This is a genomic window from Escherichia sp. E1V33 (assembly GCF_004211955.1).
Classification (GTDB): Bacteria; Pseudomonadota; Gammaproteobacteria; order Enterobacterales; family Enterobacteriaceae; genus Escherichia.
This window is the reverse complement of the sequence record NZ_RHJI01000025.1, coordinates 1-52,698: the sequence shown is the minus strand read 5'-3', so window position 1 is coordinate 52,698 and position 52,698 is coordinate 1. Positions and strand designations below refer to the sequence as shown.

The following is a 52,698-nucleotide window of genomic DNA, read 5'->3' as shown; positions in this document are numbered from 1 at the left end:
GTCCTGAATAATATTCCCGGGAAAAGTTACAACAGTTTCATTGAGATAATACTCCGTCATACTGGTATGAGTCCTTTTTAATAAATGAATTATTTATTGATGGGGTTTTATTTATTTTTTAGTCATGAAGGTGGCGTCTATTGCCGACTGAAGGGCTGTTTTCTCTAATGTTCCAGGCGGAGATATATCTGCCGTCCTGTCTTCCATATTTAAATCAAGCTGCCCTGATTGTGTATTTATTTTTCCATTCTCTGTTGCAGTAATATTAAAATTCTTACAGGTTATATTAAATATTCCGTCACTGGTCATTTGCAGGATAGTTTTCCCGCAGCTAAGAATTATGGAATCTCCCGCAGCAAGGCGTAAATTCTGTACGGTCTGAATCGTTTTATCCCCTCCGGCGAGAGAGATATCATCCGTCTGAACTGTAAGAGAACGCTTCTCACCAATAATCGCTGTTTCTGTTTTATCTATAACTTTAAGTCGATTATTCCCCACCCAGTGGCTTTCATTATTATTTACTTCAATGCGTTGATCTTTCTCGGCATGCAACCAGACTTCTTCTCCGCCAGTTTTATCCTCAAAACGCAGGGCGTTAGCATTCGTTGGGCCGCCGCCAATGGTGTGGCTGTAAAACCCACTTTGCGTCGCTGCGCCCGGTAGTCCCCATGGTGGCATGGTGTCCTGGTTGTATGTCCGCCCCACGATAATGGGTAAATCCGGATCGCCGTTTTTGAAATCCACTAGAACTTCCTGACCAATGCGCGGGATCTGAATACCACCGAATCCTTTACCCGCCCACGGATAACTGACACGGACCCAGCAGGAACTGTTTTCATCATTCTTACCGTAACGATCCCAGCCAAACTGAACTTTCACCCGGCCATATTTATCCGTCCAGATTTCCTGTCCCGCCGGGCCGGTGACGATGGCGCTCTGCGGGCCTTTGGTGTGGGGTTTGCTCAGGGTTCGCTGCGGACGGTAAACTTCATTGGTGGGATGCAACTCAAAGCTGGTTGAGTAAGAGAAATGCTGCTCCTGACCGCTGTGTTGCGCATTGTCCTGTATAAATAGCGTGGTCTGTGCCAGCAGATATTCCCGGTTCACTTCGGCTGCCGGATAGTTTTCCAGAGTGAAGGTAAAACCTGTCATCAGGGTACGAATATTACCGCTGCCCTGTACCCGACTACCGGGGCTACGCTGTTCTTCCATGCGGATGCGTGTCAGCATTTCACCTTCACTCTTTGTGAAGTAGTCTCCCGGCCATTCGTAGTGCTCATATTCAGCAAGGCCGGTTTCACGTGGATTAGCCACGGTGCTCTTAAGCAGTGAGCGCGGCTTCATAAAGTCGAAATCATTCAGCACCCACTGTCCGCTGCGCAGGCTTTCATTTGCTGTGATGGTATGGATAAACTCCTTATCCAGTTTCAACCCTTTCTGGTAATAACACACCAGCGGCGAATCTGCGCATGTCTTGTGGACATTAATGGCATCAGCCAGCACTAACGTGTGACTGTTCTCGCTGTGCTCAAACCACCAGTAGATACCCCACTCCTGCATCAAGCGCTGAATAAAATCGAAATCTGTTTCACCGTACTGCACCTGCCAGGTGCGAGTCGGATAATTTTCCACCAGTCGTTTTTCCACGGGCCAGGGGTACTCATCCAGTACCTCGTCCAGGATGTCCACCACGTTCTTATTCTGAAACGCTTTGTAGTCACTAGTGTGGGTCAGTATTTTTAACCATGGTTCGATCCGCAGTTCATACACCACCGAACGTCCCTGGTGACCAGCCACGCGTGCCGCCGTCACAAGCCCGCTGATATAACGTTTTCCGCCGCCATCCAATTCGATATGGACACACAGATCTTTGCCCACCATCGGTTTGAGCTGCAGGTTGGCTGCGGGGGAAACATAGCCCAGGTTCAGGGTGTCAGGAGTTTTTAATTTAATAGAATAAGTAAATAGTTCCCCTACTGTTTCTGTACCCCCTAAACTTGCAAACAGTAACATTCCATCAGGAACTGCACTGCCGCTCAAAGTCACGTTATGTGTACCCGATCCAACTAGTGCGCCGGATGGATAATCTGTAGCCGTAAAACTCATAATTAATCCTTTTAACTAGAAATGGCCAAGTGCTAATAAGAAATCTTACAGAGAATAAAATATGCAATATATTCGTAGCCGGCATAAGACATCTCAATACTTATGCGTGCTGCTGAAGATACTATCAACCATATATGCCTTGAAGAATGCACCGTCATGTTAACCTGGTGAAAATATTCACCTAAAGCACATTAATAAAACTAATAAAATTATTTAATTTGTTATTTGATATGATTATCATCAAGTCTTAAAATACGTTCTCCGGATCTAATTATGCTAAAACCATAGTATTCTTTTTTACTTCCGGAAGAGAGCATATAATTTCCGATATAAATAACATCTGAAGATAGCTCACTTATGTCAATACATACGGGTTCAAACTGACCTGTCACTCTTTTCAGTTTTATTTCATTGCCATATTCACCTTCATATAAAATATAATTTGAAATAATATTCCCATCGTCTGGTTTTGAACAAACCCGTCCGTCTTGTAAATATACATTACCGGGTAACAATGGGCGAACATAATCACCAACAGTGCATCCCGACAAAAAGAGAAACAAAAAGAATCTCTTCATATGACGCCTGCAGGAAATAAATTAAGCACCTTTTTGTATTTTTTCGATAGAGTGTCCACTGATTCAGTTGTATCACCTACATAGTTAACATTTACCAAATCAGCTACCAGTCCATAGTTAATCAATAGCCAATAATCAGCAACTATAGATGCTTGTTGTTCCATGGAATAAGAAGATATTGACTGTAAATTAAGATCGTAATGATAATTTACCGCCCAGGAAAATAAACCACGCAACTTAACTGAATACCCTTTCTGATATTGCCAAACATGCATCATTTCATGAATAAACAAGTGAGAAGCACCTGCTACTGTTTCACGATAACCAGGCATTGCTTGCGATGAAAAATCTGAACTATAAACAGCATCAGGATAATACATTTCCCCGTTTGGGGTCATCGCTGTTCTTTCCCCTTGACCCGGCAAATATTTTTCATTGTGGATCCATACCTTACTATAATCAATTGTATTTTCAAAAATCGATCTGGCCAATGTTAATTCACCAGATGTCATTCTCCTTAATGACATATCCGTCCTCCTGGAAATAATATTTTTCAGATAACCACAAACGCTCTGTTATTATTTATTAAATAGGGTTCTCTTTGATGTTCAACATTTCCACTTTATGCAGTGTTGATGACATCATCTTCATAGAGAATGAAATCAAAGCAAGTTATCAAAGTTTCCCATTACGATTCCTTAACATTAATTCTCAGCATATTTATTTATCTATCTTCAATATCAATAGCTGATGTAAATGATTGTGTGGATAACATAGCTCTCATCAATTAATTAATATCTGTAAACGCTACCGCCCCACCCTGATATCTTAATCTGCACATAGCCATCTTAACGTTATGCCCCATACATTAGTAATGTAAATTAAGAATTCGGAATATATCAAATTCACTTCATAAATTAATATCAAGAATGATATACACATTAATTATATTGAAGTAATGTTTTAAGGTTTGTAATGCCCCTGGAACAGTACTAATTTAAAAAATTTCTGCTGGGCAATAGCACAATTGTCACCCGATATCACTTTTACATTTTTTGCACTTTCTGTGACCTCGACAACTGGCATTTCTAATCAGCAATTGTATTGGTATTTGGCGTATTACCCCTGAAACCTCTCATGCGCTGGTCCCTCACTATTCAATGATAATCAGCGAAAACCAACCACACCAGTGTCCACTGCAACCACTTGCGCTCAGAGCGACAAACGATTGGCTAAAGAGTCGGCGACAGTCGAGTATCATCGAACCAATAGTGGTTGTTTCCGTCATAATTTCATCAGGTTGCTATTTTGTCGCCAGCCGCCTTTATCCCCTCACATTTATAGTGGGATTATTTTGCATCGTTACACGATAAAAGGTAGGATTCTGCGCCGACAGTTATACCCATAAAGAATAATGGTGAATCTTGTCATCGCCAGGATGAATAAACATTGTTCATGGCGACATAAAAGACTTTTTTCATTAAAGCAATCAGGGAGCGCAATGAGTAAACACAACACCGACACTTCAGAGCAACACGCTGCGAAACGCCGCTGGCTTAATGCCCACGAAGAGGGATATCACAAAGCAATGGGCAATCGTCAGGTGCAGATGATCGCCATTGGCGGTGCGATTGGTACTGGTTTGTTTTTAGGCGCGGGAGCCCGACTGCAAATGGCGGGGCCGGCGCTGGCACTGGTCTATTTAATCTGCGGCCTGTTTTCGTTTTTTATTCTGCGCGCGTTGGGTGAGCTGGTATTGCATCGCCCTTCCAGTGGCAGCTTTGTCTCCTATGCCCGTGAGTTTCTGGGTGAGAAAGCCGCTTATGTTGCCGGTTGGATGTACTTCATCAACTGGGCGATGACCGGGATTGTCGATATCACCGCCGTCGCACTGTATATGCATTACTGGGGCGCATTTGGTGGTGTACCGCAGTGGGTGTTTGCGCTTGCCGCGCTGACTATCGTTGGCACAATGAACATGATCGGCGTGAAATGGTTCGCCGAGATGGAGTTCTGGTTTGCGCTCATTAAAGTACTCGCCATTGTTACTTTCCTGGTGGTAGGTACGGTGTTTCTCGGTAGCGGTCAACCGCTGGATGGCAACGCGACTGGCTTTCACTTAATTACCGATAATGGCGGATTCTTCCCGCACGGTCTGCTGCCTGCTTTGGTGTTGATTCAGGGCGTAGTGTTTGCTTTTGCTTCCATTGAGATGGTAGGCACTGCCGCTGGGGAATGTAAGGATCCGCAGACTATGGTGCCTAAAGCGATTAACAGTGTGATTTGGCGTATTGGCCTGTTTTACGTCGGCTCCGTGGTGTTGCTGGTTATGTTATTGCCGTGGAGCGCGTATCAGGCTGGGCAAAGTCCGTTTGTGACGTTCTTTTCCAAACTGGGTGTGCCTTACATTGGCAGTATTATGAACATTGTGGTGCTGACCGCTGCGCTCTCCAGCCTGAACTCGGGTCTGTACTGCACCGGGCGTATTCTGCGCTCGATGGCGATGGGCGGTTCCGCACCGAGTTTTATGGCGAAAATGAGTCGCCAGCATGTTCCGTATGCTGGGATCCTGGCGACGCTGGTCGTTTATGTCGTTGGCGTATTCCTCAACTATCTGGTGCCGTCGCGCGTATTTGAGATTGTGTTGAACTTCGCGTCGCTGGGAATCATCGCTTCATGGGCGTTTATCATTGTTTGCCAGATGCGCCTGCGTAAGGCCATTAAAGAAGGTAAAGCGGCGGATGTCAGTTTTAAACTCCCAGGCGCGCCCTTTACGTCGTGGCTGACGCTACTGTTTTTGCTGTGCGTGCTAGTGCTGATGGCGTTCGATTACCCGAACGGGACTTATACCATCGCGGCGCTGCCGATTATCGGTATTCTGCTGGTTATAGGCTGGTTTGGTGTGCGCAAACGCGTTGCCGAAATTCACAGCACTGCGCCCGTAGTCGAAGTAGATAAAGAAAAACAGGATATTGCATTTAAGCCTGAAACGGCGAGTTAATTGCAAAATTGCCCGGCTACGAGCCGGGCAAATTCATATTGCTGACGAGGTGCTCTTTGTTCGTGCCGGATGCGGCGCAAGCGCCTTATCTGGCCTACGAAAGACAAACTCCCCCATGTCTATTACAGCGCTATACGAATCACATCGTCTGGCTGGGTAGCTTCCTGCTGTTTAGTGGATTTTTGTTTCACACTGACATACAGCGTTTTACCATCGGCAGAAAGAGCCAGACTGTTCGGATGAGTCGGCGTATCGAACGTTTTAACTACCTTGTAGGTTTTCGCGTCAATCACGCTAACTTTACCTGCCTGACGATGAGTCACATAGGCTTCATTACGCGCGGGGTTAAACAGCACAGCCAGTGATTCCGGTGCCGCAACCTTCGCCAGAATATTGCCATCACGGGTATCGACCACTAACACTTCTGCCGCTTTAGAGTCAGTGATAAATGCACGCTGGTTGGCGGTATCAAGGCTGATGTTGATAAAGAAGTGCTCTTTGCCGTCATCCAGAAGCTTTTTACGGCTGAGGATTTTATTGTCGGCGGTGTCGATGGTAATCAATTCGCCGTCAGCGTTAGTGGTGTAGAGACGTTTGCCTTTACTATCCAGCGCCAGACCGGTGCTCATTTTACCAGTGTTCTGGATGGCGGTTTTCAGTTTGATATTTTCGCCATCAACGACCCAAATCACGCTCTCTTTACCAATACCACTGATGTAAACGGTGTTTGTGGCATCGTCTGCGACCAGCTCACGCGGTTGCAGCGGGCGCACCTCTTCCGTACGCTTACGATCATCCAGCACCAGGCGCCCTTTCACCGCTCCCGTTTTGGCATCAATCGCCGTAACCGCGCTATTTACCGTGTTACCAAACCACAATGTTTGAGTAGCGTTGTTAATGGTAGCGCCAAACGGCTTGAGATCGTTATGGATCGCCTGAGTCACTTCCAGAGTGACTGGATCGAGACGATAAACTACGCCACCTTTATCCAGTTTGCGGCTTTGCGAAGTAGCAAGCCACAGCGCGTTCTCCTGCTGGCTATAAGCCATTTCGTAGGCACCTTTACCTACCGCTTTACGCAGCATTTCTTCTGCGGCCTGCGTACTAAATGATGAAGCAACGAGCAATGAACCTAACAGTAATGAACCACGCAGGCGCGATGAAAACAGATGACGTAAATGCATGACGACTCCCTTTAATGAACCGATATTTTTGCTGCTTCACAGTGCTTCACTGAGCGTAATCTTCGTTACGCTCTTGTTATAAATGGGAATGGTAATCATTATTTTCTCAAATGTGGAGCATTTCTTGCCGTTACGACTACAATTTTCTCAAACACTTAACGTATTGTGCCGTTTCGTTTTCCATAAATTTACAATTTTATTACCATGACGGCGTTTTCCCATTCTTAACCTGGCTTTTTTCATGAAGATTTTTTCCGTCCGACAGACCGTTTTGCCCGCGCTGCTTGTCCTTTCCCCCGCCGTTTTTGCCGCTGACGAACAAACCATGATTGTCAGTGCCGCGCCGCAGGTGGTTTCCGAGCTGGATACGCCAGCAGCAGTAAGCGTGGTGGATGGCGAGGAGATGCGCCTGGCAACACCGCGCATCAACTTGTCTGAATCTCTGACCAGCGTGCCTGGTTTGCAGGTACAAAACCGGCAGAACTATGCGCAAGATTTACAGCTGTCGATTCGCGGATTTGGCTCCCGCTCCACTTACGGAATTCGCGGTATTCGCCTGTATGTAGACGGTATTCCCGCCACCATGCCCGACGGACAAGGGCAAACATCCAACATCGATTTAAGCAGTGTGCAAAATGTAGAAGTGCTGCGTGGCCCCTTCTCAGCCCTGTATGGCAACGCGTCTGGCGGGGTAATGAATGTCACCACCCAGACCGGGCAACAGCCACCAATCATTGAAGCCAGCAGTTACTACGGCAGTTTTGGCAGCTGGCGCTATGGGCTGAAAGCAACGGGCGCAATGGGCGACGGTACACAGCCTGGCGATGTTGATTACACCGTCTCAACCACGCGCTTTACGACCCACGGCTACCGTGACCATAGTGGCGCACAGAAAAATTTAGCCAATGCCAAACTGGGCATACGCATTGATGACGCCAGCAAATTAAGCCTGATTTTCAATAGTGTGGATATAAAAGCAGATGATCCTGGTGGATTAACCGAAGCAGAATGGAAGGCGAATCCACAACAAGCGCCACGCGCTGAACAGTACGACACGCGAAAAACCATCAAGCAAACTCAGGCTGGCTTGCGTTATGAGCGTAGCCTGAGCGCGCAAGATGATATGAGTGTAATGATGTATGCCGGAGAGCGAGAAACGACCCAGTACCAGTCAATCCCGATGGCACCACAACTTAACCCGTCACACGCGGGTGGCGTGATTACTCTACAACGCCATTACCAGGGGATAGACAGTCGCTGGACACACCGAGGTGAACTGGGCGTTCCAGTCACGTTCACCACCGGTCTGAACTACGAAAACATGAGAGAAAACCGCAAGGGCTACAATAACTACCGCCTGAATAGCGGCGTGCCGGAATACGGGCAAAAAGGTGAGTTGCGTCGCGACGAACGCAATCTGATGTGGAACGTCGATCCCTATTTACAGACGCAGTGGCAGCTGAGCGAAAAACTGTCGCTGGATGCTGGCGTGCGCTACAGCTCCGTGTGGTTTGATTCCAACGATCGTTACGTTACTCCGGGTAACGGCGATGACAGCGGTGACGCCAGTTATCACAAATGGCTACCTGCCGGATCGTTAAAATATGCAATGACCGATGCCTGGAATATCTATCTGGCAGCCGGGCGTGGTTTTGAAACGCCGACGATTAATGAGCTGTCTTATCGCGCTGATGGGCAAAGCGGTATGAACTTTGGTTTAAAACCATCCACCAACGATACCATTGAGATCGGCAGTAAAACGCGTATTGGTGATGGGCTGCTTAGTCTCGCATTGTTCCAGACCGACACCGATGATGAAATTGTTGTCGATAGCAGTAGCGGTGGGCGTACCACATATAAAAATGCTGGAAAGACCCGTCGTCAAGGCGCTGAACTGGCATGGGATCAACGTTTCGCCGGAGATTTTCGCGTAAAAGCGTCGTGGACCTGGCTTGATGCGACCTATCGCAGCAATGTTTGTAATGAACAGGATTGTAACGGTAACCGGATGCCAGGAATAGCCCGTAATATGGGCTTTGCATCGATAGGTTATGTACCGGAAGATGGCTGGTATACAGGTACAGAAGCGCGTTATATGGGCGATATCATGGCAGATGATAAAAACACGGCAAAAGCACCTTCTTATACCCTTGTCGGCGTGTTTACCGGATACAAATATAATTACCATAATATGACCGTGGATTTATTTGGTCGTATTGATAATTTATTTGATAAAGAATATATCGGTTCGGTAATTGTTAATGAATCAAATGGTCGATATTACGAACCTGCTCCCGGGCGTAATTATGGAATTGGAGTAAATTTCGCCTGGCGGTTTGAATAAAAATCAAGATGCCCGGTAATTACTGGGCACCTTTTCGTCGTTATCATCCATGACTATACTGCTGGTTAATAATCGCAATATTCTTTTTCATAATGTCTGCCAGATAATGGCAGCTTTGCTTTTTATCTTTTTCTTGCAACGCCGCGAGTAGAGCCTGATAAATTTCAATACGATTGCGCAATTCGTCAGGATTTACCGCTTCATAAAGATAATGTAACCCTGGCCCCATCCGAACCCACAGTTGTTCAATCATTTCACACAGGATGGGCATTTTTGAATAACGATAAATTACAAAGCGGAATTGGCGATTAGTATTAATGAGTTGTACCATATCGCCATTTTCTTGTGCCTGCTGTAATTCCTTGAGTAAATACTGAAGCTCTGCTAAGCCTTCCGGGGAAATATTTTCAACTGCTAAAGCGATTGCCATTAACTCCAGTTCGTAGCGGATACGATTGATTTCATCTAACCGCCCCGCCCCGACTTCCGGTACCGTAAAGGCTTGTGCGGGCGTGACAGATAGCGCATTAACAGAAACCAGACGCAATAACGCTTCGCGCACTGGTGTAATACTCATACCCTGTTGCTCCGCCAAATTTTTGGTAATCAACCGTTCGCCAGGTTTCAGTGCGCCAATACTAAGTTGGTACTTCAGGTTATTTTCAACCTGCATGGTCAAACTGATATGCTGCATTTTTTCTGTTCCAGGCATTTTACTTCCTTAAAGGTGTATTTTTTCCGACACTGCCTACAAGGCAGAAGTAGTTTACCTGGTGTAATAATTAGATAATTAACAACCAATCACTTTTTTGTTATTAGCAGTCGAACAGTGATGTGGTTAGTTAATTAAAGCTGGTATTAAGATTTTTGCCTGGTTTTTTGTGGCGGCTTTACGCCGCCGTTGAATTTTTAGTCATCACCCGCGACACGGATCACTACCTTGCCGAAGTTTTTACCGTTCAGCAGACCGATAAATGTCTGTGGAGCGTTCTCTAAACCGTCGGTAATTTGTTCACGGTAGTGAATTTTACCCTCTTTTACCCACTGCCCCATCTCTTGCTGGAACTCATGGATGCGGTGACCATAATCCTGATTAATAATAAATCCTTGCAGACGAATGCGTTTTTTCAGCACTGTGGCCATCAGCAGTGGTAAACGATCCGGACCGGAGGGTAATTCCGTTGCATTATAGCCGCTCACTAACCCGCAAACGGGGATCCGCGCGGATGTGTTGAGTAAAGGCAGCACCGCATCAAATACCTTACCGCCAACATTTTCATAATAGATATCAATGCCTTCCACGCACGCGTTCGCCAACTGTTCGGCAAAATCATCCGCGCGATGATCAAGGCAAACATCAAAGCCCAGCACCTCGGTGGCATGGCGGCATTTTTCCGCGCCGCCTGCGACACCCACCACGCGACAGCCTTTCAGTTTACCGATTTGCCCCACTGTTGCGCCAACCGGGCCGGTCGCGGCAGCAACCACCAGCGTTTCGCCCTCTTTTGGCTGGCCGATATCCAGCAGTCCCATATAAGCCGTAAAGCCGGGCATTCCCAGTACCCCCAACGACCACGAAGGATTTTCTGGCTGATCGCCAAGTTTCACCAGTTCATCGCCACTGGATATGTCGTAGTCCTGCCAACCGCTGTAACTCAGCACCCAGTCGCCTGGCCGGTAATCAGGATGATTCGACTCCACGACACGGCTCACCGTACCGCCGACCATCACCCCGCCAATATCAACTGGCGGTGAATAAGAAGGTTCATCGCTCATTCGTCCGCGCATATACGGGTCCAGCGACAGATAAACTGTGCGCACTAACACCTGTCCCTCACCTGGTATTGCGACTTCATCTTCTTCAAGACGGAAATTTTCCGGAACCGGTGCGCCATGCGGACGCGAGGCCAGAACCCAACGGCGGTTACGCTGCTTTTGTTGCCCCATAATGCTCTCCTGTGCTTTTGGCATGAATCGATCAATAGTAGCAGGCTCACGGGATTGGTTTTGTTTATGACCGTCACATCGCCTCTGCGACACGCAATAATTTCATCGAGGAATCCGTTGCTTCGAGCTGTTTTCGATAGTATTGATAACGTCATCATCAATATTTAATCGAGGCCAGATATGTCCATCCGTTTTGCCTGCAAAGCCGATTGTTCTGCAATTGCGGAAATTTATAACCACGCCGTGTTGTATACGGCAGCTATATGGAATGACCAAACAGTGGATGCAGACAATCGCATTGCCTGGTTTGAAGCACGGACTTTATCGGGGTATCCGGTGCTGGTGAGCGAGGAAGACGGCGTAGTGACTGGGTATGCATCATTTGGCGACTGGCGTAGTTTCGACGGTTTTCGCCATACTGTGGAACATTCGGTTTATGTTCATCCTGATCATCAAGGCAAAGGTCTTGGGCGCAAATTGTTAAGTCGATTGATCGATGAAGCAAGGGACTGCGGTAAACATGTGATGGTTGCCGGAATCGAATCGCAAAATCAGGCCTCGCTGCATCTCCACCAGTCGCTGGGATTTGTCATCACCGCACAAATGCCACAGGTAGGCACTAAATTTGGTCGTTGGCTGGATCTGACATTTATGCAGTTGCAACTCGACGAGCGCACAGAACCGGACGCGATTGGATGAATCAGTCGCTCACCCTTGCCTTTTTGATTGCCGCCGGAATTGGCCTGGTGGTGCAAAACACGCTGATGGTGCGCATCACCCAGACTTCCTCAACTATTCTCATCGCCATGTTGCTGAACTCACTGGTGGGGATTGTGCTATTCGTCTCCATTTTATGGTTTAAACAAGGGATGGCAGGATTTGGCGAACTGGTTTCGAGCGTGCGTTGGTGGACTCTAATTCCAGGGTTGCTGGGATCATTTTTTGTCTTTGCCAGTATCAGTGGATATCAAAACGTTGGCGCGGCAACGACCATTGCAGTTTTGGTCGCCAGTCAGTTGATTGGAGGGCTGGTGCTGGATATTTTGCGTAGTCATGGTGTGCCGCTGCGGGCGCTGATCGGCCCTATTTGCGGAGCGGTTTTATTGGTAGTAGGCGCCTGGCTGGTGGCCAGACGCTCGTTTTAATCACAGGATAGTGCCGCCTTTGGTTAACTGTTCGTGGCGAGCGTCCATATCTTCTTTATGCTTACGCCCGTGATGGGCGATTGCTGTACGCAAACGCTGCTGCTGGGTATAACGCTCTTCCCGACTTAACTCTGCGTCATCGCTCAGGGCGATTAATAATTCGTTCATATGGGCAATGACGCTCTCATCAATCGCTGCATCCACGCGCGCGATGACCTCTTCCAGATGCGACATACTTTCTCCTTAGCCACTTGTGAAAATTATCGATTCCTTCAAATGATATAAGTCTGCGTTGTGCCGTCAAGCTAGCGCTTAAGATTTAAAACAGCGAAAACAGCAGCGCCACCGGAAAACTCATCGGCCAGGTCACCGACACCAGGAAGGCGCTCAGAAAACGAATGTGCTTCTTATCGTGGGAAAGAAACCAGGTAGTAACAAACGCAATAGCTGCCATAACAGCATAAAAAACAAGCATGTATTGATAAAGAGACATGTACGGGCGTCCAGCCAGAAGAATAAAACGCGCGCAAATATGCGTTATTTTTTGATATACATCAAGTTTTACAGCCTGTTTGAGATATTTCCATAATCTGGGATCTGCCTTTGTCCATCTTCAGAATGAGTACTATTGCGGATTTACTTAACCCGTACTATACACATAGGGGCTATGACAAAAGGTGGCAAAAAATGAATGTTTCCAGTAAAACTGTAGTGCTTATAAATCTCTTTGCTGCTGTTGGATTGTTTGCTCTTATCTCTATGAGATTTGGTTGGTTTATTTGATGTAGCGATATGGCACGCAGTACACACTGTCAGAGAGATATCAACTCTCTGACAGTGCGTTAGATCTTCTCACACTCTCCCTGGCTACAATATTATCCTTAATGTTTAACCATTACGTGGCGGACAACGGTGTAATCTTCCAGCCCATAAAGTGACATATCCTTGCCGTAACCTGAAAGTTTCTGGCCACCGTGCGGCATTTCACTTACCAGCATGAAATGGGTATTGACCCACGTGCAGCCATATTGCAGACGTGCACTAACACGATGCGCCCGCCCCACATCTTTCGTCCACACTGAAGAGGCTAAACCATACTGGCTGTCATTTGCCCAGTTCACTACCTGTTCTTCATTATCGAAGACAGTCACGCTCACCACTGGACCAAATACCTCTCTTTGCACGATAGCATCTTCTTGCAACGCCCCTGCCAGCAGCGTCGGCGCATAGTAATAACCGTTACCTTTTCGTTTCTCCCCGCCGGTGATCACTTTAATGTGTCCCGTCGCTTTCGCCTCTTCCACTGCTTTACTGACGCGGTCGAGATGCGCCTGTGAACTCAATGGCCCCAGTTCCGTTGATTCGTCATCCGGTGCGCCCGATTTCAAGGTTGCGACAGCGGCGCCGAGTTTTTCCACCAGCGCATCGTAAATGCCCTTTTGCGCGTAGATTCGACAAGCTGCGGTGCAATCCTGTCCAGCGTTGTAATAGCCAAACGTGCGTACACCTTCAACCACAGCTTCAATATCTGCATCATCAAAAACAATGACCGGCGCTTTACCGCCTAACTCCATGTGGGTGCGCTTAATGGATGGCGCTGTATGGCTGATGATGTGCTCACCGGTGGCGATAGACCCCGTCAGCGAAACCATGCGCACTTTTTGATGCCCGGTCAGAGGATCGCCCACCGTTTGGCCTCGGCCAAACAGTACGTTGATCACGCCCGGCGGAAAGATATCTTTCGCCAGCTCTGCCAGTTTTAGTGCGGTCAGCGGCGTGATTTCTGATGGCTTCAGTACCACGCAGTTTCCCCCCGCCAGTGCCGGAGCCAGTTTCCATGCAGCCATCATCAGTGGGTAGTTCCACGGTGCGATAGAGGCCACAACGCCCAGCGGATCGCGGCGGATCATCGATGTATGTCCCTCGAGATATTCTCCTGCCGCCAGACCATTCAGGCAGCGAGCTGCTCCGGCGAAAAAGCGAAAAACATCGACAATCGCAGGAATTTCATCATTGAACGCACTATGCAGAGGTTTACCACAGTTACGGGACTCCAGTTCGGCAAAAACCTGACCGTTTTCTTCGATAACATCAGCCAGTTTCAGCAGGCATTCTGCACGCACCTTCGGCGTGGTTTGCCCCCACTCGCCAAATGCCGCATCTGCCGCGCGAACAGCTGCATCCACCTGCTCTGCCGATGCCTCGGCAATCTCCAGTAAAACTTCCCCCGTTGCCGGATTATAGACAGGCTGTTTTTCCCCTTCGCCGCTAACCAGTTCTCCGTTAATCAGTAACTTATGTTGCATAGCATATTCCTGTATCAGTGGTTATTGACCATTGTCGCCTTCGCGGGTTAGCCACCAGGCCCCCAGGATCGGCAAGGTTGTTACCAACATAACCAGCAGTGCCACCACGTTGGTTACCGGTACATCACGTGGTCGCCCAAGCTGATTGAGCAACCACAACGGTAACGTTCGTTCATGACCTGCCGTAAAGGTCGTAACGATGATTTCATCGAACGACAAGGCAAACGCCAGCATCCCTCCTGCCAGTAGCGCCGAACTAAGATTCGGCAACACCACATAACGAAAGGTTTGCCAGCCATTGGCCCCAAGATCCATTGACGCCTCAACCAGACTCCACGAGGTGCGGCGAAAACGGGCGATGACATTGTTAAACACCACCACAACACAAAAAGTCGCATGCCCGACGACGATGGTGAAAAAGCCAGGCTCCAGATTGATGGTTTTAAACGCGGTTAATAGCGCCAGACCAGTGACAATGCCCGGCAGCGCAATGGGCAGTAGCAGTAACAGCGAAATGGCGTTTTTGCCGAAAAAGTCTCGTCGCCACAGCGCGGCAGCTGCCAGCGTCCCTAACACCAGCGCAATTAATGTCGCCAGCGCCGCCACCTTAAGTGACAGTGTCACGGCATCAAGGATATCACTACGCTGTGCTGCCACGCTAAACCAGCGCAGCGTCAGGCCTTGCGGTGGAAAACTAAACGCCGCATCTTCAGTGTTAAACGCATAAGCGGCGATAATCAGGATGGGAAAATGTAGGAAAACCACGCCGCCCCAGGCCGCCAGTTTGAGGAAAAACGGTGCGCGTTCAGAGTGCATCGAACGCTCCCAGGCGCTTCACAAACGCCAGATAGAGTGCGATAAGGACAATCGGCACCAGGGTGAAAGCCGCCGCCATCGGCATATTGCCAATCGCCCCCTGCTGAGAGTAGACCATATTGCCGATAAAATACCCTGGCGGGCCAACCAGTTGTGGGACGATAAAATCGCCCAGTGTGAGTGAGAAGGTAAAGATAGAGCCAGCGGCAATACCAGGGATCGCCAGCGGCAGCACCACATAGCGAAAGGTTTGCCGTGGACGCGCGCCAAGATCGGCCGACGCCTGCAACAATGACGGCGGCAAACGCTCAAGCGCCGCCTGCACCGGGAGGATCATAAACGGCAGCCAGATATAGAGAAACACCAGAAAGCGCCCCAGCCCTGAAGTTGACAGAGTATTACCGCCCACCGCCGGTAGTGTAAGAAACGCCGTAAGTAGTGGCTCCAGCCCCAGATGCTGTAAAAACCACTGTGCTACACCGTCTTTAGCCAGCAATAAGGTCCAGGCATAAGCTTTAACAATGTAGCTTGCCCACATGGGCAACATCACCGCAATGTAAAAGAACGCTTTCATTTTTCCGCTGGTATAGCGTGCCATATACCACGCCATCGGAAAGGCCAGAATGGCACTGGCGATAGTGACTGCCACAGCCATTGTCAGTGTGCGGAGAATGATGTCGTAATTCGCCGGATTAAACAGCGCACGGATATTCGCCAGCGTCAGTTCTGGCATGACTGACATGGTGAAATCGTCAAAGGTATAAAACCCCTGCCATAACAGCGTCAGCAGCGAGCCCAAATAGACGATGCCAAACCACATCAGTGGACCAAGCAGTAGTAAAAATAGCCCCAGTCCTGGTTTACGCCAGAAAAAGCCGGATATCTTTCCAACTCCCGGACGCGAAGGTGACTGCAATACGTTCATCGCCATTCACCTCTCCTCAACCAGCGGCACCATCACATCACGCGCCCAGGAAACCATCACCTGTTGACCGGGCGTGAGCGCGTTGGGTAAGTCTTCGCCCGTGACATTTGCCTGGCTAACCAGCAGTTTTTCTCCACCGCTAAGTTTCAGTTCAAAACGTGTGGCTGCCCCCTGATATTGCACCGCCTGAATCGTGCCATTGGCCTGCAATTCACCAGGTGTATTCAGGCGGATATGTTCCGGTCGCAGGGCAAAACTCCCCATCATGCCACAAAGATTCTCGGCCATTAGCGGATCAAAAACGTTGGATGTCCCGACGAATCCCGCAACAAACGGCGTGCGCGGGCGCATATAGAGATTGCGCGGGGAATCGACCTGTTCAATGCGTCCATTATTGAAAACCGCCACCCGATCGGACATCGATAACGCTTCGCCCTGATCGTGGGTAACGAAGATAAAAGTGATACCGAGAGACTGTTGCAGCTTTTTCAGTTCCAGCTGCATTTGTTCTCGCAATTTGAGATCCAGCGCGCCGAGCGGTTCATCCAGCAACAACACGCGCGGTTCGTTCACCAGAGCTCTGGCAATGGCGACTCGCTGACGTTGACCACCAGAAAGCTGTGACGGCTTACGTTGCTGAACAAAACCAAGCGCCACTTTCTCCAGCGCTTCTTGCGCCATAGCATATCGCTGTTTTTTATCCACGCCTTTAACCATCAGCCCATAGGCCACATTCTCAAGAATCGACATATGGGGAAATAGCGCGTAGTCCTGGAAGACGGTATTCACGTCCCGCTCCCAGGGAGGCAGATTACTGGCCGGTTTGCCGAAGATAGCAATCGCCCCGCCGGAAAGCTGTTCGAAGCCAGCAATCAGGCGCAGGCAGGTGGTTTTGCCGGATCCGGACGGCCCCAGCATAGAGAAGAACTCACCATCTTTTATCGCAATACTGACGCCATCTACTGCGCGCACGTCACCGTACAACCGCGATACGTTGTCAAACTCCACTGCGTACGTCATAAAACACCCCAGTGAAGTTAGCGGCCGCCCATTATGGCAATGTAATCCTGCGTCCAGCGACTGTACGGGACAAATTTGCCCCCTTGCGCAATGGGCGTTTTCCAGAAGGCGATTTTATCGAAATAGTTAAACCCGTTGGTTTCACAGCCTTTATCGCCCAGTAATGGACTGGCTTTGCAGCCTTCCGGCACGACCGGCAGCGAACCAAACCAGGCAGCTACATCGCCCTGCACCTTCGGCGTTAATGACCAGTTCATCCATTTGTAAGCACAAACCGGATGTTTCGCTTCGCTATGTAGCATAGTAGTGTCAGCCCAGCCGGTAACGCCCTCTTTCGGGAAGACGGTGGCGATCGGTTGGCCTTCGCCTTTCAATGCGTTGGCCTGATACGGCCAGGCGCTGGAGGCCACCACGCCCTCGTTCTTGAAATCGCTCATTTGCACGCTGGTGTCATGCCAGTAGCGATGGATCAAGCCATGTTGATCGCGCAGCACTTTCAGTACCGCCTGATATTGTTGTTCGGTGAGTTGGTATGGATCGGAGATGCCCAATTGCGGCTGAGTCGCTTTGACGAACAGCGCAGCATCCGCAATGTAGATAGGGCCGTCATAAGCCTGTACACGACCTTTATTACTCTGACCGTCCGGTAGATTCTGCTCAACAAAAACCACTTGCCAGCTATCTGGTGGTGTCGGGAAGGTTTTGGTGTTGTACATCAACAGGTTCGGACCCCATTGATATGGCGTGCCATAGACTTTGCCCCCCACGTTAAACCAGTCGCCCTTTACCACCCGAGGATCAAGCGTTTTCCAGTTGGGGATCAACGCAGTATTAATCGGTTGCACGCGTTTGCCCATAATCAGGCGTAGCGAAGCATCGCCGGACGCCGTGACCAGATCGTAACCGCCTTTGGTCATCAGGCTGACCATTTCATCGGAAGTCGCTGCGGTTTTCACATTGACCGCGCAACCTGTTTCTTTTTCGAATTGCGTCACCCAGTCGTATTGTTTATCGGTTTGTCCGCGTTCGATGTATCCCGGCCAGGCGATAATATCCAGTCGCCCTTCCGGTTTATCTAAATTTGTGGGAGGTTCGGCGGCGTGGGCGGTCATTAATGTCATGGTAAGCGCACACAAGCTGCTGCGGGCAAATGTCTTGCTCATAAAGTCTTACTCCTGTCGTAATTAATTGTTCAGCCGCCGTGCCGTAAAAATATCTCCTTGTTTAACCATAGACGGCGGCTTGCAGGCGCACCCTCGCCCCCGAGAAAATTTAATCAGGATGTGAGCTAACGCGCATTATGCCGAATGAGAAGCTATCTTCTGGAGTATAGACAAGAGGTTAGGAAATATAGCTTCTATTCGAAATTCATATTACCCAACCTGAGAGAAATTAAATGGAGATCTATTTCAGGTATTCTTTAATAAGGTGGCCTAATTGTTTAACCGCCTGTTCTTCGCGCTCGCCCCACTGCCATGCAGTATTAAAACGGAAAAAACGTGACCAACTTTCGCCAGTAGAAAACATTTTACCCGGCGCAATGCTGATGTGATGCGCCAATGCCTGAATACTTAATTCGCCTGCATCTAACGGTTCGGGAAGCTCCAGCCAGAGAAAATAACCGCTGTCATTGTGATGAATTTTGACTTCCGCAGGCAGATAACGCAGCAAAGCCTGCCAGGCGCGTTGTTTACGTTCCGCAAGCTGGCGACGTAGACGACGAAGATGAGCATCGTATCGGCGAGTAGAAAGGTAATCCACCAGCGCAAGCTGCATTGGTGAACTTGTGGAAAGCGTGCTCATCAACTGCAATCGCTGGATTTTGCGTGCATGTTTTCCAGCAGCGACCCAACCAATGCGAAAACCTGGCACCAGACATTTAGAAAATGAAGAGCAAAGCAGAACACCATCGTGACGATCCCACGCTTTCGCGGGTAACGGTTTTTCCCGCCCAAAGTAAAGCTCACTGTAAACGTCATCTTCAATTAACATCACGTTGTACTGATTGAGCAACTCTACCAGCCGCGCTTTTTTCTGCGGTGTTAAGGTAAAACCGAGCGGATTCTGGCTATTGGTCATTAGCCAGCAGGCTTTGACCGGATACTCCTGTAACGCCAGTTCCAGCGCCTGAAGATCTATCCCTTCTTTAACATCCGTCGCCACCGATAACGCCTTCAACCGTAGCCGCTCCAGTGCCTGCAACGCGCCGTAGAAACAAGGATTCTCGACAATCACCCAATCGCCCGGTTCGGTTACTGCTTGCAAACTGAGGTTTAATGCCTCTAACGCCCCGGCGGTGATAACGATTTCATCGGGTGAAATGGTGATGCCCTGTAAGGCATAACGACGAGCAATAGCCTGACGCAGTTCTGCATTCCCTGGCGGCAGGTTTTCAATCACGCTCATAGCTGTCGCGGTTTTACTCACCTGCGCCAGCGAGCGGTTCAGCTGCTGCAGCGGAAACAGGTGCGGATCGGGAAAGGCTGAAGCAAACGGTACTACCGACGGATCGCGACTGGCCTGCAACATGTCAAAAATATAGGTGTTAATATCGACCGTTTCATCACGCGTTACCGGAATAGTCGGCGCCTGCGGTGATTTCACCGTGCGTGGCGCAACGTAATAACCTGACTGCGGCCGCGCAATAATATACCCCTGACTTTCGAGCAACTGATAAGCATGACCGACCGTCATAAAGCTCATACCAGAAAGCGCGACCTGTTCACGTAAAGAAGGCAGGCGATCACCGGGTTGCCAGATACCCGACGCAATCTGCTCGCGTAATTGTTCTGCAAGCTGCTGATATTTTTTCATTATCGAATCGTAATTATGTGCAGATGATTCGGCAGTCTATATCAGTTGTTAAAAATGACAACTTTTCGGTAACTGTAATTAAACCATCACCAGCGATAACTCTTTGCCAAGCGCCTTAGCCGCGAGCTGGACGGCGTCGATTTTTGTCGCATGGTGCAAGTTAAATAGGCGAGTAATCTCCTGTTTAGGTTTGCCAATTCGTCTGGCTAACTCTTGCTGAGTGATTTCTGACTGTAAAAAAGCATTTAACAGCAATACTTTAGAGGCGACGCTCAAAGGCACTTCAATAAAGTGATCGTGACTATTTAATGGTGAAGGTAACGGGATAAGCTCGTTATCTTCAAAATAAAAATCAAATGCGGTCAGTAAAGCATCTTTTGCCGCTTCCATCGCTTCAGCGACAGTTTCGCCCTGGGTCAACGCCTCAGGGATATCGACAAAAGAAACCATATAACCGCCTTCCGGTGCGGGTGTAAGAGTGACGGGATAACGCATAATTTCGACTGTCTCTCGCATGTCATTAACCTTTTTAATTGGCGATTAACTCAAACCGAGTTGTTTCAGAATTGCTTTACGCAATGGTTCTTTAATCTCATCGCTGGGTGACGCGGTATGACACTGCGCCTCCCGTGAAACCTGAGTTTTAAATGGTTGCTGCCATTCGCTACATCGACGCCCTGAGATTCGAGCCAACGTCTGAACTCGCTTTGTTTCACATCGCCTCCCTGCCGCTGAGTATATCAACAAAGTAAACATTAGTGTTTACCTCCGTGTGTAATTTGCTCGAAAATAGCACTTAATTGCCGCAACGGCAGAATGCAATGCAAAATCAGGAAGGCAGATTCCAGAATTTCTTTGCGCTAATTTGCAAAACTGAATAATAACCTCAAGAAACTATCGGCATCATAGCGACAAAAGGTAAGAAAAAGGTGGCAGGATGTTTACGAAGGCGTTATCGGTTGTCTTATTAACGTGTGCGCTGTTCTCAGGACAACTCATGGCAGGGCACAAAGGACATGAATTTGTGTGGGTAAAGAATGTGGAGCATCAACTGCGGCACGAAGCGGACAGCGATGAATTGCGTGCTGTGGCGGAAGAATCGGCGGAAGGTTTGCGCGAGCATTTTTACTGGCAAAAATCGCGCAAACCAGAAGTGGGACAGCGTTGAGTCATTTGTTGCCGGATGTGGCGTGACGCCATACCCGGCCGACAAGAACATGCAGATTCAATGCGTTGTGAATAACTCTGAAAACTTGCGTTTTATCCTTTCCGCTTCGGCAATGTTTTCAGCAAATCATCCGGACTTACGGATGCGACAACGCTTCCCGGTAACGGCATTTTCAGAATGTGATTTTTGATTTTACCGATGACGTGCATCTCACACGGGCGGCAATCAAATTTCAGCGTTAGCACTTCATCGCCGTTAACCAATTGCATCGGCGTTGCCTTCCAGCTTTTAATATTGCCTTTCGCCTGTTTCGGACACAGATTGAAGGCAAAGCGCAGGCAGTGCTTGGTGATCATTACCGGAACTTCGCCCTTCTCCTCATGCGCTTCATACGCCGCATCAATCAGTTGTACGCCATAGCGATGATAGAACTCACGTGCTTTATGGTTGTAGACGTTCGCAAGGAAGCTCAAATGCGTTTGCGGATAAATCGGCGCAGGTTCAGCAACCGGTTTACGACTGCCGCGCTGGTAACTGGCAAGACGCGCAGCATCCAGCATTTCGACGGCTTCACGGCGGAACTGATTTAACAAACTGTTTGGCACAAACAGCGCTCCCGGCAGATTAATTTGCACATCGCGAGCGTAATAGATGGTTTGCCCCAGTTTTGCCAGGCCATCTTTCAGGTTATTCAGCGCTTTTTCGGCGTTATTCGCTTCGTCGAACTGCCCGTCCAGGGTATGAGTGATGCTAACGCCCTCTTCGCTGGTTAACGTCAGAATAAGTTGTTCCTGCCAGCCACCCAGTTCAATGTCTACCGCGATCCGACGCTCACTGGAGGTTTTCGTCAGTGCCTGCTGCCAGTTATGGTCAAGGTTACGGTTAAGCGGATGATGTGGGCGAATTTTATGCAAATCTGCTGGCATTTCATTTGGCCAGACGCGGTACTGATTTTCCCCTGTTTTCTCTACCGTATTGGCGCGAAAGCCAACCACTTCGCGTTTAATCATTACGTTCAGGCCATCACCATTTGCTAGCGGCTCCGTGACCTTAACATCGAGATGATCTTTCGCCACTTTCAATACTTCACCCACCGGCAGGCCGATGAATTTCGGTGAATCGAACGCGCCAATGTCGCCTTTACGCGCGTTAACAAAGTAGTCGGTGCTACCACGATGGAAGGTTTTTTCTGTCGAAGGCACAAAGAAATGTTCAGTACGACCTGATGAAGCACGAGCCAGATCGCCGCGTTCTTCAATAATAGCGTCCAGCATCTGGCGATAATGGGCGGTGATATTCTTCACGTAACTCATATCTTTGTAACGCCCTTCAATCTTGAAAGAGCGCACGCCCGCATCGATCAACGCGCCAAGGTTGGCAGTCTGATCGTTATCTTTCATCGACAGCAGATGTTTTTCATAGGAAACCACCCGCCCCTGATCGTCTTTCAACGTGTATGGCAAACGGCACGCCTGGGAGCAATCACCACGGTTGGCGCTACGCCCCGTTTGTGCATGAGAGATGTAGCACTGACCAGAATATGCCACGCACAATGCGCCATGAATAAAGAACTCAATAGTCGCGTCCGTGGCCTGATGAATCGCGCGGATCTGCTCCAGGTTAAGCTCACGCGCCAGCACAATCTGGGTAAAGCCAACGTCAGAGAGGAACTTCGCTTTCTCTACAGTACGAATATCACACTGCGTACTTGCGTGCAGTTCAATCGGCGGAATATCAAGTTCCAGTATCCCCATGTCCTGAACAATCAGCGCATCTACGCCTGTCTGGTAAAGCTCGGTAATCAGCCGTTGCGCCGGTTCCAGTTCGTCGTCATGCAAAATGGTATTAAGCGTGACGAAAATTTTTGCGCCATAACGATGGGCAAATGGCACCAGTTCAGCGATATCTTTCAGACTATTACTGGCGTTATGACGGGCACCAAAACCAGGGCCGCCGATATAAACGGCATCGGCGCCGTGCAAAATAGCTTCGCGGGCAATGGCGGCATCGCGTGCCGGACTTAACAGTTCAAGGCGATGAGAAGATACGGTCACTTTCTTATCCAGTAGCTGAAAAAAGGCGGTTATTTTAGCCACAAGCGCGACGTTGCGAAATAGTTTTCCTGTTCAACTACGTGGGTAATGGATAATGGAATGAAAATGCACGCTTTGCTCGCCACGGTTGCAATAGGCATGGGCGACATCTGCGGCAAAGCGTTCACCTTCTCCACTTTTAAGGCTTCGCCACTCACCATCAACACACAGGTCAAGCTGGCCATCAATGACGACAACATGCTCGATAACCCCCTTTTCGTGCGGCGTCGATTCGCTTATTGCGCCGGGAGCCATCATGATTGAGAAGTGTTCAAAGCAGAGTTGCGGATCATAAGGAAATAGAGATGTGATCACCATTGCCTGCTGTTGTGGGTCATAAACGGATGGCGTCGCAGTCTGCGGCGGCGAAATAAACGTCGAAAACGGTACGTTCATTCCGGTAGCTATTTTCCATAATGTTGCGACCGTCGGGCTGGATTCATTGCGTTCAATCTGCCCTAACATCGCCTTTGAAACGCCCGTAGCTTCTGCCAGTCGCGAAAGACTCCAGCCTCGCTGCTGACGAAGATGTTTAAGCGTAGTGGATAAAAAGCGAGCGAGATTTTCCATGCGACTCCTCCTGCAAAACGGGAGTTTATCACTTGTGCGTTATAACGGACAAATGCTACGGTGCCTGTACGCTATAACGCACGAGGTAACTATGCGTCTGTTTTCCATTCCGCCTCCCACGCTGCTTGCTGGGTTTCTGGCGGTACTGATTGGCTATGCCAGCTCTGCGGCAATAATCTGGCAAGCGGCGATCGTCGCTGGAGCCACCACAGAGCAAATTTCCGGCTGGATGACGGCGCTGGGACTGGCGATGGGCGTCAGCACTCTTGCCCTGACATTATGGTATCGCGTGCCTGTTCTTACCGCATGGTCAACGCCCGGAGCTGCGTTGCTGGTCACCGGGTTACAGGGGCTCACGCTAAACCAAGCCATCGGCGTGTTTATTGTCACGAATGCGCTAATTGTTCTCTGTGGCGTGACGGGATTATTCGCCCGTCTGATGCGTATTATTCCGCACTCGCTGGCAGCGGCAATGCTGGCCGGAATTTTGTTACGCTTTGGTTTACAGGCATTTGCCAGCCTGGATGGTCAGTTTACGTTATGCGGTAGTATGTTGCTGGCGTGGCTGGCAACAAAAGCTTTTGCGCCGCGTTATGCGGTAATTGCGGCGATGATTGTTGGGATCGCGGTCGTTATCGCGCAATGTGACGTTGTCACTAATGATATCGTTTTCAAACCAGTTCTCCCCGCTTATCTCGCCCCTGAGTTTTCATTTGCTCATAGTCTTAGCGTTGCCTTACCCCTGTTTCTGGTGACGATGGCATCGCAAAACGCGCCAGGGATCGCGGCGATGAAAGCCGCCGGTTATTCGGCTCCGGTTTCTCCGCTGATTGTCTTTACTGGATTACTGGCGCTTCTGTTTTCTCCTTTCGGCGTCTATTCCGTAGGTATTGCAGCTATCACTGCGGCTATTTGCCAGAGCCCGGAGGCACACCCGGACAAAGATCAGCGTTGGCTGGCTGCCGCTGCGGCTGGCGTCTTTTATTTACTGGCAGGTCTGTTTGGCAGTGCCATTACCGGGATGATGGCTGCCCTGCCTGTAAGTTGGATCCAAATGCTGGCTGGTCTGGCACTGTTAAGTACCATCGGAGGCAGTTTGTATCAGGCTTTGCATAATGAGCGTGAGCGCGATGCTGCTGTGGTGGCCTTTCTGGTAACGGCAAGTGGGCTGACGCTGGTAGGTATTGGTTCGGCGTTCTGGGGATTAATTGCCGGTGGTGTCTGTTATGTAGTATTGAATTTGCTCGCTGACAGAAGCCGATAATCAGAAGCGCCATCTTACGATGGCGCGACTGGCATTACTTTTTGTTAACGTCAAACATGGTCGCGTCGGTCGCCATGTCATCGATAACTTGCTTAATATTTTCGAAAGCCATTGGTGTGCTTTCGTTGTTCAGGTCCTTACCTTCGCCCTGACGAACCACTTTGATAACCGGTTTGTTGGTAGCCGCATCAATCAGCTCACCTTCAAAGTACAGGCGGGTATCCATGGTACGGTGACCCGTCGCCATTTGCGTCCCCGCTACCACTAATGCGACAGGAACAACTTCATAGAACTGTAACCCTTCTTTGCTGGTATCTACACCAGTAATAGCACCACGGAAAATCAGACTACGAGGCCCAGCGGTAGTAACCAGTGGTTTACGCTGTGAAATGGCTTCTTTCATTTCAGTGTTGGTATAGCTCAAAATTCTATCCAGAACTTTCTGCCCTACCTGGGTAGAAGGTTTAGGCACCGGATAATAGGTGATTGGGTTCCAGACGATGCTGTCATATTTACTTTGATCAAAATTTGGATCAACCCAGCGTAATACCGGTTTGCCCGTTGCTGAAGTTGTTTCTTGTAGGTTGGAGTAATTGTTTAAAAAGCCAGAATATTTGTCTGGCTGGGTGATTTTAGAGGCACAACCTGACAGAGCCAACAAGCCGCATAAAGCCGCAACTTTCGCAATTGATGTGGTACGCATGAATAGTTTCCTGAGATGATTATATTACTTTTTAAGTTATAGCAAAAAGTACCGCTTCGTGTTGTGGCAAAAAAAGTGTTGGTGAAAATAAGTTTTCCAGCCCCTTTTCTGACAATATAAGTCAATGCCGAAAAGGGGGCAGAGTCAATCGTCAGTTGTTAAATTTCAGGCAGTTAAGCCAATAAAAAACTTCAACCACTGTGATTTATTTCACATCACATCGATAAAAAATATGCTTACCGAAAAAAACAGCAGTTACACATCTCAACGTGGGCATTTTCATGCGCCTTGCCCTGTTAGCTTATTTCTTACGTGCCAGCATCGTGGCGAAACGTAGTTTAATGCGATTGCCATTGGCGTCGGTGCGGTGGAGTTCACCCACATCTTCATTGTATTTCAGCATCTCCCAGCCTTCGTAGTATTGACGTAACTCCCCTTCTTTAAAGGCAAAGGGGAATCCGACGGTACATGGAAAATCAGCTGTGTCCATTGCTGCCACAATCAGATTATAACCACCAGGTTTGGTGCAACGCTGCATATTGGCAATCAGTCCAGGAATGGTTTTCGCCTCCAGGAACATCAGCACCACGGTAGAAAGAATAAAATCGTATTGTCCATCAAACGTCAGGCTATTTAGATCAACAATCTGGGTGTGCAAATTTTCAAGTTTTTCAATGGATTTGATGCGTTCGAGGTTAGCAATGCTCATGGCATTTTTATCCCATGCGTCGACATCATAACCATTGGCAGCCAGGTAAAGGCTGTTACGGCCATTACCACAGCCCAGATCCAGCGTTTTACCCGGCTTAACCACTTTCACCGCTTCCAGAACTTCAGAGTGTGTGCGGGTTAATTCATATTTATCAGTGAAGTAGTTTTCATCACGAATGATCATTCTTTGTCCTCAGCTTTCATTAAAACGGCGCGCTCAGTTCTGATTAACAATTTTCCCTGCATCAGAAGCGCGAAAGTACGGATGAGCAGTAATGCGATAATAAAATTGGTAAAAATAAATAGCGGCACAGCCAGGGTATGGAAAAAGCCATTGTCGTTACCGCTTCCTAAATGCAACCCGGTGGTTGCCAGTGCGGAAACGCCGAACGAGAAACTCCAGAATGAGGCATTAAACGGCTGGGAGAGATACCACGGCATCAGGCGTAACATAAAAAGAAGTTGCAGCAGACCGTAACCGAAAAGCATTTTCGCCAGCGTGTCGCCCTCGCCACCGTTGACGCTCAACCAGGCGCTACAAGCCACCAGCGCCGGTGCAAGCTGAATACCCAGCGATGTACGGAGTGCCGTGGGTAATTCTCCCGAGCTACGAAGACGCTGAAGGATCACCGGCTCAAGACTTAACCAGGAGAATACACCAGCCCCTAAAAATACCAGACCAGCATCGGTGTAGCCTAATGCTCCACAGGCCATTGCACTGATGAAGTTGTTGGCAACAGTCGGTAAATAAAGTCCGGGTGTCGTAGCTTCCTCAGGATGGGAACCGCGCCATAAACCGGCTGTTTGCCAGGCGGCATAAGCCAGTTGTATCACCACACCAATACTGAACAGGCCCACGGCCAGCGGGCGAAACCAGGGGACAAAACCAATTGCCACCAGCATCGTTGTTGCTGGAAACAAACTAACAAAACTACTCATCACCGGATGGCGCACTTCCGCCAGCACGCTGTGAGGAAAGCGTACCAGCCGGGTGATAAATGCCGTAGTCAATAATCCCCAAATGATCATAGCCAGGATCACCAGCCCATCGCCCAACCAGTGACTGACCTGCCAAACCTGGCTGGCATAACGCCAGGCAAATCCCATCCCTATCGTCCCCAACACAATGCCAAAGTAACCTGCCGGTAAATTGAGCACTTTATCGCTCTGCATCTTCTTACTCATTTTGTTTAATTTATAAAGTATATTTGAAATGCATTTTATGGAAATTTGCCAAACATAGCCAGAGTCACAGAATTTGCTACGGTTATAGTAGGTCACCTGCGGGAAAACGCTATGCGCAAATATCGTCTTAGTGAAGAACAACGAACTTTTAGTTATCAGGAAGATAGCGATAAAAAGAGTGTTTTATTGCGGCAGATTATAGCCGTCGCTGATTTTAATGACGTAATAGCCGGAACGCCTGGCGGCTGGATTGATAATGAAACCGTACTGGCCCAGGATGGAAATTGTTGGATCTATGACCAGAATGCCATTGCGTTTGCCGGTACGGTGATATCCGGTAATACACGCATCACCGGAAGCAGCGAGCTATGGGGAGATGTTTGCGCGACGGATAACGTCTGGATCAATAATAGCAAAATAAGTCAGGGGGCCCTGATAAGTGACAACGTCACAATTCATGATTCATTAATATGCGGTAATTGTAGGATTTCTGGTCATGTCTGCATTGATCAGAATTCAATAGTTGTCGCTGCGCAAGGGTTAACGCCCGACCACCATCTTCTGTTGCAAATTTATGATCGCGCAAGAGTTAGCGCCTCGCGCATTGTTCATCAGGCGCAAATATATGGTGATGCCATTGTGAAGTATGCGTTCATTGAACATCGCGCCGAAGTTTTTGATTTTGCCCGTATTGAAGGTAATGAAGAGAACAACGTCTGGCTGTGTGACTGCGCAAAAGTATACGGACATGCACGCGTGATCGCCGGAACAGAAGAAGATGCCATTCCCACGCTTCATTACAGTTCACAGGTAGCGGAACATGCCTCGGTGGAAGGCAATTGTGTGTTAAAACATCATGTTCTGGTGGGCGGTCATGCACTCGTACGTGGTGGCCCGGTTTTACTCGACAATCACGTCACCATACAGGGGAACAGTCGCATTACAGGTGCGGTGATGATTGAAAACCATGTAGAAATAACCAACGACGCCGTTGTTGAAGCCTTTGATGGCGACACTGTTCATATACGTGGTCCAAAAGTCATTAACGGTGAAGAACGCATAACCAGAACGCCGCTGGCGGGACTATTGTGAATCAATAATGCGCGCGTATATATTTACATCATCATAAGTGTCGTTGAGAAATTCAGCCTGTTTCAGACATCCTTCAAGCGTGAAGCCATTACGCAGCGCTACCTGATTGCTTTGTAAGTTAGCAACCCGGCATTTGATGACGAAGCGTCTAATTTCTCCACGTTTTGCGTAATGGTGAATAAATGCCTGCAAAGCTTGCGAAATAATCCCCTGCCCCTGATGGGATTCATCCAGCCAGTAACCGATTTCTGCGGTTTTGTTCAGCGGTTCAATACGGTTAAAAGACAGGACGCCAACAAGTTCGTCTTCACTAAAGATCATGAACATTTTGGCATATCCACGCTGATGCAACATCATATTACCCTGTACCGTTTTCCGCGTGTCATCTTCGGTATTTACAGACTGTGGCCAGTTGAGCGAATTCTGCAACCAGCTTTTATTTTTACAGATCAAGTGATGGAGTGGCGTGATGTGATTTTCTGCAACGGCACGTAATTCAATTGAGTCACTAACTTTTATCGTCTCGGTCATGTCAACTCCGGTCAATCTGCACGGCAATTTAAAAAGCCGCCTGCCAGGCGGCTTAAGGAAGTTTACACCTCTTTGACGCTCTCCTGTTGTAGGATTTTGAGCATCTCATCTTTCAACTGGAGCTTTTGCTTTTTCATGCGGACCACTTCCGCATTGTATCCACGACCATCAGATCCCTCTATTCTGGCAATCTCATGATCAAGTTTGTTGTGCTTATCGAACAAGGACACAAAGCGAGGATTTTCGTTTTTCAGGCGGGATATTAAATCTCGGTATTCTGGAAACATACGCACTCCCTGTTAGTGGCTGACAAAGTGTACATGAAATACACATCATCAGATTACTCAGATAGTTTGGGGAAAAATGCGAGCGGGATCGTGTTTCACCAGAAGGCACCTTCCCGTGAGAAGGTACCGAAAAAATGACTATCAATTCATCACGCGATCGTCAACGTATTTGCGCTTATCCGGTGCTGGAGGGAAATACTGATACAGCCATGTTTCACTGATGGCATCGCCCTGACAGCGGAGATACATCCGCATATCAACCGGATCAGTAGAGTCCGAAGTCGGATACCAGTCAAATTGAATACGGTAACCATCAATCGGTTCAATGTAGAGAATTTCGATTTGCTTCGCTTCACCGCTGGAGAGCGTTATAACAGGTTCAATCCCCTTAGGCGCAGCCGCTTTCAGATCACCGCCAACAAAATCGACGGCAAAACGACGCGCCCATTTTTCTGGATAATGCTCACCCGGCGCCCAACCTTCCGGAAAACCGCCCATGCCGGTACGCGTCGCCATAACACGAGCCAATGGACATTGAACGGGGGGATGTGCGCTCCAGTACAGACGATACTGAAATGCAAAATCGTCCCCTGCTTTTACTGCTTTTTCTGGCTGCCAGAAGCAGACAATGTTATCCAGCGTTTCACCCGTTGTTGGGATTTCCATCAGACCAATAGTGCCTTTGCCCCATTTATTACGAGGCTCTACCCACAAACTTGGCCGTTTGTTGTACCAGCCCATGATGTCTTGATAATGGGAGAAATCACGATCCAGTTGCAATAAACCAAAGCCTTTCGGGTTATTGTCGGTGTAGGCATTGAACTGCAATTTCTGCGGATTATTTAGCGGACGGCAGATCCACTCACCATTGCCCCGCCACATGGAGAGACGATCGGAATCATGGATTTGCGGATGAATAGTGTCGCACATACGACGTTCGTTAGTGCCGCAGCTAAACATGCTGGTCATCGGCGCAATACCTAATTGCTTGATGTCTTTACGCGCATACAGATGGTTTTCAACATCCATAATCACCTGACTCTTTTCACACTGGATGGTGAACTTGTAAGCACCGGTAATGCTGGGGCTATCGAGTAAGGCATAAACGGTAAAGGTGGTTGAGCCTGGTTTTACGGTATCAAACCAGAAGGCGGTAAAGTCGGGGAACTCTTCTTTGCTGTCGGTATAAGTATCAATCGCCAAACCACGGGCCGATAAACCGTATTGATAGGTGTCATCAACGGCACGGAAATAGCTTGCACCGAGGAACGATACCACATCGCGGCGAGCCAGTTCCGGCGCTTTAAATACGCGGAAGCCTGCAAAACCGAGATCGCTTTGCCCTTCCAGTTGTTTGGTATCTACGCCCGCATCATTATATTTGAACAATTCAGGACGAAAGTGAATTTCACGCGCCAGATGCGTCGCAGGATCAACCGAGAACATGCGTACGCGGCGGCGGAATCCCATCCCCATATGGAAGAACTGGGCATCAAGCTGGCGGTTCTCGACGTTATGCCACAGTGATTGTTCGGCGTCGTATTGAATACTGTTATAAGCCTGCGGGGTCATTGTCGCCAAAGTATTAGGTAACGGACGCGGCTCGCCACCCCACGGTTTTTGCGCTAAATCATGCGCCATCGACTGTAAAACCGAAAAGTCAAAACGCTGAGTTTGCCCATCGGCAATATCAGAATCTGCCGCGAACGCAGCCTGAGAAAAAAGAGAAGCAATACCGCTGGTACCGCACACGGCGGCCATAGCCATTGAACCTTTAATAAATCGTCTACGATCCATACCTGACAGTGAGTCCTTCTGGTTTGTGAATGGTCCCGCGCTGGTCGTTTTCAGCGGCAAGAAAGTGCTTATTAATGACCGCTCACTCTAGACAATATTTATTAATAATCCAATTGCTGAGCATGGAGAATCTGCATAAATCGGCAAATTTTTTATGTCGATGGGAAGAGCCTGATTCATTTGTAAAATCAGGCAAATTTTTGCAAAGCAGGATGGCCCGATTTTAAAGCAATCCACAGCGGCGTTTACTGCGATCTTCAGCTTCCTTGTATAACTGAAATTCATCAAAAACCTGGCAGCCCAGCGCCTGCTCGAATGCCTCACGACTGGCATTACCATGACTGCGCGTCTGCGTTTCGTTACCGAGATTGGACTGAAAGATCCCCGCCGCACTCACCGGCAAAAAATCCTCATAGGTAATAGGTTGCGCGACAACCCAGCCACGTTCGATCAACGGTTGCGGATCGTCCCCAGGATGAATCGCCTGACGATGCGCTTCACCCGAAGGTGTCAGTCGATAACGGAACCATGCCAGCCCTTGCTGGCGCATCAAAAATTCGCTGTCCGGGAAAGCGCGAAAAGTTTCCTGCAAATGCAGTTGATGAGTGAGATTATCCTGTCCGGTTCCGGCATTACGCAGAAGTTCATCATACAGTTGCCGCCCTTTCGGCGTTAATGCCACTCCGCGCTGCTCTATCTCACCAAATCGCGCGGTATGTCTTCCCTGCTGTTGCCCCACAAACAGAACCGTTTCTTCCAGTGCCTTAAAGCTGGTCTGACGCAATAAAATCGGCACCTCGCGGCGCGGCGGCCCTTCGATGAGAATTTTTGGTTCAATACCGCATTCGGGCATCATCGACTGCACACGATCAATGTCCAGCGTGCGTGGCGTCAGGTGGTTGATATGACAACCCGGAAAGCAGACTACATCAGCGATCAGCCGATGCTCGTTATGCAATGCGTGATAGGTTTCTTCATCCACCGTAGCTGACTGATGCCAGCGAAATGTCTCCAGGGCTTCCCGCACAAACTCCCGCGCTTGCGCTTCGCTAAAACCACCCTCCCGATCATATTCATCTAACAGTTGCCGACAACGTGGGGTAAAGATATCGCGCTGGCGTAAAATCTCCGCCGCCTTATGGCGCAATGTTTTGTTTTCGATAAGCTCAAGGCGGAGCAATGAGGTAAAAACGCGGAAAGGATTACGCGCAAGCGAGGCATCATCGATGGGCCGAAATGCCGTAGAATGTACCGGCACACCCGCCTGCGAGAGATCGTAATAACTCACCGGATACATCCCCATAATGGCGAATATCCGCCTTAATGTGGCAAGTTCCTGCGCTGTTCCCACACGTATCGCCCCATGTCGTTCAACGTTAAGCCTCGCCAGTTCATCCGCATTCACCATTTTTTCATGCAGTTGGGGATTATTTTCCAGCACAGCCAGATTCACGTCAGCGACCAGTTCCAGCAACGTACCGTACTGCGGAACTTCTTGTTGATACATGGCTGACATTGCCTGCGAAAACTGTTCCCGAATCTCATCCGCTGTGATGCTGTTCGCCATAATGTCTACCCCCAGTGGTCAATTATCTCGAGTGTAGGTAACCGCATTCACTCTGGTGGGAAGAATTTACAAACTGTGATCTCGCCGCGAAATCATCAATATTATCGATTTCCATGTAACGTAATTACTTTAAATGTTAATAATATTTTGCAATCAAGTTATCATAATCAAACAACATCACTTGTCAGTGGCACCGCTTCGTTTTTAACATCGCTTATGGAAAAAAATAGTCTGTTTAGTCAGCGCATCCGTTTGCGCCACCTTCATACATTCGTAGCTGTCGCACAACAAGGAACTTTGGGGCGCGCGGCTGAAACCCTTAATCTGAGTCAACCGGCACTCTCTAAGACATTGAATGAACTGGAGCAATTGACGGGAGCTCGCCTGTTCGACCGTGGACGTCAAGGCGCACAACTCACCTTACCTGGCGAGCAATTTTTAACTCACGCAGTCAGAGTTCTCGACGCCATCAACACCGCAGGACAGTCACTTAATCGTAAAGAAGGCCTTAACAATGATGTCGTCAGAGTGGGCGCGCTACCTACCGCGGCACTGGGGATATTACCTTCTGTTATAGGTCAGTTTCATCAGCAACAAAAAGAAACCACACTGCAAGTTGCCACTATGAGTAACACGATGATCCTTGCGGGATTAAAAGCAGGGGAAATCGATATTGGTGTTGGTCGGATGTCAGATCCTGAACTGATGACCGGACTTAATTACGAACTGCTGTTTCTCGAATCACTTAAGTTAGTTGTCCGGCCTAATCACCCCCTGCTTCAGGAGAACGTAACGTTAAGTCGGGTACTGGAATGGCCTGTTGTCGTATCACCAGAAGGCACCGCGCCACGGCAGCATTCAGAGGCGTTAGTAAAAAGCCAGGGATGTAAAATTCCTTCAGGCTGTATTGAAACGTTGTCTGCATCGCTTTCACGTCAACTTACGGTTGAATACGACTATGTGTGGTTTGTTCCTTCTGGCGCTGTGAAAGACGACCTGCGTCATGCCACGCTGGTGGCCCTGCCTGTTCCGGGGCATGGAGCAGGCGAACCTATTGGAATACTGACCCGCGTAGATGCAACACTCTCTTCTGGTTGCCAGTTGATGATTAACGCCATTCGAAAATCAATGCCGTTCTGAAAAATAAGGGATCTTGCGATCCCTTTTTTATCATTATCACACCGTTACCAAACTCACGGGATCACCAACTCCGTGTTGTTCTGCCGACACAGAATGTTTCTTCAGACGGAACACATCTACGGCTTCAGTTAACCGCGCCGCCTGTTCTTCAAGAGATACCGCCGCAGCTGAAGCCTCTTCCACCAGAGAAGCGTTCTGTTGCGTCACTTTATCCATTTCAGAAATCGCCTGGCTAACTTGTGTGATACCTCTGCTTTGTTCATCCGAGGCGGCAGCTATTTCTTGCATGATATGTGTGACGCTCGCCACGGCATCAACAATAGCGCTCATGGTTTTCCCTGCCGTTGCCACTTCATCGGCCCCCTGACCAATTAACCTGACGGACTCACTGATCAAGCCTTCAATCTCTTTCGCCGCCTGAGCGCTGCGGCTTGCAAGTGTACGCACTTCGCTGGCGACAACGGCAAATCCGCGTCCTTGCTCACCGGCTCGTGCAGCTTCAACGGCGGCGTTGAGCGCCAGGATATTGGTCTGGAAGGCAATACTATTAATAACAGCCGTGATTTCAGAAATTTTCTTCGAGCTACTGGAGATATTACCCATTGTCCGCACTACACCGGAAACTGTTTGTCCGCCATCACTGGCTTTACTTGAGGCCTCTTGCGCTAGTTTGCTGGCATGATGTGCGTTATCAGAATTTTGCTTCACTGTTGCGGTGAGTTGCTCCATGCTGGCGGCGGTTTGTTCAATTGCCGCAGCTTGTTCTTCGGTACGTGAAGAAAGGTCAGCATTACCAACAGAAATCTCACTGGTGCCACGATAGATAACTTCTGCCCCCTGGCGCACAGCGCCTACCGTCAGCGCCAGCGAATGCTGCATTTGCTGTAGATGGCGACTTAAGCGGCCGATTTCACTGCGGCCAGTGGGCTCGTCAACCAGAGTCAGATCGCCACTGGCAATTTTTTCAATCCGTTGGGCGGCATGTTGCAGAGGACGAATGACAATCCGGCGTAACACCATAAAGGTTATCAGCGTCATAACCAGCGCAAGTAAAAATGCGCCAATCATAAACATCCCTCCCAGACGGGTACGCTGATGCGCCTGTTCCGCAAGCTGGTTTGCTCTGGCGCTACGTATCTCAATGGCTTTGCTTAACTGCTGGTTATAGGCGTTATCCAGCGTTCTGACCTGCTCACTTTCATGATTGATAATGGCTTCAAACATGCCATTTTTGGCATATTTCAACATGGGTTGCAGGCCGGAGATATAAGCCTGGAAACGCTGATTTAATTCGCCATCCAGCGCATCGTCAGCGGGAGTTTTCACCAGGCGAGTACGGTAAATTTTATAGCCTAGTTGTGATTGTTTTATCTGCAATTCCGCTTGCGCAATATTTCGCTTCATCTCTTCCATTTCAGCGATACGACTCGCTGCCCCGGCCTGAATCATATTGATCCGAGCTGAACGCAATAAATCAGAGCTGTTTGCTAAACCCGTGCGTATCTGGATCTCGTCGCTGACATCGCGCTGATCGCGGTCTGCCTGCCAGAGAAAATACCCCGCCAGGGATGAACTCAATGCAAACAGAAACAGGATGCCGCCAAGAATGCAGGCAAATAACGGAACCAACCTGATGTGATGTAAAAAGCCTAAGCGGTGTGAGGATGTTGTATTCATGACCGTTGTCTCTCTTCCTGGTTTACTCCCGAGAGAGAGTCATCGGCAATCGATGGTAATTGCTTACTGCCAAAAACCTGCTCATATCACATTTTTACAACAATTATTGCGATGAGAGATTATTACCGTCGGAATGAAGAGACTTACGAGTCGTTATACCTTGTAAGGCGTATTACAAAATATTCTGGAAAATGCCACGCAATTTCGTGAAGTGATTATTTCTTTGGTAAGGGTAATTGCATAGGATGTTTGCGGGCGCCTGAGACTTTCTGTTTTCAGGCTTACCGGGAATCAGAAAGACGAAGGCCCCGACCGATATTTCTATCAACCGAGGCCAACGAATGAACCTAGCAATTCAGATGCTAGCCTCTTACCTGCCATCCGGCAAGGAGAAAGGCTATGAAGCGCAACCCCCTGGTGGTGTGTCTGCTCATTATCTGCATCACGATTCTGACATTCACCCTCCTGACCCGACAAACGCTCTACGAACTGCGATTCAGGGACGGTGATAAGGAGGTGGCGGCTCTCATGGCCTGTCAGTCCAGGTAAGGGCCTGCGCGGGGGAACATTCCCCGCGCATCTGGTTGACGAGTTCATTTTCTCATGGCGCCCCTTTTAGTTAGTGCATGTTTTTTTCGATGCGCTGATAGAACCATCGTTACAGACAAATTTGCCGCCAGCAGTACAGTGAGAGATCCCCCCTTTCGCACCAGAACAGGGTTTGCGCCCGGCATCAGCATAAAAAGACATCAGTAATCCCATCAGTAAAATAAACAGCAGCTTTTTCATACAACCTCCATGGTTTGCCGAATCTTATGTTCGGTATAAAAGTTGTACGCTGCACGGTCTTTATTTCACTTAGGGAGATCAAAGATTGGAAAAATTAAATTTCAATCTTAACGGTAGACATATTGATTAAATATCAATCAGTTGAACATGTAAACTCGGATTATGGTTTTATTTGTCATACAAATAAATATAATAGGCGCTTCCGATGTAGACCCGTATTCTTCGCCTGTACCACGGGTCTGGTTTAGTACAGGCGCTTTCTTCTAATATCCTCAGGAGCGCTTACGCGGCATCATGCGCAAAAGCGTGTTGTCTTTCCATAAATAGTGGTGTGCAAGAGCTGCCGCCGCATGAAGCCCGATAACGAAATATCCCAGATTGGCCAACGTTTCATGCCACCACTTTAATCTATCCACCAGGTCAAAATTGGCCTCTGACGCGTAAGGCATCGTCACACCAAACGCAAACCACGGATTACCCCGGTTATACATCATCACCAAACCAATCACTGGCAACACAATAAACAGGAGATAGATCACCAAATGTCCCAAATGAGCGAATCCCGTTATCATGGGCCTGGGTTTCGGTACAATGGGCGGTGTTGGGTATTTCAATCGGAGTAACAGACGAAACACCATCAGCACGAGAATTGAGATGCCACATGAAACGTGGATCATGTTGATCACCGGACGATCGCTACGCGGGAAAAAACCACGAAACTCCATTGCACAATAGGCTGCAATAACCAGCAAAAAGACCAGCCAGTGAATGCCAATTTGTAACCTTGAATATCTAATTCCCATAACATTTCCTGCTTTAACACAATTTGTCGTTAACATAACGAGCTTTTCTTAAAATTTCATTAAATATTGTTCACCCGTTTTCAGTACGTTACGTTTCACAGCAAAAATGTAGATTGCCCATCCTGTCATCCTGGTCTAAGCCTGGAAAGGACTAATTTTTACCCACAAGTTCTTGACTGGAGAAAACCATGAGCAAAGTTGGCATTAACGGTTTTGGTCGTATCGGCCGGCTGGTATTACGTCGGTTACTTGAGATTAAAAGTAACATTGACGTTGTCGCCATTAATGATCTTACGTCTCCGAAAATTCTCGCCTACCTGCTAAAGCACGATTCAAACTACGGCCCTTTCCCCTGGAGCGTCGATTTCACAGAGGATTCACTTATTGTTGATGGAAAAAGTATTGCGGTTTACGCCGAAAAAGAAGCAAAAAATATCCCCTGGAAAGTAAAAGGTGCTGAAATTGTCATTGAATGTACTGGTTTTTATACTTCCGCAGAAAAATCCCAGGCGCATCTGGACGCTGGCGCGAAGAAGGTGTTGATTTCAGCACCGGCAGGAGAAATGAAAACCATCGTTTATAACGTCAATGATGACACTCTGGATGGCAACGACACCATTGTTTCTGTGGCGTCATGCACAACCAACTGTCTTGCGCCGATGGCCAAAGCACTGCATGACAGTTTTGGGATAGAAGTTGGCACAATGACAACGATCCATGCCTATACCGGCACCCAGTCTCTGGTGGATGGTCCGCGTGGTAAAGATTTACGTGCATCGCGGGCGGCGGCAGAAAATATCATCCCCCACACTACCGGCGCGGCAAAAGCCATTGGTCTGGTGATCCCCGAACTTAGCGGCAAACTTAAAGGCCATGCGCAACGCGTGCCAGTGAAAACAGGTTCAGTGACCGAGCTGGTGTCTATCCTGGGGAAACAAGTGACTGCTGAAGAGGTAAATAACGCACTTAAAAAAGCAACGACCAATAACGAATCGTTTGGTTATACCGACGAAGAAATTGTCTCTTCCGATATCATTGGTAGCCATTTTGGTTCGGTGTTTGATGCGACCCAAACGGAAATCACCGCAGTGGGCGATTTACAACTGGTGAAGACCGTCGCCTGGTACGATAACGAGTATGGTTTTGTCACTCAACTCATTCGTACCCTGGAAAAATTCGCCAAACTCTGACCAGCACAGGCGGAGGAAAAACCTCCGCCGCTTTCATTCATTACGACTGCAAATAGACCACCTGAGTCTGCAGATACTCATGCAAACCATGTTTGCCATCTGCGCCGCCAATACCCGACTTACGCCATCCAGCATGGAAACCTTGCATAGCTTCGAAGTTTTCTCGATTGATGTAGGTTTCGCCAAACTTGAGTCCTTTGATGGCTTTCATCGCCACGTTAATATTCTCGGTATATATCGACGACGTCAGGCCATAATCGCTGTCGTTGGCCATGGAGATAGCGTGTTCCAGCGTGTCAAACGCGACTACCGGCAGCACTGGCCCAAAGGTTTCTTCGTGCATAATGGACATTTCCTGGCGGACATCCAACAGCAACGTTGGCGGATAATAATAACCTTTTCCTTCTACAGCTTTACCACCCAACGCGATTCTCGCGCCCTCTTCTACTGCCCGCGCCACCTTTTGTTCCACCCTTTCCAGAGCCGCAGCGTTAATCAGCGGCCCCATCGCAATGTCGTTACGTTCGGCGGGGTTACCAAATTGAACAGCCTGCATAGCCTCGCCCAGTCGATTAACAAAGCGATCGTAAATACCTTTCTGCACATAGACACGTTCCGCACAGTTGCAAACCTGTCCGGTATTTATCACGCGTGAATCAACAATGGCTTTGACTGCTAGTTCAAGATCGGCGTCATCCATCACAATAGCAGGAGCTTTGCCCCCCAGCTCCAGACACACTTTGGTGATATTTTTCGCCGCGGTCGCCATGATTTTTTCTCCGGCAGCGACGCTGCCTGTCATACTGACCATTGCGACTTTTGGGTTACCCGCTAACTCCTGACCAACCGTTTCACCGCGTCCTAACACAAGGTTAAACACGCCGCGTGGAAGGCCAATTTCGTCGACAATTTTAGCAAATGCGATCGCATTGTTTGGCGTAAACTCGCTCGGTTTGATGACAATGGTATTGCCTGTGAGAAGAGCTGGCGCCATTTTGCGAGCGATCAGGAAAAACGGGAAGTTCCACGGTAAGATACCTGTCGTTACGCCCAACGCACGTTTAAACAGCAGGATGTTTTCCCCGGGACGATCACTTTGAATAATCTCGCCCTCATAGCGACGAGCCCATTCCGCCATGTAATCGATATAGTCAGCAGTAAAAGCGACTTCGACTTCGGCCAGCTGTTGAATTTTGCCACCTTCCTCGACGATCAATGAGCTAATTTCACTGGCCCGTTCGCGGATCCCCGCAGAGATTTTCCGTAACCAGTTGGCTCGTTCAATCGCGGGCAATGCTTCCCATTCTGGCTGCGCACGCTCTGCTGCGTCGATTGCTTTGCGAGCATCTTCAGCCTGACCATCAGGAATGCGGGAAATCACTGCCTCTGTTGCGGGGTTTACCACATCAATCCATGCGTCGCCGCGCCAGGTGACAAACTGTCCATCGATATACATAGGATGTTGAACGGGTACAGACATGAGCTACTCCTGTGATTGATGCGTTTATATTTTGTAATTCATATGTTAATTAACATCAATCACAGCAGAGAAGGCATCGTGGATGTGCAAATTTGTGAAAGGCTTCATAAAAAGAGATATGACGAGAATAAAGAAAGGAAGAAAAAGATGAGATTATTACCCGTTTGCAAGCAATTGTTCACAAACGGGCAATTATTAACGCAGTGAGCGACTCTCCATTGCCTCAATAAGCACGGCGTCATGCTGTAATATTTGCCATGCCTGCGTAACTTCTGGCGGAAAATCAACGTGAACAATAAAATCGCGTCCGCGTGGTCCATAGCCATCGCTGTCATCGCGCAAGCGCGGCAGCTCGCCAGTAAGTAGGGACAAATATCGCTCAACTGGCCACAGCCCTGTCAGCGGATTAGCAAACGTCACGCTGCCCGCATCATTTCCCAACTGTGGTACGAATCCCGGATAACTTAGCCAGCGAGGTGCATCAGGATTATCTCCTGTAATACGACGAAACGTCGCCATCGTTCGGCGTTGCATAGTAGGATCCTGGACGACGATCGTGGTGTGGACTCGCTCTGCTAACTGATTCAATAATGCGATACTGAAACGAGCATTTTCTCCACAGTTAGTTGATTGATCTTCAATCAAAATTTTTTCACGTGAAATATGCCAGAACTGATGGGCGATATCCGCAAGGATGGTAGCCTCTGCTCTGCCCGTAGTTCGAATGGTGTTGTAATGCGGATGCTGTGCGACAGCGCTATACAAAAAAGTTGTCGAGTGACCTATACCACCACTGATCAGTAATGGAATTTGCTGATCTCTTGCAATTTTACAAGCGGCATCGATCGTGGGAATGACAGCATTGCCTGCAAGTATCACACAATCGGCCTGATACGGAGCCTCACCGGAGAAATCATCTTGCGCCAGCCATCGACCGATAACGTTTATAGCATCAATGGTTGACGCTGAAAGCGTCGGAAACGGGTTAATATTCATGGACCCTCCTTCTCGTTCCCTTAAGAATACCGCGTGAGATAATAATGAGAAGCGGAGCACTCTGAAAGGAGGAAGCCGTATTTCCTTAACCGCCTCTCCGCAAGCATGACATATCTTTTACGGAAAAGCTGTAGATAAACATTATTCATCTTGCAGCAGAGAATTGTATTTTTCTGAATTCCCCAATTTTTGCCCTTACCGTTTTTAGAATTAATAAAAAACCCGGCACTAAATGCTTACCGGGTTTTAGATTTATCATGCAAATAGCAGGTTAACCGCTAATCTGCTCCATCGCCTGCAAAATACGCTTATCTGAAATCGGATAAGGCGTACCAAGTTGTTGAGCGAAGTAACTAACGCGCAGCTCTTCTATCATCCAACGGATCTCTTTCACGTCTTCATCCTCACGACGTGCAGGCGGCAGTTTGTTGATCCATTGCTGCCACGCCTGCTGGACGTTTTCGACTTTCAGCATCTGAGCACGGTCGCGATGCGGATCAACCGCCAGTTTTTCTAGCCGTTTTTCAATCGCCTGCAAATAACGCAGCGTGTCGCCCAGCCGTTTGAAGCCGTTACCAGTGACAAAACCGCGATACACCAGCCCGCCCATCTGCGCTTTAATGTCAGAAAGCCCCAGCGCCATCGTCATATCTACCCGCCCCTTCAGGCGTTTGTTGATATTGAACACCGCAGTGAGGATTTGCTCGACCTGCTTCGCAATATCCACCACCGTGTCATTCAGTTCGGCGCGCACTTTTTCATGCAGCGCAGCAAAGCCTTCTTCCGTCCAGACCGGGCCACCATTGGCGTCGATCAATTTATCCACACCGCAGGAGATACAGTCGTCGATCAGCTCCAGCACTTTGCCATACGGGTTAAAGTACAGTCCCAGCTTGGCTTTGTTTGGTAACTTCTCATGCAAGTACTTGATCGGCGAAGGAATATTCAGCAACAGTAAACGGCGAAGGCCGTTCCACATTGCCTGTTTTTGTTCCAGCGGATTATCAAACAGTTTGATCGCCACGCTGTCGCGTTCATCCACCAGTGCCGGCCACGCCTTCACTTTGTAGTTACCGCGCTTCTGCTCGTAGCTTTCCGGCAGTTGTCCAAAGCTCCAGATATGCAGTCCGCTCTGCTCGATACCGTCATCCGCCACCGCAGACAACGTTTCCTGTACTTTGCCTTTCAGCGCATCTTTCAGATCTTGTAGCGAGCGCCCTTCTTTTAGCTTCTTGTTTTTGTCATCCACCACGCGGAAGGTGATTTTCAGGTGATCGGGCACCTGATCCCAGTGCCAGTCTTCGCGGTCAACGGTAACGCCGGTCATCCGCCGTAACTCGCGCTCAAGGCTGTCGAGCAACGGTAACTCCAATGGTGTTACGCGGCCTAAAAACGCTTCGGCGTAGTTTGGCGCGGGCACAAAATTACGGCGTACCGGCTTCGGCAGAGATTTAATCAGGGCGATGATCAGCTCACGACGCAGACCGGGGATCTGCCACTCAAACCCACTCTCCTCAACCTGGTTAAGTAACGGCAGCGGGATATGCACAGTCACACCGTCAGCATCCGCGCCGGGCTCAAACTGATAGCTCAAACGCAGCTTGAGATTGCCCTGATGCCAGAAGTTCGGATAATCCAGCTTGCTGATTTTTTCCGCCCCTTCTTTGATCAACATGCTCTTTTCAAAGTTGAGCAAATCAGGCTTTTCGCGGCTGACTTTTTTCCACCAGCTGTCGAAGTGACGAGCGGAGATTACATCGTGGCTGATGCGCTGGTCGTAGAACTCAAACAGCGTTTCGTCATCCACCAGAATATCGCGGCGACGTGATTTGTGTTCCAGCTCTTCCACTTCGGCCCGCAGTTTCAGATTTTCACGGAAGAATGCGTGACGCGTCTGCCAGTCACCTTCCACCAGCGCGTGGCGAATAAAGAGTTCACGACATAACGCCGGATCGATCTGGCTGTAGTTGACCTTGCGCGCAGCAACAATCGGCAAACCATAAACAGTGACTTTTTCCGTTGCCATCACCGCGCCCTGCGCCCGTTCCCAGTGCGGTTCGCTGTAGGTGCGTTTAATCAAATGCTGAGCGACAGGCTCCACCCATTCCGGGTCGATACGCGCAGCAATGCGGCCCCACAGGCGGCTGGTTTCTACCAGTTCCGCCACCATTACCCATTTCGGCGGCTTTTTGAATAAGCCGGAACCGGGGAAAATGGAGAAACGCGCGTTACGTGCGCCGGTATATTCTTGTTTATCGGCATCTTTCATGCCGATATGGGAAAGCAAACCGGTCAGTAAGGCGATGTGAATTTCGCGATACTCCGCCGGTTCGCTGTTCACCGGAATGCCAAGTTCTTTCACCACCTGGCGCAACTGGGTGTAGATATCCTGCCATTCGCGCACACGCAGATAGTTGAGATAATCGGTACGACACAGACGACGGAAGGCGTTAGAAGAAAGCGCCTTTTGCTGCTCGCCAAGATAATTCCACAGATTTACAAACGCGAGGAAATCGGATTCTTTGTCGTGGAAGCGGCGATGTTTTTCGTCCGATGCCTGCTGTTTATCCATCGGACGTTCGCGCGGATCCTGAATGGAGAGCGCGGACGTGATAATCATCGCCTCACGCACGCAGCCGTGTTTCTGCGCTTCAAGCACCATACGCGCAAGTCGAGGATCGACCGGCAGTTGCGAAAGCTGACGCCCGAGCGGCGTCAGTTTATAGGCGCTGGTCTGTTCATCCGTGGTGATCGCGCCCAGCTCTTCCAGCAGACGCACGCCATCCTGGATATTGCGTTTATCCGGTGCTTCGACAAACGGGAACGCGGCGATATCGCCCAGCCCCAGCGCGGTCATCTGCAAAATAACCGAGGCCAGGTTGGTACGCAGAATTTCCGGGTCGGTAAACTCCGGGCGCGAAAGGAAATCGTCTTCGGAATAGAGACGAATACAGATCCCTTCGGACACACGACCACAGCGGCCTTTACGCTGATTGGCTGAAGCCTGCGAAATCGGCTCAATCGGCAAACGCTGCACTTTGGTGCGATAGCTGTAGCGGCTGATACGCGCTGTACCGGGGTCGATAACGTATTTAATCCCCGGTACGGTCAGCGACGTTTCCGCGACGTTGGTCGCCAGCACAATGCGCCGTCCGCTATGCGACTGGAACACCCTATTCTGTTCGCTGTTCGAAAGCCGCGCATAAAGCGGCAAGATTTCCGTATGGCGTAAGTTCAGTTTGTTCAGAGCATCAGCGGTATCGCGAATTTCCCGCTCGCCGCTCATAAAGATCAGAATGTCGCCAGGGCTTTCCTGACTCAGTTCGTCTACGGCGTCAAAAATCGCCTGCAACTGATCGCGCTCGGTGTCATCGGCTTCTTCAACAATCGGGCGATAGCGCACTTCCACCGGATAGGTCCGACCGGAGACTTCGATAATCGGCGCATTATTAAAGTGGCGCGAAAAGCGTTCCGGGTCGATAGTCGCGGAGGTGATAATGATTTTTAGGTCAGGACGTCGCGGCAGCAACTCTTTCAAATAGCCGAGCAGAAAATCGATATTCAGGCTACGTTCGTGCGCTTCATCGATGATGATGGTGTCGTACTGCATCAACAGGCGATCTTGCTGGATTTCCGCCAGCAGGATACCGTCGGTCATCAGCTTGACCATCGTGTTATCGCTAACGTGATCGCTAAAACGGACTTTATAACCGATACAGCCGCCCGGCTCCGTTTTCAGCTCTTCAGCAATACGGTTAGCCACCGTTCGTGCTGCCAGTCGACGCGGCTGGGTATGGCCGATCAGCCCTTTAATCCCGCGCCCCAGTTCCATACAGATTTTCGGTAGCTGAGTCGTTTTACCAGAACCCGTTTCCCCGGCAACGATCACCACCTGGTGATCACGAATCGCTTCGAGAATGTCCTGTTTTTTCTGACTAACCGGCAAATTGTCCGGATAAGTAATGTCCGGACGTGCCGCTTCACGCAGCAGAACTTTCCCTGCCGCCTGGTCAATTTCTTTCGCCATCTCCTGGAAAATGGCCTGTTGTGCATCAGGATTTTTAACCTTCTTCACACCGTGCAGACGGCGGGAAAAACGCAGTCTGTCGCGCAGCATTAGCGTATCAAGTCGCTGCTGCAAGGCAGTAAAGGTCAATTTTTGTTGTTCTGTCATAACGTTAGAGGGCAGCGTAGTGCCTGATTAAAGTTCTTTTAAATGATAGATATAGAGTACCACATCGCGGCTTTCTATGCGTTGTTCAATAAATTCGAACATAGGCTTCGATTTATTGCGCTATCTCTGTGGCAGGATTGTGAATAAAGTGTCAGCAAGCAACGGGGCATCGCCCATTCAAACATCTATAAGGAAACACCATGAGCAAGGTATTAGTTCTTAAATCCAGCATCCTGGCAGGGTACTCTCAGTCTAATCAGTTGTCCGATTATTTTGTTGAACAGTGGCGTGAAAAACATTCCGCAGATGAAATCACCGTTCGTGACCTGGCTGCAAATCCGATTCCGGTCCTGGATGGTGAACTGGTTGGCGCTCTGCGTCCGAGCGATGCGCCATTAACCCCGCGTCAGCAGGAAGCCCTGGCTCTTTCCGATGAACTGATTGCCGAGCTGAAAGCTCATGATGTCATCGTTATTGCAGCACCGATGTACAACTTCAACATCTCAACTCAGCTGAAAAACTATTTTGACCTGGTTGCGCGCGCAGGCGTTACTTTCCGCTATACCGAGAATGGTCCGGAAGGTCTGGTAACGGGTAAAAAAGCCATCGTTATTACCAGCCGCGGCGGGATCCACAAAGATGGACCAACGGACCTGGTGACTCCGTATCTGTCCACGTTCCTCGGCTTTATCGGCATTACCGATGTGAAATTTGTCTTCGCCGAAGGGATCGCGTATGGTCCGGAAATGGCAGCGAAAGCGCAGGCAGATGCAAAAGCAGCAATTGATAGCATTGTTGCTGCATAATCGGACACGATCTTGATGTGGACTGTAGTTCAGTCCACATCTCAATCCACTTACCTGTTTTCCCATAATTTCAGCATCGCTTTGTGCTCTTCCTTAAGCACAATATGCGAGCGTCTGGCTCGTTATTCTCGCGAAATACCATCCAACGTAGACAACACTTCCTCAGAAAGATGCAATTTTTCAGCAGCCATATTCTCCCGTAAATGCGCTACAGAAGACGTCCCTGGGATCAGCAAAATATTCGGTGAACGCTGTAACAGCCACGCCAGCGCCACCTGCATTGGTGTTGCCCCCAGGCTCGCAGCAACATCCGACAGCCTAGAGGATTGCAGCGGCGTAAAGCCCCCGAGCGGGAAGAACGGCACATAGGCAATGCCTTCGCGGGCCAAAGCATCAATCATTGCGTCATCAGCACGATGAGCAATGTTGTATTCGTTTTGCACACAGACGATTTCGGTAATCTTACGCGCCTCTGCAACCTGCGTCGGTGTGACGTTACTCAAGCCAATATGTTTTACCAGACCTTGTCGTTGCATCTCCGCCAGCACGGTCAGGCTGGCTTCAATCGAACCTTCCGCCGGCCCGTGACCATCGCCAAACATAACGCGTAGGTTAACCACATCCAGCACATCCAGACCCAGATTACGCAAATTATCGTGCACCGCTTTTTGCAACTCCGCTGGCGAGAATGCAGGAAGCCACGAAGCATCATCACCACGGCGCGCGCCAATTTTAGTGACAATTGTCAGATTGTCAGGATAAGGATGTAGCGCTTCGCGGATGATCTGGTTGGTGACATGCGGACCATAAAAGTCGCTGGTATCGATGTGATTGACGCCCAATTCCAGCGCTTCACGTAAAACCGTAATAGCAACATGGCGATCTTTTGGCGGTCCGAAAACACCGGGGCCAGCCAGTTGCATCGCGCCATAACCAAGACGGTTAACGGATTTTGTACCGAGAATAAATGTATCTTTGTTCATAACACCCTACTCTGTAGGAAAACTGATTAAGAAAAATCAGTATAGGAATGAAAAGAGATAAATAATGCGAAGGCGTAAACAAGATTTCTGGATGAGTGGCACTATTGTCCTGAAAGATACCAAAACATTAGACAGCAAAAGATACGTCAAGCGTCGCATCCGGCAATAAAAAACCGCAACCTGTATCAGCGTTGCGGTTTGTGTATCACATGCTAAAAATTAGAACGTTTTCTTAAAGTTCAGCATCACGCCTTTGTCGCTGATGCCGTCCTCTTTCCAGTGATACGCATCCAGATTCAGCGAACTTTCTTTGCTACTGTACTTCACGCCGACGCTCGCCAGGCTGTTGATACCGCCGCCCTTCTGACCGTCATCGACGTTAAAGTGCTGGCTGCCTGCCCCTGCCAGGCTTGCCGTGCGCTGGCTCTTCGCGTAACTCAGGTTCGGCCCGCCTTCCAGCGTCGCATTCGCGCTCCAGCCGCCTTTCCCTGCGTAGTCCAGTTTCAGCCCGACGATGCTGTCCACCGCCGTTTCGCTGCCGCTATTCATGCTCAGGTTAAAGTCTCCGGCATTGCGCTCCTGATAGCCGCCTTCCAGCGTGTGACGCAGTTTCACTCCGGCGTACGGGGTGATTTTCAGCCCTTCGCGCGGCTCAAAGGTTTTCGCCCCTTCGCTACGCAACTCCAGGTACTGCTGTTTCACATCCGTATCCGCCGTTTTGCTGACGTCGCCGTAAGCGACCGAGCGGCTGCTGTCGAGATTATGCACGTCATAACGCAGCGCGTTGTTCCAACGCATACCATTGTCGAAGGACATCTGGTGTTTCAGGCCAAAGAACTGGCTGTAGCCGCCGGTTACGCCATTGTCGCCCGCTTTCTGCGCACCGTCGCCATCCAGACGCGCGATACCGTATTCCAGGCTCATGCTCTGGCTTTCGCTCAGGTCGATGGTTTTACGCAGCGCCAGCATGTCATACTCGGTGTTATTTCCGAGTTCCGCACGCGGGTCACCTTTCGCCACCACGTTAAAGGCCAGGCCATTGCCCACCTTCGGCGCGGCATCCGCCAGCATGCTGAAGCGGTTGCTTAACACACGCGCTTCACGGAATACCGTGGTCGCCTGGCTACCGCTCACCTGCTTCAGGGCGCTATTCAGTTCAGCAGTGGTGCCCACGTTCAGGCTGGTATACAGCTCGTTATTGGTGTAACCCGCATCCAGTGCCTTCGCCACATCGTTCACCGAAGCATCGGTCGCCACATCGGTGTAGGCGTTTTTGCTCATGATGACGTCAATGTTGCCGCTGGCATCGGTGCTGCCTTTGGCGGTCCATACCACGGACGTTGAGGTGATGGCATCGGCGTCGGTCAGGTTGCTGCCTTCCACCACGTTGTCGAAACTGACCGTGGTGTCTGCCGTACCGGCGGCGAAACCGGTGTTGATCCCGACACCATTCATGCTGGCGTTGTTGACCTTCAGCTTACCGGCGCTGCCATCAACGTTGGTACCGACGATATAGCCGTTAAGATTGTTACTGCTGCCATCACTACTACCGCTATCAGTCGTTTCACTGAAAGGTGAAGTGGTGTAAGAGCTTGGCATGTCCGGCAACGTGTAGTCGGTGTAATGCACTTCGGTATTGTTACCGTTGTTGCCGTTCACCCCTTCCACGTTCACGCTATCGCCCTGCTTAATCAACCCCGAACCGGTCACGCCATCGGCAATCACCACCGTACCGTTGTTAACGATATGGCCTTCTGTACCCAGCACGCTGAACGCAAAGGAATCGTTAGCAAAGATATTAATCGTGCCGTTGTTCTCGATTACCGCATCTGCGGTAGCGTTGGCATCCAGTTGCATACCAATTAACCCGGTATCAGTGGTGCCTTCAGTGCCGAGATTGATAACGCCGTTGTTAACCAGCTGTGCGTTTTTATCGCCTTCCATCGCCACGGCGTTGTTGCCGCTGATGTTCATTACACCATCGTTGAGAGCAACATAGTTGTTGTGGGTGAATTTAACCGCGCTGGCGTTGTCTTTATCGAAGTTAATTACCCCGCCATCCTGGTTCCACAAGAAGGCATCGCTTTCTGTCGCACCGGCAGTACTTACCGCCACAGTGACTTTCGCATCCACCACGCCCTTGTTAATAAACTGGCTGGCGCCATCGTCGTAGTGAATAGCGCCCGCACCTAATGCGGCATCCAGCGTCATTTCACCGGTGTTATATAACGTGGCGTTAGCATTGTTGCCCTGGAAGCGAATGGCGTTTTTGCTGTTATCAAGGATGAGTTTGCCGCTGTTGTTGAAAGTTGACTTATCGTCAATATCCAGTGTCCCGGCATTGTTGTTTTCATCCTGATAACCCATTTTCCAGGTACCCGCGTTATTCACTACCGCAGAGTTATAGAGAATCGCGCCTTTACGCGCCTCGCCGCCTGCAAGGTTATTGAATACCGCATCGCCCTGAGCGTTAACGCGCGCCGACGCAATACCGCTGTTATTCACCGTACCATCGTGAAGTTGTAGAGTTGACAGGGAACCGGTGTTATTAATTACCGCGTTGCTGTTTTTCTCAATTTTTACGACGTCATTAAGCGTTCCGTTGTTATTGAAGGTTCCTCCTTCCAGAGTCACCGTGTTCAATACACCTTCATTGGTTAACGCACCGCCTTCATTCACGACGATGGCTGAGCTAATGGTTCCGCTCGACTCGTTAACCAGCGCACCATTTTCGAGTATCCTGATCGTTCCATTTTTAACAGCACCCGCACTGGTGACATCCCCGTTGATAATCGCACCTGACGATAATAATACGGTCTCACCCGCAGAACTTAATACATCGCCATCATCATATAAATCGGCAATATAATTATCCGTTGGATTATATTCATCGGCCCCCTGGCAAACCCCAAAGGTACAAATGGTGCCATAGTTGATAATAAGCCCAGTGCCATCGTTATAGAATGCCTGACCATTTTCCGCGTTAATGTTGATTACGCCTGTCTGGTCATTAATGGCGGTGCCTTCGTGATAAACCGCCATGCCGACGAGTTTATTTACGCCAAGCGAGTCGTTGTAATTTTCATTTTTCTCCAGGTTGATGGTTCCCTGGTTAATGACCGTATTGGTATTCCCATACGCCGCCATCCCCGCACCGGCGTTGTAGACAGTAATCACACCATTCTCGTGGTTGGTGGACGTTGCTTTAGTTAATGCCCCATTATAGGCATCCGTACCTGAAGCCATTCCCACACCGAAATCTTTCGCCGTGCTATTTGCGATATTATTACGCAGCGATGTTTCATCATTTTCATCAACCCACAGCGTATCCAGGGTGATTTGCCCTTCGTTATCCGCGGTTGATTTATCGATGGCTAGCATCCCTACACTGCCACGGCCATACATATCAATAATGCCCGTTTCGCCGTTCAGAATGGATGACGAGTAGCTGGCAAGCATACCTGTCAGCCCTAATGCCTTGTTATTGAAAGAGGTACCATCAGACAAGTTCCACTCTGCCGGATAATTCAGCACACTGTGCTGATTCATCATTTTGGTGGTCATGGTGCCGTTGTTAACGCCAATCCCCCCATATTCAACGTCAAAGACTTTTGGTGCCGGGTCGGTACCAAAATCGTACATCGCCAGGCCAATGGATCCGTTATTGATGACCGTTGAATCTTTATTCCAGGCAGCCGCAAAACCGATATTTTTCAGTTCCACTTGACCGTTGTTGGTCGCCTTCGCACCAGAATCAATACTAATGGTGGATAACGCTACGCGATAATAATAAGTGAAAGAATCCACATCACTCATATCAAACGTTGCGTCAGCGCCAATCTCCAGCTCCGCGCCATGGCTCAACTGAATGAGATTTTCGAACCCCAGCGGGAACTCGCCGCTGATGGTTGACTCACCATTCAGGTAGACCGAGGAATGCCCATCAACGCTAATAAGCGGTGTGTCTCCGATACCACGTCGAGAAGCTGATGGTTTTGAGCCATCATCCATGACATTTTTTTCACCGACAAAATGGACACCGCCATTAAGCGTAAAGGTATTGTCATCGCCAGCAATAACAATACCTGCAATGTGTTCCTGAGCACCGTCGTAACTCGCATAGGAACGCGACGTGGTTTCACTATCAGCAACAACGGTTAACTGACCATCCAGCGTGACGTCATTATTATTACCGCTGATATTTACCCCGGTTGAGGGATTAAAGAAGTAAGGCTGCGCATTATCGGCTTTCTGATCTTTATCAACCAGAATACTGCCCGCTATTTCGATAGTATTGCCATCGCCCGAAACATTAACACCTGTCGCTTCTTGCCCTGTCACATTCAGCCCATAAGTCGACAGCGTCATGTTGTTATTATCGCCAGAGACATCAAGACCGGTGGAGAAATCCACAACGTCTAACCCGCCCGCGAGTGAGATATTGGCTTTATCGCCTGCAACGCTGACACCGGTTCCGGCGTTGGTCGCGGTAATATCACCGACGTTAACAAATGTCGCATTATTACCGTCGATCTGAATGCCGATTGCATTTTCACCTGTAGCGGCCTGACCAACATTGAGGTCACCCATGTTGATCACGCTGACGCCATCACCATCAAGCAGCATGCCGATAGAGTTTTCCTCGACGACCGTAATATTGCCTTTGTTGCTGACGAACGTGTTGTTGCCGTCAACGTCAATACCGTGCGCACCGCCGCTAACGTATAAGTCGCCTTCCTGTTTGATGATGGCATCGTCACCGACAACTTTCGAACCAGTGGAATTCGCACCGTCAACGGTCATAGTACCTTTATTATCAACCCGCGCATTATCGCCATTGATAAAGCTACCCGTACCGCCATTGGTGATGGTCGAGTCGCCCGCAGTGTTTAGCTTGGTATTATCGCCATTGATGATTACCGCGGTACCGCCATCAACTTCCGTCTCGCCATTATTGTTAATGGTGATATTGTCGCCGGTGAGTATACCGACAACCGAACCTTCTCCGATGGCCGTCGTTTTGCCGTCGTTGTTGAGGGTGATGTTGTCACCATCAACCGTCATGACAGTACCGCCATTCAGCGCCGTGTTGCCGCCCTGATCGGTGATGATCGCGTTACCAAACTCAATCGCATTCCCGGTTGTGCCGTCAACAACGACGCCGGCCTCTTTAGTGATGTGGATGAGTCCATCATCGTCGTAACTCCAGGTGATGCCACCTGCAGTATTTACGCCATCAAAGACAACGGTGTTGCTGTCGTCATGGACTGCCCAGGACTTAACTATCGTCTCCTTGCCATCAGGCGCCGTTAAGGTGTAACTCCCATCGGCATTTTGGCTGTAGGTAAAGGTAGTTTCGCGAATTTTGACAGTTTTAGCATCCTGATCCCAGGTTACGTCATTTTTATAGACGACAGGATCGTGTTTAACCGGGGTATCGCCACCATCGTCTGGCGGCACTGGCGTATCACCGCCATCATCTGGTGGAACCGGCGTATCACCGCCG

43 protein-coding genes and 4 pseudogenes are annotated in these 52,698 nt (G+C 49.2%); 13 read left to right on the top strand and 34 right to left on the bottom strand.

Annotated elements, in window-relative coordinates:
* Positions 1-111: 111 nt before the first annotated feature.
* The 3 genes from tssI to D9742_RS21025 form a co-directional block, all read right to left on the bottom strand.
* Positions 112-2,106 (bottom strand): type VI secretion system tip protein TssI/VgrG, encoded by a 1,995-nt coding sequence (tssI, locus tag D9742_RS21035; RefSeq protein WP_130238141.1) that lies wholly within the window; start codon positions 2,104-2,106, stop codon positions 112-114.
* A gap of 221 nt (positions 2,107-2,327) precedes the next feature.
* Positions 2,328-2,684 carry a hypothetical protein gene (locus D9742_RS21030; RefSeq protein WP_130238140.1) on the bottom strand — a complete coding sequence of 119 codons (357 nt, stop codon included), beginning with the start codon at positions 2,682-2,684 and terminating at the stop codon, positions 2,328-2,330.
* Positions 2,681-3,211 carry a type IV secretion protein Rhs gene (locus tag D9742_RS21025; RefSeq protein WP_130238139.1) on the bottom strand — a complete coding sequence of 177 codons (531 nt, stop codon included), beginning with the start codon at positions 3,209-3,211 and terminating at the stop codon, positions 2,681-2,683. The genes D9742_RS21030 and D9742_RS21025 overlap by 4 nt, the downstream gene beginning before the upstream one ends.
* Positions 3,212-4,185: 974 nt before the next feature.
* On the opposite strand from D9742_RS21025, the gene ansP reads away from it, so the two are divergent.
* Positions 4,186-5,685 carry an L-asparagine permease gene (gene ansP / locus D9742_RS21015; RefSeq protein WP_205712879.1) on the top strand — a complete coding sequence of 500 codons (1,500 nt, stop codon included), beginning with the start codon at positions 4,186-4,188 and terminating at the stop codon, positions 5,683-5,685.
* Between the two features lie 122 nt (positions 5,686-5,807).
* Here ansP and D9742_RS21010 read toward each other — a convergent pair whose 3' ends face one another.
* Positions 5,808-6,869, bottom strand: a complete 1,062-nt coding sequence (locus D9742_RS21010; protein WP_130238138.1) for a YncE family protein — start codon at positions 6,867-6,869, stop codon at positions 5,808-5,810.
* Between the two features lie 241 nt (positions 6,870-7,110).
* Here D9742_RS21010 and pqqU point away from each other — a divergent pair, with 241 nt between their 5' ends.
* Positions 7,111-9,213, top strand: a complete 2,103-nt coding sequence (gene pqqU / locus D9742_RS21005; protein ID WP_130238137.1) for a TonB-dependent receptor PqqU — start codon at positions 7,111-7,113, stop codon at positions 9,211-9,213.
* Positions 9,214-9,256: 43 nt separating this feature from the next.
* Here the strand turns inward: pqqU and D9742_RS21000 are convergent, their stop codons facing one another.
* The gene (locus D9742_RS21000; RefSeq protein ID WP_130238136.1) at positions 9,257-9,925 is read right to left on the bottom strand and encodes a GntR family transcriptional regulator; all 669 of its coding nucleotides are present in this window, start codon (positions 9,923-9,925) and stop codon (positions 9,257-9,259) included.
* Between the two features lie 197 nt (positions 9,926-10,122).
* Positions 10,123-11,160, bottom strand: a complete 1,038-nt coding sequence (gene curA, locus D9742_RS20995) for an NADPH-dependent curcumin/dihydrocurcumin reductase (protein WP_130238135.1) — start codon at positions 11,158-11,160, stop codon at positions 10,123-10,125.
* A 180-nt stretch (positions 11,161-11,340) separates the two neighbouring features.
* Between curA and mddA the strand changes: the two genes are divergently transcribed.
* On the top strand, positions 11,341-11,859 hold the full coding sequence (mddA, locus tag D9742_RS20990) for an L-methionine sulfoximine/L-methionine sulfone acetyltransferase (protein ID WP_130238134.1): 519 nt from the start codon (positions 11,341-11,343) through the stop codon (positions 11,857-11,859).
* On the top strand, positions 11,856-12,305 hold the full coding sequence (locus D9742_RS20985; RefSeq protein ID WP_130238133.1) for a DMT family transporter: 450 nt from the start codon (positions 11,856-11,858) through the stop codon (positions 12,303-12,305). The genes mddA and D9742_RS20985 overlap by 4 nt, the downstream gene beginning before the upstream one ends.
* Here the strand turns inward: D9742_RS20985 and ydcY are convergent, their stop codons facing one another.
* Both ydcY and D9742_RS20975 read right to left on the bottom strand, forming a co-directional pair.
* Entirely contained in the window at positions 12,306-12,539 is a 234-nt protein-coding gene (gene ydcY, locus D9742_RS20980) for a DUF2526 family protein YdcY (protein WP_130238132.1), read from the bottom strand.
* Positions 12,540-12,624: 85 nt separating this feature from the next.
* Positions 12,625-12,798, bottom strand: a complete 174-nt coding sequence (locus D9742_RS20975; RefSeq protein ID WP_130238131.1) for a GhoT/OrtT family toxin — start codon at positions 12,796-12,798, stop codon at positions 12,625-12,627.
* A gap of 194 nt (positions 12,799-12,992) precedes the next feature.
* Between D9742_RS20975 and yncL the strand changes: the two genes are divergently transcribed.
* Positions 12,993-13,088 (top strand): stress response membrane protein YncL, encoded by a 96-nt coding sequence (gene yncL / locus D9742_RS20970; protein ID WP_130238130.1) that lies wholly within the window; start codon positions 12,993-12,995, stop codon positions 13,086-13,088.
* Positions 13,089-13,186: 98 nt separating this feature from the next.
* Here the strand turns inward: yncL and patD are convergent, their stop codons facing one another.
* The 8 genes and pseudogenes from patD to hicA all read right to left on the bottom strand — a co-directional run bounded on the left by patD (position 13,187) and on the right by hicA (position 20,902).
* Positions 13,187-14,611, bottom strand: coding sequence for an aminobutyraldehyde dehydrogenase (gene patD / locus D9742_RS20965; protein ID WP_130238129.1), 1,425 nt, complete (start codon positions 14,609-14,611; stop codon positions 13,187-13,189).
* Between the two features lie 21 nt (positions 14,612-14,632).
* On the bottom strand, positions 14,633-15,427 hold the full coding sequence (locus D9742_RS20960) for an ABC transporter permease (protein WP_000555458.1): 795 nt from the start codon (positions 15,425-15,427) through the stop codon (positions 14,633-14,635).
* Entirely contained in the window at positions 15,417-16,358 is a 942-nt protein-coding gene (locus D9742_RS20955; protein WP_130238128.1) for an ABC transporter permease, read from the bottom strand. The genes D9742_RS20960 and D9742_RS20955 overlap by 11 nt, the downstream gene beginning before the upstream one ends.
* Positions 16,359-17,372 (bottom strand): ABC transporter ATP-binding protein, encoded by a 1,014-nt coding sequence (locus D9742_RS20950; RefSeq protein WP_130238127.1) that lies wholly within the window; start codon positions 17,370-17,372, stop codon positions 16,359-16,361. It lies immediately after the preceding gene.
* Between the two features lie 17 nt (positions 17,373-17,389).
* Positions 17,390-18,535 (bottom strand): putative ABC transporter substrate-binding protein YdcS, encoded by a 1,146-nt coding sequence (gene ydcS / locus D9742_RS20945; protein WP_130238126.1) that lies wholly within the window; start codon positions 18,533-18,535, stop codon positions 17,390-17,392.
* A 241-nt stretch (positions 18,536-18,776) separates the two neighbouring features.
* Positions 18,777-20,186 carry a PLP-dependent aminotransferase family protein gene (locus tag D9742_RS20940; RefSeq protein ID WP_130238125.1) on the bottom strand — a complete coding sequence of 470 codons (1,410 nt, stop codon included), beginning with the start codon at positions 20,184-20,186 and terminating at the stop codon, positions 18,777-18,779.
* Between the two features lie 78 nt (positions 20,187-20,264).
* Complete coding sequence (hicB, locus tag D9742_RS20935; RefSeq protein WP_001270286.1) at positions 20,265-20,681, bottom strand: type II toxin-antitoxin system antitoxin HicB; 417 nt, start codon at positions 20,679-20,681, stop codon at positions 20,265-20,267.
* 45 nt (positions 20,682-20,726) lie between these two features.
* A pseudogene (gene hicA, locus D9742_RS20930) lies at positions 20,727-20,902 on the bottom strand (type II toxin-antitoxin system mRNA interferase toxin HicA).
* A 221-nt stretch (positions 20,903-21,123) separates the two neighbouring features.
* Here hicA and D9742_RS20925 point away from each other — a divergent pair.
* The gene (locus tag D9742_RS20925) at positions 21,124-21,354 is read left to right on the top strand and encodes a DUF2554 family protein (RefSeq protein ID WP_130238124.1); all 231 of its coding nucleotides are present in this window, start codon (positions 21,124-21,126) and stop codon (positions 21,352-21,354) included.
* Positions 21,355-21,446: 92 nt separating this feature from the next.
* Here the strand turns inward: D9742_RS20925 and rlhA are convergent, their stop codons facing one another.
* Together rlhA and D9742_RS20915 are read right to left on the bottom strand one after the other, a co-directional pair.
* Entirely contained in the window at positions 21,447-23,408 is a 1,962-nt protein-coding gene (gene rlhA / locus D9742_RS20920; protein ID WP_130238144.1) for a 23S rRNA 5-hydroxycytidine C2501 synthase, read from the bottom strand.
* Between the two features lie 72 nt (positions 23,409-23,480).
* Complete coding sequence (locus D9742_RS20915) at positions 23,481-24,017, bottom strand: XRE family transcriptional regulator (protein WP_130238123.1); 537 nt, start codon at positions 24,015-24,017, stop codon at positions 23,481-23,483.
* 52 nt (positions 24,018-24,069) lie between these two features.
* On the opposite strand from D9742_RS20915, the gene ydcO reads away from it, so the two are divergent.
* On the top strand, positions 24,070-25,281 hold the full coding sequence (gene ydcO / locus D9742_RS20910) for a BenE family transporter YdcO (RefSeq protein ID WP_130238143.1): 1,212 nt from the start codon (positions 24,070-24,072) through the stop codon (positions 25,279-25,281).
* Between the two features lie 34 nt (positions 25,282-25,315).
* Here the strand turns inward: ydcO and D9742_RS20905 are convergent, their stop codons facing one another.
* The 3 genes from D9742_RS20905 to tehA form a co-directional block, all read right to left on the bottom strand.
* Entirely contained in the window at positions 25,316-25,984 is a 669-nt protein-coding gene (locus tag D9742_RS20905) for a DUF3313 domain-containing protein (protein WP_064527441.1), read from the bottom strand.
* Between the two features lie 301 nt (positions 25,985-26,285).
* Positions 26,286-26,879 (bottom strand): tellurite resistance methyltransferase TehB, encoded by a 594-nt coding sequence (tehB, locus tag D9742_RS20900; protein WP_130238122.1) that lies wholly within the window; start codon positions 26,877-26,879, stop codon positions 26,286-26,288.
* On the bottom strand, positions 26,876-27,868 hold the full coding sequence (gene tehA, locus D9742_RS20895; RefSeq protein ID WP_130238121.1) for a dicarboxylate transporter/tellurite-resistance protein TehA: 993 nt from the start codon (positions 27,866-27,868) through the stop codon (positions 26,876-26,878). The genes tehB and tehA overlap by 4 nt, the downstream gene beginning before the upstream one ends.
* 123 nt (positions 27,869-27,991) lie before the next feature.
* On the opposite strand from tehA, the gene ydcK reads away from it, so the two are divergent.
* Positions 27,992-28,972, top strand: coding sequence for a YdcK family protein (gene ydcK, locus D9742_RS20890; RefSeq protein ID WP_130238120.1), 981 nt, complete (start codon positions 27,992-27,994; stop codon positions 28,970-28,972).
* Here the strand turns inward: ydcK and rimL are convergent.
* The 4 genes from rimL to D9742_RS20870 form a co-directional block, all read right to left on the bottom strand.
* Positions 28,964-29,503 carry a 50S ribosomal protein L7/L12-serine acetyltransferase gene (rimL, locus tag D9742_RS20885; protein WP_130238119.1) on the bottom strand — a complete coding sequence of 180 codons (540 nt, stop codon included), beginning with the start codon at positions 29,501-29,503 and terminating at the stop codon, positions 28,964-28,966. The two genes, ydcK and rimL, sit on opposite strands and share 9 nt — an antisense overlap.
* Positions 29,504-29,565: 62 nt before the next feature.
* Complete coding sequence (locus tag D9742_RS20880; RefSeq protein WP_130238118.1) at positions 29,566-29,790, bottom strand: YdcH family protein; 225 nt, start codon at positions 29,788-29,790, stop codon at positions 29,566-29,568.
* A gap of 141 nt (positions 29,791-29,931) precedes the next feature.
* On the bottom strand, positions 29,932-31,587 hold the full coding sequence (opgD, locus tag D9742_RS20875; protein ID WP_130238117.1) for a glucan biosynthesis protein OpgD: 1,656 nt from the start codon (positions 31,585-31,587) through the stop codon (positions 29,932-29,934).
* A gap of 223 nt (positions 31,588-31,810) precedes the next feature.
* Positions 31,811-33,154 (bottom strand): VOC family protein, encoded by a 1,344-nt coding sequence (locus D9742_RS20870; protein WP_130238116.1) that lies wholly within the window; start codon positions 33,152-33,154, stop codon positions 31,811-31,813.
* Between the two features lie 216 nt (positions 33,155-33,370).
* Between D9742_RS20870 and D9742_RS20865 the strand changes: the two genes are divergently transcribed.
* The gene (locus D9742_RS20865; protein ID WP_130238115.1) at positions 33,371-34,294 is read left to right on the top strand and encodes a LysR substrate-binding domain-containing protein; all 924 of its coding nucleotides are present in this window, start codon (positions 33,371-33,373) and stop codon (positions 34,292-34,294) included.
* A 36-nt stretch (positions 34,295-34,330) separates the two neighbouring features.
* Here the strand turns inward: D9742_RS20865 and D9742_RS20860 are convergent, their stop codons facing one another.
* A complete protein-coding gene (locus D9742_RS20860; protein WP_130238114.1) occupies positions 34,331-35,971 on the bottom strand; it encodes a methyl-accepting chemotaxis protein in 1,641 nt (546 codons plus the stop codon).
* Between the two features lie 341 nt (positions 35,972-36,312).
* Between D9742_RS20860 and D9742_RS23580 the strand changes: the two are divergent.
* A pseudogene (locus D9742_RS23580) lies at positions 36,313-36,450 on the top strand (hypothetical protein); the annotation flags it as partial.
* Positions 36,389-36,520: a type I toxin-antitoxin system Hok family toxin gene (locus D9742_RS20855; RefSeq protein WP_346477295.1), complete on the top strand. Its 132-nt coding sequence runs from the start codon at positions 36,389-36,391 to the stop codon at positions 36,518-36,520. The pseudogene D9742_RS23580 and the gene D9742_RS20855, both read left to right, overlap by 62 nt.
* A 66-nt stretch (positions 36,521-36,586) precedes the next feature.
* On the opposite strand, the gene D9742_RS20850 is transcribed toward D9742_RS20855, so the two are convergent.
* Both D9742_RS20850 and cybB read right to left on the bottom strand, forming a co-directional pair.
* Positions 36,587-36,760, bottom strand: a complete 174-nt coding sequence (locus tag D9742_RS20850) for a hypothetical protein (RefSeq protein WP_130238113.1) — start codon at positions 36,758-36,760, stop codon at positions 36,587-36,589.
* Positions 36,761-37,032: 272 nt separating this feature from the next.
* Positions 37,033-37,563, bottom strand: coding sequence for a cytochrome b561 (cybB, locus tag D9742_RS20845; RefSeq protein ID WP_130238112.1), 531 nt, complete (start codon positions 37,561-37,563; stop codon positions 37,033-37,035).
* A gap of 188 nt (positions 37,564-37,751) precedes the next feature.
* Here cybB and gap point away from each other — a divergent pair, with 188 nt between their 5' ends.
* Positions 37,752-38,753 (top strand): type I glyceraldehyde-3-phosphate dehydrogenase, encoded by a 1,002-nt coding sequence (gene gap, locus D9742_RS20840; protein ID WP_130238111.1) that lies wholly within the window; start codon positions 37,752-37,754, stop codon positions 38,751-38,753.
* Between the two features lie 40 nt (positions 38,754-38,793).
* Here gap and aldA read toward each other — a convergent pair whose 3' ends face one another.
* From aldA to hrpA, 3 genes are all read right to left on the bottom strand, one after another.
* A complete protein-coding gene (gene aldA / locus D9742_RS20835; protein ID WP_130238110.1) occupies positions 38,794-40,233 on the bottom strand; it encodes an aldehyde dehydrogenase in 1,440 nt (479 codons plus the stop codon).
* Positions 40,234-40,428: 195 nt separating this feature from the next.
* Positions 40,429-41,229 (bottom strand): DUF218 domain-containing protein YdcF, encoded by an 801-nt coding sequence (gene ydcF, locus D9742_RS20830; protein WP_130238109.1) that lies wholly within the window; start codon positions 41,227-41,229, stop codon positions 40,429-40,431.
* Between the two features lie 271 nt (positions 41,230-41,500).
* Entirely contained in the window at positions 41,501-45,403 is a 3,903-nt protein-coding gene (hrpA, locus tag D9742_RS20825; protein ID WP_130238108.1) for an ATP-dependent RNA helicase HrpA, read from the bottom strand.
* 200 nt (positions 45,404-45,603) lie between these two features.
* Here hrpA and azoR point away from each other — a divergent pair, with 200 nt between their 5' ends.
* Complete coding sequence (gene azoR / locus D9742_RS20820) at positions 45,604-46,209, top strand: FMN-dependent NADH-azoreductase (protein ID WP_130238107.1); 606 nt, start codon at positions 45,604-45,606, stop codon at positions 46,207-46,209.
* A gap of 50 nt (positions 46,210-46,259) precedes the next feature.
* On the opposite strand, the pseudogene D9742_RS23575 reads toward azoR, so the two are convergent.
* The 3 genes and pseudogenes from D9742_RS23575 to D9742_RS23570 form a co-directional block, all read right to left on the bottom strand.
* Positions 46,260-46,331, bottom strand: a pseudogene (locus D9742_RS23575) (hypothetical protein); the annotation flags it as partial.
* Positions 46,332-47,192, bottom strand: a complete 861-nt coding sequence (gene pdxI / locus D9742_RS20815; protein WP_130238106.1) for a pyridoxine 4-dehydrogenase — start codon at positions 47,190-47,192, stop codon at positions 46,332-46,334. It abuts the pseudogene before it with no gap.
* Positions 47,193-50,093: 2,901 nt separating this feature from the next.
* Positions 50,094-52,698: pseudogene (locus D9742_RS23570) on the bottom strand (surface-exposed virulence protein BigA); the annotation flags it as partial.

Bases quoted from the DNA above. Each gene is read 5' to 3' on its own strand.
- hicB (WP_001270286.1), bottom strand. From the start codon at position 20,681: ATGCGTTATCCCGTCACTCTTACACCCGCACCGGAAGGCGGTTATATG.
- D9742_RS20960 (WP_000555458.1), bottom strand. From the start codon at position 15,427: ATGCACTCTGAACGCGCACCGTTTTTCCTCAAACTGGCGGCCTGGGGC.
- mddA (WP_130238134.1), top strand. From the start codon at position 11,341: ATGTCCATCCGTTTTGCCTGCAAAGCCGATTGTTCTGCAATTGCGGAA.
- D9742_RS20880 (WP_130238118.1), bottom strand. From the start codon at position 29,790: ATGTTTCCAGAATACCGAGATTTAATATCCCGCCTGAAAAACGAAAAT.
- pqqU (WP_130238137.1), top strand. From the start codon at position 7,111: ATGAAGATTTTTTCCGTCCGACAGACCGTTTTGCCCGCGCTGCTTGTC.
- ydcY (WP_130238132.1), bottom strand. From the start codon at position 12,539: ATGTCGCATCTGGAAGAGGTCATCGCGCGCGTGGATGCAGCGATTGAT.
- tssI (WP_130238141.1), bottom strand. From the start codon at position 2,106: ATGAGTTTTACGGCTACAGATTATCCATCCGGCGCACTAGTTGGATCG.
- pdxI (WP_130238106.1), bottom strand. From the start codon at position 47,192: ATGAACAAAGATACATTTATTCTCGGTACAAAATCCGTTAACCGTCTT.
- D9742_RS20955 (WP_130238128.1), bottom strand. From the start codon at position 16,358: ATGGCGATGAACGTATTGCAGTCACCTTCGCGTCCGGGAGTTGGAAAG.
- ydcK (WP_130238120.1), top strand. From the start codon at position 27,992: ATGCGCAAATATCGTCTTAGTGAAGAACAACGAACTTTTAGTTATCAG.
- D9742_RS20905 (WP_064527441.1), bottom strand. From the start codon at position 25,984: ATGCGTACCACATCAATTGCGAAAGTTGCGGCTTTATGCGGCTTGTTG.
- D9742_RS21010 (WP_130238138.1), bottom strand. From the start codon at position 6,869: ATGCATTTACGTCATCTGTTTTCATCGCGCCTGCGTGGTTCATTACTG.
- yncL (WP_130238130.1), top strand. From the start codon at position 12,993: ATGAATGTTTCCAGTAAAACTGTAGTGCTTATAAATCTCTTTGCTGCT.
- D9742_RS20985 (WP_130238133.1), top strand. From the start codon at position 11,856: ATGAATCAGTCGCTCACCCTTGCCTTTTTGATTGCCGCCGGAATTGGC.
- gap (WP_130238111.1), top strand. From the start codon at position 37,752: ATGAGCAAAGTTGGCATTAACGGTTTTGGTCGTATCGGCCGGCTGGTA.
- hrpA (WP_130238108.1), bottom strand. From the start codon at position 45,403: ATGACAGAACAACAAAAATTGACCTTTACTGCCTTGCAGCAGCGACTT.
- ydcF (WP_130238109.1), bottom strand. From the start codon at position 41,229: ATGAATATTAACCCGTTTCCGACGCTTTCAGCGTCAACCATTGATGCT.
- ydcS (WP_130238126.1), bottom strand. From the start codon at position 18,535: ATGAGCAAGACATTTGCCCGCAGCAGCTTGTGTGCGCTTACCATGACA.
- D9742_RS21030 (WP_130238140.1), bottom strand. From the start codon at position 2,684: ATGAAGAGATTCTTTTTGTTTCTCTTTTTGTCGGGATGCACTGTTGGT.
- D9742_RS20975 (WP_130238131.1), bottom strand. From the start codon at position 12,798: ATGTCTCTTTATCAATACATGCTTGTTTTTTATGCTGTTATGGCAGCT.
- D9742_RS20940 (WP_130238125.1), bottom strand. From the start codon at position 20,186: ATGAAAAAATATCAGCAGCTTGCAGAACAATTACGCGAGCAGATTGCG.
- ydcO (WP_130238143.1), top strand. From the start codon at position 24,070: ATGCTACGGTGCCTGTACGCTATAACGCACGAGGTAACTATGCGTCTG.
- tehA (WP_130238121.1), bottom strand. From the start codon at position 27,868: ATGCAGAGCGATAAAGTGCTCAATTTACCGGCAGGTTACTTTGGCATT.
- D9742_RS20915 (WP_130238123.1), bottom strand. From the start codon at position 24,017: ATGGAAAATCTCGCTCGCTTTTTATCCACTACGCTTAAACATCTTCGT.
- D9742_RS21025 (WP_130238139.1), bottom strand. From the start codon at position 3,211: ATGTCATTAAGGAGAATGACATCTGGTGAATTAACATTGGCCAGATCG.
- patD (WP_130238129.1), bottom strand. From the start codon at position 14,611: ATGCAACATAAGTTACTGATTAACGGAGAACTGGTTAGCGGCGAAGGG.
- opgD (WP_130238117.1), bottom strand. From the start codon at position 31,587: ATGGATCGTAGACGATTTATTAAAGGTTCAATGGCTATGGCCGCCGTG.
- azoR (WP_130238107.1), top strand. From the start codon at position 45,604: ATGAGCAAGGTATTAGTTCTTAAATCCAGCATCCTGGCAGGGTACTCT.
- D9742_RS20870 (WP_130238116.1), bottom strand. From the start codon at position 33,154: ATGGCGAACAGCATCACAGCGGATGAGATTCGGGAACAGTTTTCGCAG.
- ansP (WP_205712879.1), top strand. From the start codon at position 4,186: ATGAGTAAACACAACACCGACACTTCAGAGCAACACGCTGCGAAACGC.
- D9742_RS20925 (WP_130238124.1), top strand. From the start codon at position 21,124: ATGTTTACGAAGGCGTTATCGGTTGTCTTATTAACGTGTGCGCTGTTC.
- D9742_RS20850 (WP_130238113.1), bottom strand. From the start codon at position 36,760: ATGAAAAAGCTGCTGTTTATTTTACTGATGGGATTACTGATGTCTTTT.
- D9742_RS20860 (WP_130238114.1), bottom strand. From the start codon at position 35,971: ATGAATACAACATCCTCACACCGCTTAGGCTTTTTACATCACATCAGG.
- aldA (WP_130238110.1), bottom strand. From the start codon at position 40,233: ATGTCTGTACCCGTTCAACATCCTATGTATATCGATGGACAGTTTGTC.
- curA (WP_130238135.1), bottom strand. From the start codon at position 11,160: ATGGGGCAACAAAAGCAGCGTAACCGCCGTTGGGTTCTGGCCTCGCGT.
- D9742_RS20865 (WP_130238115.1), top strand. From the start codon at position 33,371: ATGGAAAAAAATAGTCTGTTTAGTCAGCGCATCCGTTTGCGCCACCTT.
- D9742_RS20950 (WP_130238127.1), bottom strand. From the start codon at position 17,372: ATGACGTACGCAGTGGAGTTTGACAACGTATCGCGGTTGTACGGTGAC.
- tehB (WP_130238122.1), bottom strand. From the start codon at position 26,879: ATGATCATTCGTGATGAAAACTACTTCACTGATAAATATGAATTAACC.
- cybB (WP_130238112.1), bottom strand. From the start codon at position 37,563: ATGGGAATTAGATATTCAAGGTTACAAATTGGCATTCACTGGCTGGTC.
- D9742_RS21000 (WP_130238136.1), bottom strand. From the start codon at position 9,925: ATGCCTGGAACAGAAAAAATGCAGCATATCAGTTTGACCATGCAGGTT.
- rimL (WP_130238119.1), bottom strand. From the start codon at position 29,503: ATGACCGAGACGATAAAAGTTAGTGACTCAATTGAATTACGTGCCGTT.